Origin of the sequence: Antarctobacter sp. (assembly GCF_965277915.1) — a bacterium.
Classification (GTDB): Bacteria; Pseudomonadota; Alphaproteobacteria; order Rhodobacterales; family Rhodobacteraceae; genus Antarctobacter.
The window spans coordinates 3043622-3097353 of record NZ_OZ255849.1 but is presented as its reverse complement, the minus strand read 5'-3'; the positions used below and the strand labels follow the sequence as shown (position 1 = coordinate 3097353).

General features: G+C 65.2%; 61 protein-coding genes and 2 tRNA genes (2 of these 63 running past the window's edge). 53 read left to right on the top strand and 10 right to left on the bottom strand.

From position 1 onward, the window contains the following. The 17 genes from murA to ACQY5B_RS15910 form a co-directional block, all read left to right on the top strand. Positions 1 to 779 carry the 3' portion of a UDP-N-acetylglucosamine 1-carboxyvinyltransferase gene (murA, locus tag ACQY5B_RS15990; RefSeq protein WP_305970906.1) on the top strand. 493 nt of this gene lie to the left of the window's left edge, so the window shows 779 of its 1272 coding nt (coding positions 494-1272); the start codon falls outside the window, past its left edge; the stop codon is at positions 777 to 779. Next, positions 776 to 1255: a DUF2948 family protein gene (locus ACQY5B_RS15985; protein ID WP_420324500.1), complete on the top strand. Its 480-nt coding sequence runs from the start codon at positions 776 to 778 to the stop codon at positions 1253 to 1255. The genes murA and ACQY5B_RS15985 overlap by 4 nt, the downstream gene beginning before the upstream one ends. 275 nt (positions 1256 to 1530) lie before the next feature. Beyond that, a complete protein-coding gene (gene hisD, locus ACQY5B_RS15980) occupies positions 1531 to 2832 on the top strand; it encodes a histidinol dehydrogenase (protein WP_420324501.1) in 1302 nt (433 codons plus the stop codon). 12 nt (positions 2833 to 2844) lie between these two features. Further along, entirely contained in the window at positions 2845 to 3198 is a 354-nt protein-coding gene (arsC, locus tag ACQY5B_RS15975; RefSeq protein WP_305970903.1) for an arsenate reductase (glutaredoxin), read from the top strand. Positions 3199 to 3294: 96 nt separating this feature from the next. Further along, positions 3295 to 3774: a UPF0262 family protein gene (locus ACQY5B_RS15970; protein ID WP_305970902.1), complete on the top strand. Its 480-nt coding sequence runs from the start codon at positions 3295 to 3297 to the stop codon at positions 3772 to 3774. Position 3775: 1 nt separating this feature from the next. Continuing rightward, on the top strand, positions 3776 to 4222 hold the full coding sequence (locus ACQY5B_RS15965; protein WP_305970901.1) for an arsenate-mycothiol transferase ArsC: 447 nt from the start codon (positions 3776 to 3778) through the stop codon (positions 4220 to 4222). 55 nt (positions 4223 to 4277) lie between these two features. Continuing rightward, on the top strand, positions 4278 to 4679 hold the full coding sequence (locus ACQY5B_RS15960; RefSeq protein WP_305970900.1) for a ketosteroid isomerase-related protein: 402 nt from the start codon (positions 4278 to 4280) through the stop codon (positions 4677 to 4679). Next, positions 4679 to 5260, top strand: a complete 582-nt coding sequence (locus ACQY5B_RS15955; protein ID WP_420328634.1) for a GNAT family N-acetyltransferase — start codon at positions 4679 to 4681, stop codon at positions 5258 to 5260. Before ACQY5B_RS15960 ends, ACQY5B_RS15955 begins: the two co-directional genes overlap by 1 nt. Positions 5261 to 5269: 9 nt before the next feature. Next, complete coding sequence (locus ACQY5B_RS15950; RefSeq protein ID WP_420324502.1) at positions 5270 to 6154, top strand: carbon-nitrogen hydrolase family protein; 885 nt, start codon at positions 5270 to 5272, stop codon at positions 6152 to 6154. Positions 6155 to 6236: 82 nt separating this feature from the next. Beyond that, on the top strand, positions 6237 to 6455 hold the full coding sequence (gene infA / locus ACQY5B_RS15945) for a translation initiation factor IF-1 (protein WP_023849011.1): 219 nt from the start codon (positions 6237 to 6239) through the stop codon (positions 6453 to 6455). Positions 6456 to 6643: 188 nt separating this feature from the next. Continuing rightward, the gene (locus ACQY5B_RS15940) at positions 6644 to 7234 is read left to right on the top strand and encodes a Maf family protein (RefSeq protein ID WP_420324503.1); all 591 of its coding nucleotides are present in this window, start codon (positions 6644 to 6646) and stop codon (positions 7232 to 7234) included. After that, a complete protein-coding gene (locus ACQY5B_RS15935; RefSeq protein ID WP_420324504.1) occupies positions 7231 to 8262 on the top strand; it encodes a ribonuclease E/G in 1032 nt (343 codons plus the stop codon). Before ACQY5B_RS15940 ends, ACQY5B_RS15935 begins: the two co-directional genes overlap by 4 nt. After that, positions 8259 to 8441, top strand: coding sequence for a DNA gyrase inhibitor YacG (locus ACQY5B_RS15930; protein ID WP_305970896.1), 183 nt, complete (start codon positions 8259 to 8261; stop codon positions 8439 to 8441). Before ACQY5B_RS15935 ends, ACQY5B_RS15930 begins: the two co-directional genes overlap by 4 nt. Beyond that, positions 8441 to 9685, top strand: a complete 1245-nt coding sequence (locus ACQY5B_RS15925; RefSeq protein WP_420324505.1) for an aminotransferase class V-fold PLP-dependent enzyme — start codon at positions 8441 to 8443, stop codon at positions 9683 to 9685. Before ACQY5B_RS15930 ends, ACQY5B_RS15925 begins: the two co-directional genes overlap by 1 nt. Positions 9686 to 9837: 152 nt before the next feature. Beyond that, positions 9838 to 10581, top strand: a complete 744-nt coding sequence (locus tag ACQY5B_RS15920) for a 5-oxoprolinase subunit B family protein (protein WP_420324506.1) — start codon at positions 9838 to 9840, stop codon at positions 10579 to 10581. Then, the gene (locus ACQY5B_RS15915) at positions 10578 to 11579 is read left to right on the top strand and encodes a 5-oxoprolinase subunit C family protein (protein WP_420324507.1); all 1002 of its coding nucleotides are present in this window, start codon (positions 10578 to 10580) and stop codon (positions 11577 to 11579) included. The genes ACQY5B_RS15920 and ACQY5B_RS15915 overlap by 4 nt, the downstream gene beginning before the upstream one ends. Next, positions 11576 to 12352 carry a LamB/YcsF family protein gene (locus ACQY5B_RS15910; protein ID WP_420324508.1) on the top strand — a complete coding sequence of 259 codons (777 nt, stop codon included), beginning with the start codon at positions 11576 to 11578 and terminating at the stop codon, positions 12350 to 12352. Before ACQY5B_RS15915 ends, ACQY5B_RS15910 begins: the two co-directional genes overlap by 4 nt. A gap of 15 nt (positions 12353 to 12367) precedes the next feature. On the opposite strand, the gene ACQY5B_RS15905 is transcribed toward ACQY5B_RS15910, so the two are convergent. Further along, positions 12368 to 13405, bottom strand: a complete 1038-nt coding sequence (locus ACQY5B_RS15905; RefSeq protein WP_420324509.1) for a zinc ABC transporter substrate-binding protein — start codon at positions 13403 to 13405, stop codon at positions 12368 to 12370. Between the two features lie 95 nt (positions 13406 to 13500). Here ACQY5B_RS15905 and ACQY5B_RS15900 point away from each other — a divergent pair, with 95 nt between their 5' ends. The 4 genes from ACQY5B_RS15900 (at position 13501) to ACQY5B_RS15885 (ending at position 17001) form a co-directional block, all read left to right on the top strand. Beyond that, the gene (locus tag ACQY5B_RS15900) at positions 13501 to 13980 is read left to right on the top strand and encodes a Fur family transcriptional regulator (RefSeq protein WP_420324510.1); all 480 of its coding nucleotides are present in this window, start codon (positions 13501 to 13503) and stop codon (positions 13978 to 13980) included. Further along, positions 13977 to 14720 (top strand): metal ABC transporter ATP-binding protein, encoded by a 744-nt coding sequence (locus ACQY5B_RS15895; protein WP_420324511.1) that lies wholly within the window; start codon positions 13977 to 13979, stop codon positions 14718 to 14720. The genes ACQY5B_RS15900 and ACQY5B_RS15895 overlap by 4 nt, the downstream gene beginning before the upstream one ends. Further along, positions 14710 to 15510 carry a metal ABC transporter permease gene (locus tag ACQY5B_RS15890; RefSeq protein ID WP_420324512.1) on the top strand — a complete coding sequence of 267 codons (801 nt, stop codon included), beginning with the start codon at positions 14710 to 14712 and terminating at the stop codon, positions 15508 to 15510. Before ACQY5B_RS15895 ends, ACQY5B_RS15890 begins: the two co-directional genes overlap by 11 nt. Before the next feature lie 66 nt (positions 15511 to 15576). Continuing rightward, positions 15577 to 17001, top strand: a complete 1425-nt coding sequence (locus ACQY5B_RS15885) for a hypothetical protein (protein ID WP_420324513.1) — start codon at positions 15577 to 15579, stop codon at positions 16999 to 17001. 429 nt (positions 17002 to 17430) lie between these two features. Here the strand turns inward: ACQY5B_RS15885 and ACQY5B_RS15880 are convergent. Continuing rightward, a tRNA-Tyr gene (locus ACQY5B_RS15880) sits at positions 17431 to 17514 on the bottom strand. A gap of 132 nt (positions 17515 to 17646) precedes the next feature. Between ACQY5B_RS15880 and rlmB the strand changes: the two genes are divergently transcribed. From rlmB to ACQY5B_RS15845, 7 genes are all read left to right on the top strand, one after another. Continuing rightward, positions 17647 to 18423, top strand: a complete 777-nt coding sequence (rlmB, locus tag ACQY5B_RS15875; RefSeq protein ID WP_420328636.1) for a 23S rRNA (guanosine(2251)-2'-O)-methyltransferase RlmB — start codon at positions 17647 to 17649, stop codon at positions 18421 to 18423. Between the two features lie 9 nt (positions 18424 to 18432). Next, positions 18433 to 18765, top strand: coding sequence for a hypothetical protein (locus tag ACQY5B_RS15870; protein WP_420324514.1), 333 nt, complete (start codon positions 18433 to 18435; stop codon positions 18763 to 18765). 105 nt (positions 18766 to 18870) lie between these two features. Further along, positions 18871 to 19998: a 3,4-dihydroxy-2-butanone-4-phosphate synthase gene (ribB, locus tag ACQY5B_RS15865; RefSeq protein ID WP_305972596.1), complete on the top strand. Its 1128-nt coding sequence runs from the start codon at positions 18871 to 18873 to the stop codon at positions 19996 to 19998. Then, positions 19998 to 20549, top strand: coding sequence for a 6,7-dimethyl-8-ribityllumazine synthase (locus tag ACQY5B_RS15860; protein ID WP_420324515.1), 552 nt, complete (start codon positions 19998 to 20000; stop codon positions 20547 to 20549). The genes ribB and ACQY5B_RS15860 overlap by 1 nt, the downstream gene beginning before the upstream one ends. Beyond that, positions 20546 to 21019, top strand: coding sequence for a transcription antitermination factor NusB (gene nusB, locus ACQY5B_RS15855; RefSeq protein WP_305972594.1), 474 nt, complete (start codon positions 20546 to 20548; stop codon positions 21017 to 21019). Before ACQY5B_RS15860 ends, nusB begins: the two co-directional genes overlap by 4 nt. A 168-nt stretch (positions 21020 to 21187) precedes the next feature. Next, positions 21188 to 21538, top strand: coding sequence for a hypothetical protein (locus ACQY5B_RS15850; protein WP_420324516.1), 351 nt, complete (start codon positions 21188 to 21190; stop codon positions 21536 to 21538). A gap of 80 nt (positions 21539 to 21618) precedes the next feature. Next, positions 21619 to 21951 (top strand): hypothetical protein, encoded by a 333-nt coding sequence (locus ACQY5B_RS15845; protein ID WP_420324517.1) that lies wholly within the window; start codon positions 21619 to 21621, stop codon positions 21949 to 21951. A gap of 286 nt (positions 21952 to 22237) precedes the next feature. Here the strand turns inward: ACQY5B_RS15845 and ACQY5B_RS15840 are convergent, their stop codons facing one another. Both ACQY5B_RS15840 and ACQY5B_RS15835 read right to left on the bottom strand, forming a co-directional pair. Beyond that, positions 22238 to 22975: a COG3904 family protein gene (locus ACQY5B_RS15840; RefSeq protein ID WP_420324518.1), complete on the bottom strand. Its 738-nt coding sequence runs from the start codon at positions 22973 to 22975 to the stop codon at positions 22238 to 22240. Between the two features lie 25 nt (positions 22976 to 23000). Next, complete coding sequence (locus tag ACQY5B_RS15835; RefSeq protein ID WP_420324519.1) at positions 23001 to 24329, bottom strand: coiled-coil domain-containing protein; 1329 nt, start codon at positions 24327 to 24329, stop codon at positions 23001 to 23003. A gap of 115 nt (positions 24330 to 24444) precedes the next feature. Between ACQY5B_RS15835 and ACQY5B_RS15830 the strand changes: the two genes are divergently transcribed. Together ACQY5B_RS15830 and ACQY5B_RS15825 are read left to right on the top strand one after the other, a co-directional pair. Continuing rightward, complete coding sequence (locus ACQY5B_RS15830; protein WP_420324520.1) at positions 24445 to 24906, top strand: MmcB family DNA repair protein; 462 nt, start codon at positions 24445 to 24447, stop codon at positions 24904 to 24906. A 122-nt stretch (positions 24907 to 25028) separates the two neighbouring features. Then, positions 25029 to 25409 carry a VOC family protein gene (locus ACQY5B_RS15825; RefSeq protein ID WP_420324521.1) on the top strand — a complete coding sequence of 127 codons (381 nt, stop codon included), beginning with the start codon at positions 25029 to 25031 and terminating at the stop codon, positions 25407 to 25409. Here ACQY5B_RS15825 and ACQY5B_RS15820 read toward each other — a convergent pair. Next, positions 25406 to 25603 carry a DUF6324 family protein gene (locus ACQY5B_RS15820; protein WP_043138168.1) on the bottom strand — a complete coding sequence of 66 codons (198 nt, stop codon included), beginning with the start codon at positions 25601 to 25603 and terminating at the stop codon, positions 25406 to 25408. The two genes, ACQY5B_RS15825 and ACQY5B_RS15820, sit on opposite strands and share 4 nt — an antisense overlap. Positions 25604 to 25695: 92 nt before the next feature. Between ACQY5B_RS15820 and ACQY5B_RS15815 the strand changes: the two genes are divergently transcribed. After that, the gene (locus tag ACQY5B_RS15815; RefSeq protein ID WP_305970730.1) at positions 25696 to 26175 is read left to right on the top strand and encodes a GNAT family N-acetyltransferase; all 480 of its coding nucleotides are present in this window, start codon (positions 25696 to 25698) and stop codon (positions 26173 to 26175) included. A 1-nt stretch (position 26176) separates the two neighbouring features. On the opposite strand, the gene paaG is transcribed toward ACQY5B_RS15815, so the two are convergent. After that, positions 26177 to 26965, bottom strand: coding sequence for a 2-(1,2-epoxy-1,2-dihydrophenyl)acetyl-CoA isomerase PaaG (gene paaG, locus ACQY5B_RS15810; protein WP_420324522.1), 789 nt, complete (start codon positions 26963 to 26965; stop codon positions 26177 to 26179). Between the two features lie 53 nt (positions 26966 to 27018). Then, positions 27019 to 27510, bottom strand: coding sequence for a MarR family winged helix-turn-helix transcriptional regulator (locus ACQY5B_RS15805; protein ID WP_420324523.1), 492 nt, complete (start codon positions 27508 to 27510; stop codon positions 27019 to 27021). A 62-nt stretch (positions 27511 to 27572) separates the two neighbouring features. Between ACQY5B_RS15805 and ACQY5B_RS15800 the strand changes: the two genes are divergently transcribed. The 12 genes from ACQY5B_RS15800 to ACQY5B_RS15745 all read left to right on the top strand — a co-directional run bounded on the left by ACQY5B_RS15800 (position 27573) and on the right by ACQY5B_RS15745 (position 38926). Then, entirely contained in the window at positions 27573 to 28127 is a 555-nt protein-coding gene (locus ACQY5B_RS15800; RefSeq protein WP_420324524.1) for a MarR family winged helix-turn-helix transcriptional regulator, read from the top strand. Positions 28128 to 28353: 226 nt separating this feature from the next. Next, positions 28354 to 29883, top strand: coding sequence for a benzoate-CoA ligase family protein (locus ACQY5B_RS15795; RefSeq protein WP_420324525.1), 1530 nt, complete (start codon positions 28354 to 28356; stop codon positions 29881 to 29883). Continuing rightward, positions 29880 to 30698 carry an alpha/beta fold hydrolase gene (locus tag ACQY5B_RS15790; RefSeq protein ID WP_420324526.1) on the top strand — a complete coding sequence of 273 codons (819 nt, stop codon included), beginning with the start codon at positions 29880 to 29882 and terminating at the stop codon, positions 30696 to 30698. Before ACQY5B_RS15795 ends, ACQY5B_RS15790 begins: the two co-directional genes overlap by 4 nt. Before the next feature lie 2 nt (positions 30699 to 30700). Then, positions 30701 to 31135: a DUF309 domain-containing protein gene (locus ACQY5B_RS15785; protein WP_420324527.1), complete on the top strand. Its 435-nt coding sequence runs from the start codon at positions 30701 to 30703 to the stop codon at positions 31133 to 31135. A gap of 146 nt (positions 31136 to 31281) precedes the next feature. Beyond that, positions 31282 to 32940, top strand: coding sequence for a 2,3-epoxybenzoyl-CoA dihydrolase (gene boxC / locus ACQY5B_RS15780; protein WP_420324528.1), 1659 nt, complete (start codon positions 31282 to 31284; stop codon positions 32938 to 32940). A gap of 85 nt (positions 32941 to 33025) precedes the next feature. Then, positions 33026 to 34477, top strand: a complete 1452-nt coding sequence (gene boxB / locus ACQY5B_RS15775; protein WP_420324529.1) for a benzoyl-CoA 2,3-epoxidase subunit BoxB — start codon at positions 33026 to 33028, stop codon at positions 34475 to 34477. A 96-nt stretch (positions 34478 to 34573) separates the two neighbouring features. Next, positions 34574 to 34741: a hypothetical protein gene (locus ACQY5B_RS15770; protein ID WP_157903837.1), complete on the top strand. Its 168-nt coding sequence runs from the start codon at positions 34574 to 34576 to the stop codon at positions 34739 to 34741. Beyond that, on the top strand, positions 34738 to 35931 hold the full coding sequence (boxA, locus tag ACQY5B_RS15765; RefSeq protein WP_420324530.1) for a benzoyl-CoA 2,3-epoxidase subunit BoxA: 1194 nt from the start codon (positions 34738 to 34740) through the stop codon (positions 35929 to 35931). The genes ACQY5B_RS15770 and boxA overlap by 4 nt, the downstream gene beginning before the upstream one ends. Before the next feature lies 1 nt (position 35932). Continuing rightward, complete coding sequence (locus tag ACQY5B_RS15760; RefSeq protein ID WP_420324531.1) at positions 35933 to 36367, top strand: acyl-CoA thioesterase; 435 nt, start codon at positions 35933 to 35935, stop codon at positions 36365 to 36367. Positions 36368 to 36384: 17 nt separating this feature from the next. After that, positions 36385 to 37281, top strand: coding sequence for a helix-turn-helix transcriptional regulator (locus tag ACQY5B_RS15755; protein WP_420324532.1), 897 nt, complete (start codon positions 36385 to 36387; stop codon positions 37279 to 37281). A 255-nt stretch (positions 37282 to 37536) separates the two neighbouring features. Next, positions 37537 to 38736 carry a thiolase family protein gene (locus ACQY5B_RS15750; protein WP_420324533.1) on the top strand — a complete coding sequence of 400 codons (1200 nt, stop codon included), beginning with the start codon at positions 37537 to 37539 and terminating at the stop codon, positions 38734 to 38736. Between the two features lie 113 nt (positions 38737 to 38849). Beyond that, positions 38850 to 38926, top strand: a tRNA-His gene (locus ACQY5B_RS15745). Positions 38927 to 38994: 68 nt separating this feature from the next. Here the strand turns inward: ACQY5B_RS15745 and ACQY5B_RS15740 are convergent. Next, positions 38995 to 39768, bottom strand: a complete 774-nt coding sequence (locus ACQY5B_RS15740) for a DeoR/GlpR family DNA-binding transcription regulator (protein WP_305970717.1) — start codon at positions 39766 to 39768, stop codon at positions 38995 to 38997. A 246-nt stretch (positions 39769 to 40014) separates the two neighbouring features. Between ACQY5B_RS15740 and glpD the strand changes: the two genes are divergently transcribed. The 8 genes from glpD (at position 40015) to glpK (ending at position 49234) form a co-directional block, all read left to right on the top strand. Continuing rightward, positions 40015 to 41613 (top strand): glycerol-3-phosphate dehydrogenase, encoded by a 1599-nt coding sequence (glpD, locus tag ACQY5B_RS15735; RefSeq protein WP_420324534.1) that lies wholly within the window; start codon positions 40015 to 40017, stop codon positions 41611 to 41613. A gap of 13 nt (positions 41614 to 41626) precedes the next feature. Beyond that, positions 41627 to 42715 carry an ABC transporter ATP-binding protein gene (locus ACQY5B_RS15730; RefSeq protein ID WP_420324535.1) on the top strand — a complete coding sequence of 363 codons (1089 nt, stop codon included), beginning with the start codon at positions 41627 to 41629 and terminating at the stop codon, positions 42713 to 42715. An 11-nt stretch (positions 42716 to 42726) separates the two neighbouring features. Next, the gene (locus tag ACQY5B_RS15725; RefSeq protein ID WP_420324536.1) at positions 42727 to 43803 is read left to right on the top strand and encodes an ABC transporter ATP-binding protein; all 1077 of its coding nucleotides are present in this window, start codon (positions 42727 to 42729) and stop codon (positions 43801 to 43803) included. After that, positions 43803 to 44672 carry a carbohydrate ABC transporter permease gene (locus ACQY5B_RS15720; RefSeq protein ID WP_305970713.1) on the top strand — a complete coding sequence of 290 codons (870 nt, stop codon included), beginning with the start codon at positions 43803 to 43805 and terminating at the stop codon, positions 44670 to 44672. The genes ACQY5B_RS15725 and ACQY5B_RS15720 overlap by 1 nt, the downstream gene beginning before the upstream one ends. A gap of 3 nt (positions 44673 to 44675) precedes the next feature. After that, positions 44676 to 45527, top strand: a complete 852-nt coding sequence (locus tag ACQY5B_RS15715; RefSeq protein ID WP_305970712.1) for a carbohydrate ABC transporter permease — start codon at positions 44676 to 44678, stop codon at positions 45525 to 45527. A 22-nt stretch (positions 45528 to 45549) separates the two neighbouring features. Further along, entirely contained in the window at positions 45550 to 45822 is a 273-nt protein-coding gene (locus ACQY5B_RS15710) for a DUF2160 domain-containing protein (protein WP_305970711.1), read from the top strand. 88 nt (positions 45823 to 45910) lie between these two features. Then, positions 45911 to 47623, top strand: a complete 1713-nt coding sequence (locus tag ACQY5B_RS15705) for an ABC transporter substrate-binding protein (RefSeq protein WP_420324537.1) — start codon at positions 45911 to 45913, stop codon at positions 47621 to 47623. A gap of 108 nt (positions 47624 to 47731) precedes the next feature. Continuing rightward, positions 47732 to 49234: a glycerol kinase GlpK gene (gene glpK, locus ACQY5B_RS15700; RefSeq protein WP_420324538.1), complete on the top strand. Its 1503-nt coding sequence runs from the start codon at positions 47732 to 47734 to the stop codon at positions 49232 to 49234. A 57-nt stretch (positions 49235 to 49291) separates the two neighbouring features. On the opposite strand, the gene ACQY5B_RS15695 is transcribed toward glpK, so the two are convergent. Then, positions 49292 to 50476 (bottom strand): nuclear transport factor 2 family protein, encoded by a 1185-nt coding sequence (locus ACQY5B_RS15695; RefSeq protein WP_420324539.1) that lies wholly within the window; start codon positions 50474 to 50476, stop codon positions 49292 to 49294. 72 nt (positions 50477 to 50548) lie between these two features. Continuing rightward, complete coding sequence (locus ACQY5B_RS15690) at positions 50549 to 51625, bottom strand: ester cyclase (RefSeq protein ID WP_420324540.1); 1077 nt, start codon at positions 51623 to 51625, stop codon at positions 50549 to 50551. Positions 51626 to 51845: 220 nt separating this feature from the next. On the opposite strand from ACQY5B_RS15690, the gene ACQY5B_RS15685 reads away from it, so the two are divergent. Beyond that, a complete protein-coding gene (locus ACQY5B_RS15685) occupies positions 51846 to 53084 on the top strand; it encodes an ABC transporter substrate-binding protein (RefSeq protein WP_420324541.1) in 1239 nt (412 codons plus the stop codon). A 98-nt stretch (positions 53085 to 53182) separates the two neighbouring features. Continuing rightward, a protein-coding gene (locus ACQY5B_RS15680) for a carbohydrate ABC transporter permease (RefSeq protein ID WP_305970705.1) crosses the window boundary here: on the top strand, positions 53183 to 53732 show its 5' portion. The gene runs 479 nt beyond the window's last position; only the first 550 of its 1029 coding nucleotides appear in the window; the start codon lies at positions 53183 to 53185; its stop codon lies beyond the right edge, outside the window.

Genomic DNA, 53732 nt, shown 5'->3' with positions numbered 1-53732 from the left:
TCTCGGTCGGTGCGACGGAAAACGCCCTGATGGCGGCGACGCTGGCGAAGGGGACGACCGTTCTCAGGAATGCCGCGCGCGAGCCGGAAATCGTCGATCTGGCGCGGTGCCTGCGGGCGATGGGCGCGCAGATCGAAGGCGAGGGATCCCCCGAGATCACCATCCAGGGCGTCGACCGGCTGGGCGGGGCGACCCATGCTGTGGTGACCGACCGGATCGAACTGGGCACCTACATGCTGGCGCCGGCGATCTGCGGCGGTGAAGTGACCTGCCTCGGCGGCAAGATCGAATTGGTCGAAGCCTTCTGCGAAAAGCTCGACGCGGCGGGGATTTCGGTAGAGGAAACCGAGGCCGGCCTGAAGGTCGCGCGCCGCAATGCCCGCGTGTCGGCGGTGGACGTGACCACCGAGCCTTTCCCGGGTTTCCCGACCGACCTGCAGGCACAGATGATGGCGCTGCTGTGTACGGCCGAGGGCGTGTCGGTGCTGGAGGAGAAGATCTTCGAGAACCGGTTCATGCACGCGCCGGAGCTGATGCGCATGGGCGCGCAGATCGATGTGCATGGCGGCACGGCGACGGTGACCGGGGTCGAGCGGCTGCGCGGCGCCCCGGTGATGGCGACGGACCTGCGGGCCAGCGTTTCGCTGATCCTGGCCGGGCTGGCGGCCGAGGGCGAGACGATGGTCAACCGCGTCTACCACCTGGACCGAGGCTATGAGAACGTCGAGGACAAGTTGTCGGCGGTGGGCGCCCGGATCGAGAGGGTCGCCGAGGCATGACCGAGGACGCGCGTTTCGAAGACGGTGGCGAGCGGCCGCTGAACCTTGGCGCGCTGGATGCCGAGGACCTTGCGGTGATTTCTAGCCTGGTTCAGGATGCGGTTCTGCCGGTCACCGAGATCCGCTGGCAGGCCTCGAAGCGCAGGCTGGGCCTTCTGGTCAATCGTATCCGCTGGGAAGATGTGGAGGCGGCTCGCGCAAGGGGGCGGCCTGTCGAACGCGTGCAGGCGCTGCTGGTGATCGACAATGTGCTGGGCGTGGCGAGCCAGGGCGTGGACCGGTCGGACCGCGACATGATCCTGCAGCTTATGTCGGTGACATTCGAACCGGGTGAGGATGCGGATGGCTTTGTCGTTCTGACGCTGGCCGGGGACGGGGCCCTGCGGGCGAAGGTCGAGGCACTGGAAGTGGCGTTGCGGGACGTGACGCGGCCTTACCTGGCGCCTTCGGGGAAGCTGCCGGACCACGGAGTGTGAGCCTGTAGGTCCTGTCGTCGGGACGGGACTGTTTGCGGCTGCGCCGCAAAGACGCCCGCCCGCCGACCCTTTGGGACGGCGCCGCTTGGCGCCTATTCCGGTCCGAGACGCCCCCGAGAGCAGGCTGAGCGCCGGCCCGCTGAAGGCGGCAAACCTTCAAGGGAAGCGTGTGAAGTGCGACGGGGTGGCCCCCCAGCCAGGAGCGTGCGCCAGTCGCGGCGCTTGAGGCCGGCGGACGGGCGGGCTAAGAGGCGCTGGATGCAGCGGAGGTGCCCATGCCCGTCTTTCTCGATAGCCGCCAGGACGATTTCGAAACCGCCTTTCGGACCCTTCTGGGAGCCAAGCGCGAAGACAGCCCGGACGTGGAGTCGGTGGTGTCGGAGATCATCGCGGACGTGCGTGCGCGCGGCGACGCTGCGGTGCTGGAGCTGACCGCGAAATTCGACCGGCTGGAACTGGACGCGTCCCGGTTGCGGATTTCCGAGGCGGAGATCGAGGCGGAGTGCGCGCGCGTGCCTGATGCCGAACGTCATGCGCTGGAAACCGCGGCCGAGCGCATCCGCGCCTATCACGTCCGCCAGATGCCGCAGGATCAGAGCTGGACCGATCCCGAGGGTGCCACTCTGGGCTGGCGCTGGGGCGCGGTGTCGGCGGCGGGGCTTTATGTTCCGGGCGGCCTGGCGTCTTATCCTTCGTCGGTTCTGATGAACGCCATTCCCGCCAAGGTGGCGGGCGTCGAGCGGTTGGCGATCTGCGTGCCTACGCCGGACGGGGTCGTGAACCCGGCGGTCCTGCTGGCGGCGCGGATTGCCGGGGTGGACGAGATCTATCGCATAGGCGGGGCTCAGGCGATTGCCGCCTTGGCCTATGGCACCGAGAGCATCGCGCCAGTGGACAAGATCACCGGACCGGGCAATGCCTTTGTCGCCGCGGCCAAGCGCCGGGTCTTTGGCAAGGTCGGCATCGACATGATCGCCGGCCCCTCCGAGATCCTGGTCATCGCCGATGGTGACAATGACCCGGACTGGATCGCGCTGGACCTTATGAGCCAGGCGGAACACGATGAAAGCGCGCAGGCACTGCTGATCTGCACCGACGAGGCCTTTGGCCGCCGGGTAGCCGAGGCCGTCGAGGCGCGGTTGCAGACGCTGGAACGGCGAGAGATCGCGGGCGCCTCCTGGCGTGATTTCGGGGCGGTGATCACGGTGCCCGACCTGGACGAGGCGGCGGCGCTGTCGAATCGAATCGCGCCCGAGCACCTGGAGCTTTGCGTGGCGGACCCCGAGGCGTTGGCCGGGAAATGCCAGCACGCCGGGGCGATCTTCCTGGGCCAGTGGACGCCCGAGGCCATCGGCGACTATGTCGGCGGACCGAACCACGTCCTGCCCACGGCGCGTTCCGCGCGGTTTTCCTCGGGCCTTTCGGTGATGGATTTCCTCAAGCGGACGACCCTGGCGCGGATGACGCCGGACAGCCTGCGCGCCATCGGCCCGGCGGCCGAGGTGCTGGCGCGATCCGAAAGCCTGGAGGCGCACGGGTTGAGCGTGACCGCGCGGCTTGAAAAGCTCAATCGCTGAAGGGGGAAGGGCATGAGGGTCGTCATTTTTCATAACCCGAACTGTTCCAAGTCGCGTGCGGCGCTGGCGCTGATCCGGGAAGCGGGCCAAGAGCCCGTCGTGGTGCCCTACATGAAGACGGGCTGGACCGTGCCGCAGTTGCAGGCGCTGTTTGCCGTGGCGGGGCTGACGGCGCGGGAGGTGCTGCGCACGGCCCGCACTCAGGCGAAGGAGATGGGGCTGCTGGAGGATGGCGTTGACGAAATCGCGATCCTGGAGGCGATGGTGGCGCATCCCGAACTGGTCGAGCGGCCCATCGTCTGTTCGCCGAAAGGCGTGCGGCTATGCCGTCCGCCCGAATTGGTGGCGGAACTGCTGGACGGCTGAGGCGGGTCGGGTCCGAAGGCGGGATTTGACCCTTTGGTGCCATTGCCCCCGGGGACGGGCCGCGCTAAGCCAATGCGAGTTTTCAGGATGCTGCCCATGACCCGCATCGCGCATATCGAACTGGATGATGCCAACCTGCCTCCGCCGACGCCGGAGATCGAGCAGGAGCGGCGCGTGGCCATGTTCGACCTAATGGAAGAGAATTCCTTTGTCTTGCCCGCGCGCGAGGATCGCGCCGTGCCGCCCGGACCCTACAACGTGGGGCTGTCGATCAGGGACAAGCGGCTGGTCTTTGACGTTGGCACGGCAGATCATCAAAAGGCGGCAGAATTCCATCTTTCGCTGTCGCCCTTCCGGCAGGTGGTCAAGGACTACTTCCAGATCTGCAAGAGCTACTTCGACGCGGTGCGGACCCTGCCGCCCAGCCAGATCGAGACCATCGACATGGCGCGCCGTGGCATTCACAACGAGGGCGCGCGCATCCTGCAGGAGCGGCTGGAGGGCAAGGTGGAGGTCGACGACGCCACGGCGCGGCGGCTGTTCACCCTGGTCTGCGTCTTGCATTTCGGGGGCTGAGGTGCCGGAGTTGCCGCAGTCGATCCTCTTTGCCTGCGACCACAATGCCGTCCGGTCCCCGATGGCCGAGGGCATCATGAAGAAGCTGTACGGAACAGAAACCTACGTGCAGTCGGTCGGTGTCGTGAACGATCTCGAGATCGACGGTTTCGCGATCTCGGTCTGCAGCGAGATCGGGGTAGAGCTGGAACGGCACCGGTCGCGCAGTTTCGAGGAAATGGAACAGATGGGCGAGATGCTGTCGGGGTTCGACCTGATCGTCACATTGTCTCCGGCCTCGCAGCGGCGGGCGCTGGACCTGACGCGCTATTATCACCTGACGGTGGAATACTGGCCGATCATGGATCCGACCGGCATCGGCGAGACGCGAGAGCAGAAGCTGAACGCCTATCGCCAGACGCGGGACCAGCTGGTCAAGAGGCTGGGCGATCAATGGAGCGCGGAGTAAGCGGCTGCGCCGCTTTTTCGAGTATTTTCAGAGAGAAGAAACGGGGAGTTGCGCAATGGGAGAGGCGCGGGACGTGGTGGCGAAGTATTTCGCGGCCTTCAATGCGGGTGATACGGCGGGAATGCTGGAGTGCCTGTCGGATGATGTGGCGCATCACGTCAACGAGGGGCAGGTGCGGCGCGGCAAGGAACTGTTCGAGGCGTTTTGTGCCCACATGAGCCGCTGTTACCGCGAGAACCTGACCGACATGGTGATCTTCGAGAGCGAGGACGGCAGCCGGGCGGCGGCGGAATTCATCGTCAACGGCACCTACCTGCAAACCGACGAAGGCCTGCCGGAGGCGCGTGGGCAGAACTATCGCTTGCCGGCGGGGTCATTCTTTTCGCTGGACGGCGGCAGGATCAGCCGGGTCGTGACCTACTACAATCTCGCCGACTGGACCGCGCAGGTCTCGTGATGCGGGTCGAGGTGCTGACGGGCGCCGCGCTGGAGGCGGCGCTGGATGACGTGGCGCGGCTGCGGATCTCGGTTTTCCGCGCCTTTCCCTATCTTTACGACGGGGACTTCGAGTACGAACGCGGCTATCTGCAGACCTACCGCGACAGCGAAAACGCGGTGCTGGTGGGGGCCTTTGACGGCGACAGGCTTGTGGGGGCGTCCACGGGCACGCCGCTGGAGGACCACGCCGAGGATTTCGCCGGGGCCTTCGACGGCAAGGGATTTGACCTGTCCCAGGTCTTTTACTGTGCCGAGTCCGTGCTGTTGCCCGAGTACCGCGGGCACGGCATCGGGCATCGGTTCTTTGACCTGCGCGAATCTCATGCGCGGGCGCTGGGTCGGCGGTACTGCGTCTTTTGCGGGGTGGTGCGGCCAGAGGACCACCCGCTTCGGCCTGCCGACTACGCGCCGCTTGACCCGTTCTGGCGCAAGCGGGGGTACGAGCGGCTGGAGGGCGCGGTGGCGCGATTCCGCTGGAAGGACATCGACCATGACGCGGAGACGGAAAAGCCGCTCCAATTCTGGATGCGTGAATTGTGAGGCTTTGAGATGAAGGTTGCAGCGGCGGCGTACCCGGCGGAATTTCTTGACAGTTGGGAGACTTACGAGGCCAAGCTGACACGATGGGTGAGCGAGGCCGCCGGCGAGGGGGCCGACTTGCTGGTCTTTCCCGAATACGGCGCGATGGAATTGGCGACGCTGGCGGGGCGCGAAGTGGCGCTGGACCTCGAGGCCAGTTTGCACGCGGTCTCCGAGCGCGTTCCAGCGGCGGATGAGCTGCATGCGTCGCTGGCGCGGCGCTTCGGCGTGCACATCCTGGCCGCCTCGGCGCCTGTCTTCGACCCGGAGATCGGGCCGCGACCGGTGAACCGGGCGCGCTTCTTCGCCCCTTCCGGAGAGATGGGGGTGCAGGACAAGCAGATCATGACCCGGTTCGAGCGCGAGGACTGGAACGTCGTGGCGGGCGGACCGCTGCGGCTGTTCGACACGGCGCTGGGCAGGATCGGTATCCTGATCTGCTACGACAGCGAGTATCCGTTGCTGGGCCGGGCGCTGCGGGAGGCAGAGATCCTGCTGGTGCCTTCGGTGACCGAGGCCCTGTCGGGGAACAGCCGGGTGCGCATCGGCGCGATGGCCCGGGCGTTGGAGGCGCAATGCGTGGCGGTCATGTCCTCGGTCGTGGGCGAGGCCGACTGGAGCGAGTCGATCGACGTCAGCGTCGGGCGCGGCGCGGTCTTCGGCCCGCCGGACATCGGCTTTCCCGAGACCGGCATCCTGGCCGATGGCGTTCTGAACCAGCCCGGCTGGACCTATGCCGAGATCGACCCGGGCGCGGTGGCGCGCGTGCGGCGCGAGGGGGTGGTTCTGAACCGACAGCACTGGGACGATCAGGCGGGCCGGGACGGCGCACCGGAAGTCATTGCATTGCGCTGAGATGTGACTTGAATTCCCCGCGCTGCAGGCGCATATTATGGCGCGCCGCGCCGAGAGCGCGGTTTTCGATTCAGGAGAGAACATGGCCAAGGAAGATACGCTCGAATTTCCCGGTGTCGTGAAGGAACTCCTGCCGAACGCGACGTTCCGGGTCGAGCTTGACAACGGCCATGAGATCATCGCGCACACGGCAGGCAAGATGCGCAAGAACCGCATCCGTGTCCTCGCGGGCGACCGGGTACAGGTGGAAATGACCCCCTACGACCTGACCAAGGGTCGGATCAACTATCGCTTCAAGTAAGGCGCCGGACCGGCGTCGCGCCGCCCGTCCGGTTGCGGTGTGCGCGGGGTGATGCGGGGAACGCGCTTGCTTGCGCGTTGAAAGCGGCTTTCAGGCCGCTTTTTCGCGTGGCGGTGCCTGTCCCGCCCTTGCATCCGCACGGCGCCTCTGGTCAAGCCTGACATGTCCCCGTTGCAAGGAAGCCGTCCATGTCCCCAAAGCCCCGCCTGATCCTGGGCTCCGGCAGTCCCCGCCGGCGCGAGCTGCTGGCACAGCTTGGTGTCACGGCCGATGATATCCGTCCGCCGGACATTGACGAGGATCCGAGGAAGGGAGAGCAGCCGCGCCCCTATTGCGTGCGGCTGGCACGGGAAAAGGCCATGGCGATTCCCTCGGACCCGGACGAGATCGTTCTGTCGGCGGATACCACGGTGGCGATAGGCCGCCGCATCCTGGGCAAGCCCGCGGATGAAAAAGAGGCGGCCGCGTTCCTGACCATGCTGTCGGGGCGGCGTCACCGGGTCATCACCGCCGTCGCGGTCCGCCGGGGCGGAAAGGTCTGGGAGCGGGACGTGGTCACGCAGGTCAAGATGAAGATGCTGTCCAACGAAGAACTGAACGGCTACCTGAACAGCGGTGACTGGCGCGGCAAGGCTGGCGGCTATGGTATCCAGGGGCCGGCGGGGGCGCTGATCCCCTGGATCAGCGGGTCATTCACCGCCGTGGTGGGCCTGCCGCTGGCCGAGACGGCAAATCTGCTTCAAGCAGCGGGCTATCCGCTTTACAGGGATGCGTCATGAAGGGCAGCACAATCGTATTGGACCAGTGGAAGGGCCGCGAGGCGGCCGCATTGCTGGTGGACGGGCAGTTGGACGACCTGCTGATCGACGCGGATCTGCCGCGTCCCGGGTCGATCTATCGCGGCGTCGTCGAACGGCCGATGAAGGGGCAGGGCGGGCTATTCCTGCGCACGCCCGACGGCAATGCCTTTCTGCGGCAGGTCAAGGGGCTGAGCCCGGGCGACAGGCTGCTGGTGCAGGTGACCGGCTATGCCGAGCCGGGCAAGGCCATCCCGGTGACCAACCGCATCCTGTTCAAGTCGCGGTATGCCATCGTCACGCCGGGGGCGCCGGGGATCAATGTCTCGCGCCAGATCCGGGACGAGGATATCCGCGATGCGCTGATGGAAATTGCGCATGACGTGGTGGGGGAAAGTCCGCTGCCCGAGGGGGCTGGCGTGATCCTGCGGTCGTCGGCGCATCCGGACCTGGCAGACGAGGTCATGGACGATCTCCTGGCCATGTCTGAACTGGCCCGCGCGGTGATGGCGGACACGACCGGCGATGCGGAACTGCTGGTCGAGGGCGACGGGCCGCACGCGCTGGCCTGGCGCGAATGGGTCGGCCCGGCGGATCTGGACGATGCCGAGGGGGCTTTCGACCGGCACGAGCTGGGCGAGACCATCGAGATGCTGGGCAAGCCGCGGGTTGCACTGCCCTCCGGCGGCTCGATGCTGATCGAGCCGACCTCGGCGCTGGTGGCGGTGGACATCAACACCGGTGGCGACACCTCTCCGGCGGCGGGGCTGAAGGCGAATATCGCCGCCATGCGGGACCTGCCGCGCCAGTTGCGGCTGCGCGGGCTGGGGGGGCAGATCGTGGTCGACCCGGCGCCGATGGTGAAAAAGGACCGCCGCCAGGTCGAAAGCGTGCTGAAGGCGGCGCTGAAGGCCGAGACCACGGAAACCGTCGTGGCGGGCTGGACGACGCTGGGCCTGCTGGAACTGCAGCGCAAGCGCGACCGCGTGGCGTTGAGAGAGGTGATATGAGCTGTCCGATCTGTTCGAAGACAACTGACCCCGAGTACCGGCCCTTCTGCTCGAAACGTTGCGCGGACGTGGATCTGGCGAAATGGCTGGGTGGCGGATACGCGATCCCCTCGGAGGATCCCGAGGACATGGAAGAGGCGGCGCAGGCCGTGGAACAGGAAGAACGGAAACCGCACTGATGTTCGAAGATGCCTTGTTGAGCGAAATTCGCGGGCGCTTTGCCCATGTCGAGGACTGCCCCATTACCGGCAAGCGCGTGTTCTTCGAGAACGCGGGCGGGGCGCTGACCCTGAACACGGTGGTCGAGACTTCGACGCGGTTTGCCGCGATCCCTGACAACCAGGGCCGCGACAACCCGGCCTCCAAGGCGCTGGTCGAGGTGATCAACACGGCGCGGGCGGATGTGCGCGACTTCCTTGGCGCCGAAGGCGGTGCGGTGATCTTTGGCGAAAGCGGCACGGAACTGCTGTTCCGGCTGATCCGGGATGCCTGCCTTGGCGCGGGGCCGGGTGTGGCGCTGGGCTCGACCGTGGAGCACCCGGCCTCGCGCAGCGCGATGGCACGCTGGGCCGGGGTGGCTGGGCGGCGCCACGTTCTGATCCCGCATGACGATGCGACAGGGCGGGTGACGCCCGACGCCTACGCGGCGCATGTGACACCGGATACGGCGGTGGCCACGATCCTGCATACCTCGCCCGTGACGGGCATCGGAATGGATCTGCCGGGAATCGCCGATGCGATCCGCGCCGTGGCGCCCGAATGTTTCATCATCGTCGACGGCATCCAGCACGCCTGCCACGGCCATATCGACGTGGCGGGGGCGGGTGTCGACGGCTACGTGATCTCTCCGTACAAGGTCTTTTCGCGGCATGGCTACGGCGTGGCCTGGGCCTCGGACCGGCTGACGGCGCTGGCGCATGATGCGCTGATCGACGGGCCGGAGGGCAACTGGGAAATGGGCACGCGGGATACCGGCGCCTATGCCACCTTCTCGGACGTGGTGAGCTATTTCGACTGGCTGGGAGAGCAGGTATCCGGGGCGGAAACGCGGACCGGACGCTTGGCGGAGGCGCGGCGGGCGATCCACGCCCACGAGGCGGCGCTGTGTCAGGCGATGATCCACGGCACTGGCAACCTCGCCGGGCTGGCAGACCTGCCGGGGGTCGTCATCGTGGGTGGCACCGACAACCCGGGCCGCGAGGGGCTGGTGAGCTTCTGGGCCGAAGGGCGCCCTTCGGCCGAGATCGTCACGGTACTGAACGAGGCCGGCATCCGCACCCATACCCGCAAGGCGGATCACTATTCGGGCAACGTGCTGGGGCCCCTGGGCCAAGCAGATTGCATCCGGGTGTCGCTGGCACATTACAACTCGCTGGAAGAGGTGCGCGCTTTCCTGACCGCGATGCGGGGCATTCTCGGCTGAGGGTAAGCTGGTTGGCAGCTGCCTTCGGTTGTCTCGCCGGGCAATATTCTTCACGGAATAGACGCCAGGGGCGACGCGCCTTTGCGCAAAAGCGGGAAGCGGTGGACAAGGGGCGCGGCGCATGATGCTCTGTGCGCCAAGGAGCCTTGGACGTGACGACAGAGCCTTGCACTGACTTTCCCCGGATTGCGCCCATCGGGCTGGATGGCGTGATCGTGCAGTTCGGCCCGGCCCTGTCGGAACCGGCGAACAGGGCGGCGCTGGCCTTTCGGGCGGCGGTCGAGCGCGATCCGCCGGAAGGGGTCGAGGAAATTTCGACCTCGCTGGTTTCCACCTACCTGCGGTTCGATCCGCTTTTCCTGTCGCTGGAGCGCCTGGGTGCGGACCTTGAGGCGCGGCTGACGCAGGACGACTGGTACGCGGCGCCCTTGCCCGAGGGTCGGCGGCTGTTGCGCATTCCCACGATCTATGGCGGCGAATTCGGTCCGCAGCTGGATGAGGCGGCCGAGGCTGCGGGCATGAGCGCTGCGGCCGCGCAACGGGAGCTGTCGCAGGCACGGGTGCGGGTCAATGCCATCGGCTTTGCGCCCGGCCAGCCCTATCTGGGCACGCTGCCAGAGGCCTGGGACATCCCGCGCCAGTCCGGGCTGACGCCCAGGGTGCCCAAGGGGGCGCTGGTGGTGGCGATCCGGCAATTCGTGCTGTTTTCGGTCTCGGCGCCGACGGGATGGCGACAGGTGGGGCGCACGGCGGCGCCCTTGTTCCGGCCCGAGAGCCAGACGCCTTTCCTGTTGCGGCCCGGTGACGAGGTGGTCTTTGACGCGGTCCCGGCGGAGGCCTGGGACCGGCTCTCGGACGATCCGATGGGCGGTGTGACCGTGGAGCCGCTGGCATGAGCCTTCTGGAGATCCTGCAGGCCGGACCGGGCGTGACGGTTCAGGATGGCGGGCGGCCGGGCTACATGGCTCTGGGCCTGTCGCGGGGCGGGGCGGCGGACCGGCTGGCCTTGGCCGAGGGCGCGGCGCTCTTGCGCCAGCCGGTGCGCACGGCGCTGGAACTGGCGGGCTACGGTGGGCGCTTCCGCGCGGACGTGCCCTGCCGCGTCGCCCTGACCGGGGCGCCGATGCGCGCCACGCTTGACGGCGCGCCGCTGGCCTGGAACGCCAGCCACGCCTTGCCTGCCGGTGCGGTACTGGAGATCGGTGGCGCCTTGCACGGGGTCTACGGCTACCTGACGCTGGGCGGTGGCTTCGACCTGCCCGAGGAATTGGAGGCGCGGTCGGCGCATCTGAACGCCGGTTTGGGGCGGCTGCTGGAGGCGGGCGATCGCCTGCCGCTCGGGGGGGACACGGGGAACGAGGCCGGGCTGACACTGGACCCGGTGGACCGGTTCGGCGGAGGTGTCCTGCGGGTGCTGCCCTCGTTGCAGACGGGGATGTTTCCCGAGGACATGCGGGCGCGCTTTGTCGCAGAGCGCTTTGCGCGCGACAGCCGGGGCAACCGGATGGGCATTCGCCTGCTGCCCGAGGGCGAGGGCTATGGGCTGACCGAGGGCCAGAGCATCGTGTCAGAGGTCATCACGCCCGGTGACATCCAGATCCCCGGCGACGGCGCGCCCTATGTGCTGCTTTATGAATGCCAGACCACCGGGGGCTATCCGCGCATCGGCACGGTGATTCCGGCGGACCTGCCGCGCGTGGCACAGGCCGCGCCGGGCGCGGAGCTGCGGTTCCGGTTCGTGTCGCGCGACGAGGCGTTGGAGGCGGAGGGCGCGTTCCGACGCGGGTTGGAAAACATTGCCGTGCGCCCGCTGGTGCGCGATCCGGCGGATATGCCGGACCTGCTGTCGTATGAATTGATCGGCGGCGTGACCGCCGGGGAGGAGTTGTCATGACATCCGTGGATCTGAATGCCGATATGGGCGAAAGCTTTGGCCCATGGGTGATGGGGCAGGACGCCGCCCTGCTGGAAGTTGTCACCAGCGCCAATGTCGCCTGTGGCTTTCACGCCGGTGACTGGGACGTGATGGCCGAGACGATGACCACGGCCAAGGCGCGGGGCGTGGGTATTGGCGCGCATCCGGGCTTTGCCGATCTGCAGGGCTTTGGTCGGCGGCGGATGCACCTGCCCGAGCGGTCGCTGCGGCACATGGTGCAGTACCAGTTGGGGGCGGCGCTGGGCATGGCGCGGGCCTTGGGCGCCGAGGTGCGGCACCTGAAACTGCATGGTGCTCTGTCCAACATGACCTCCGAGGACGAGGGGCTGGCCGAAGCCTGTTACGGTGCCGCGCTGGAAGTGGCGCCGGAGATCATCGTCATGGTGCTGGCGGCGACGGCGCAGCAGCGGGTTGTGGAACGGCTGGGGTGCCTCTGGGCGGGCGAGATTTTCGCCGACCGGGCCTACAACGCGGATGCGACCCTGGTGGATCGCAGCCTCCCCGGCGCGGTGCTGCATGACCCCGAGGTGGCCGCGCCGCGAATCGTGAAGATGGTTCAGGCGGGGGCGATCCTGCCGGAGACAGGCGATCCGATCCCGGCAGGGATCGACACGATCTGCCTGCATGGGGACGGTGCGACGGCCCTGCCGATGGCACGCGCCGTGCGCGGCGCGCTGGAGGCGGCAGGGATCGAGGTCAAAGCCTTCGAGGGGCGTCGCGGGGCCCCATAAGGGCCCCGGCGCGGGTCAGTTGCCGGCGCAGTCGGCGATTCGCATCGCGGTTTCAAGGATCAGCGCAGGGTACAGCGCGGTGCCCTGCGGCAGATCCGTTCCCAGCGGGTCGAGCTGCACCGAGGGCAGGCCGCTGGCCTTGACCGCTTCCAGCAGGCGCGGGTCCGTGGAGGTTTCTGTCAGGATGCAGGCCGCACCCTGTTCGGCCAGCCCGTCGCGCAGCGCGGCGAGGCGGGCGGGGCCGGGCGTGTTCGCATCCGCGTCCGAGATGGCGCCGATGACGCTCAGATCGAAGAATTCCTCGTAGTACTGGTAGGCATCATGGGCGAGGGCGAGCGGGCGGTCCGCGACCGGATCCAGGACTGCGCGTGCCTGTTCAACGGCCTCTGCGATGGTCCGGGCGCCAGCCTCGGCGTTGGCAATGTAGATGGCGGCGTTCTCGGGATCTGCTTGTGACAGGGCCTCGGCGATCAGGGTCAGCCAGAGGGTCGCGTTTTCCGGAGAGAGCCAGACATGCGAGTCATGCGCGCCGTGACCGTCGTGGGCATGATGCGCTTCGGCGTGGTCGTCATGGTGGTCGTCGTCGTGGTCGTCATGGTGGTCATCATCGTGGTCGTCATGATCGTCGTGATCATCATGGCCGTGCGCATGTTCATCGTGTTCGTCGTGATGCTCATCATGCTCATCGTGTTCATGCGGAAACAGGCCGGTGTCACGGAAGGGCAAGAGATGCGTTCCGGGCGCTTCGCCAAGGGCCAGCGACAGGGCCGATCCGGCCAGCGCGTCGATCTGCTCTTGCAGTTGCGGCGTCAGGTCTGGCCCGACCCAGATCACCACATCCGCCTCGGACAGGGCGCGCCCCTGGCTGGGGCGCAGGGCCATATGGTGCGGCGAGGCACCGGGGGCCAGCAGCCGCTCTGGCGTGGCGAGATCGCCCAGGACCGTGGCGACCAGGCTTTCGACCGGGCCGATGTCGGTGACGACGCGGGGCACCTCTGCCGAGGCGATCTGGGGCAGGGTGAGGAAGGCGGACAGAACAAGGGGGCGGAGCATGGAACCTCGGATCGCATGTTATGATATAACGTTCGCGGGCTTGTACGGCAAAACGTTATACCATATCAACCCCAAACCCGAAGGAGAGTCGCGACATGGAAACCAAGGGGTTCGAACATCACGACCACCACCATTGCATTGCCACGTCGCTGCGCACGGTCGAAGAGGCCTGCAAGGCGCAGGGGCTGCAGTTCACGCCGGTGCGCCGTCGGGTGCTGGAGATCCTGCTAGACGAGCATCGGGCGATGGGTGCCTATGACGTGCTGGACGTGCTCCGCAAGGAAGGGCTGGGCTCGCAGCCGCCGGTGGCCTACCGGGCGCTGGATTTCCTTGTGGCCAACGGTTTCGCCCACCGGATCGAGCGGTTGAACGCCTTTGTCGCCTGCACGGCGCCGGGGGAACGGCACGCGCCCTGTTTCCTGATCTGCCGCGCCTGTTCGGCAGTGGCCGAAACCCCGGGACGGCGGGCCTCTGATGCGCTGCGGGCCGCCGCCGGGGAGCTGGGATTCAAGGTCGAACGCGTGGCGATCGAGGCAGAGGGCCTGTGTCCCGCCTGCGTGGAGGCTGGCGCGTGAGCGGATTGATCGAGGCGCGGGGCCTGACCCTGCGGCACGGCACGCGCGAGGTCCTGCGCGACGTGGATTTCTCGATCGCGCCAGCAGAGATCGTCACCGTGGTGGGGCCGAACGGTTCGGGCAAGTCGACGCTGCTGCGGGCGCTGATCGGTGCGCTGAAACCGTCGCGCGGGAAGGTGACGCGCCAGCCTGCGCTGCGATTGGGCTATGTGCCGCAAGGGCTGCGGCTGGACGGGTCGATGCCGATGACGGTGGCCCGGTTCCTGAACTTGCCGAAGAGGGTCAGCGCGGCGGACTGTTCCAAGGTGCTGGACGAGGCCGGGGCAGGCGACCTCGCAGACCGGCAGATGTCGGACCTGTCGGGGGGGCAGTTCCAGCGGGTCCTGCTGGCGCGGGCGCTGCTGAACGATCCGCAGATCCTGATCCTGGACGAGCCGACAACCGGACTGGACCAGCCGGGACAGGCCAGTTTCTATCGCCAGATCGAGGCGTTGCGCGACCGCATGGGCTGTGCCGTCCTGATGGTCAGCCATGAGTTGCACGTTGTCATGAGCGCGAGCGACCGGGTGATCTGCCTCAACGGTCATGTCTGCTGTGAAGGTCACCCCGAGGTCGTGGCCCAGGCCGAGGAATACCGCGCCCTGTTCGGAACCGGAACGCAGGGGGCGCTGGCGCTTTACCGGCACGAACACACGCACCGTCACGATCACGCGCCGGGAGCGACCTGCGATGCTGGATGATTTCCTTGTCCGTGCGGTGCTGGCGGCGGTGGGGGCGGCGCTGGCGGCGGCCCCGCTGGGGGTCTTCGTGGTTTGGCGGCGCATGGCCTATTTCGGCGACGCGACCTCGCACGCGGCGATCCTGGGCGTGGCGCTGGCGCTGGCGCTGTCGGTGCCTGTCTTCGCCGGGACGCTGGTGGTGGCGTTGTTGGTCGCCTTTGGCGTCGCGCGCCTGACCGGGCGCGGCTATGCCGCCGACATGGTCCTGGGCGTCGCCGCCCATGCGGCCCTGGCGACCGGGCTGGTGGCGTCCAGTCTCCTGTCAGGCCCGCGCCTGAACCTCGAGGCCTATCTGTTCGGAGATATCCTGGCGGTCAGCAAGATGGACCTGGCGGTGATCTGGGGCGGGGGCGCTGCGGTTGCGGCGTTGATCGGCTGGCGCTGGCAGGCCTTGCTGTTGTCCACCCTCTCGCCCGATCTGACGGCCGCCTCCGGTGTGAATCCGGAACGCGAACGCGTGACCCTGATGCTGGCGCTGGCTTTGGTCGTGGCGGTCGCGTTGAAGGTGGTTGGCGCGCTGCTGATTGCGGCCCTGCTGATCATTCCGGCGGCGGCGGCGCGTCCGCTGTCCCGCACGCCCGAAGGGATGCTGGCGGGAGCGGCCTCGGTGGGCGTGATCGCCGCGCTGGGCGGGCTCGGGGCTGCGTGGAGCTTTGACACGCCCGCGGGGCCAAGCATCGTCTGCGTCGCCGCCATCACCTTTGGCATAAGCGCCCTTGGCGGGCATCTGGTCGGCGGGCGCAATGGCTGATCCCGCGGCGGACCGGATTGCGGCTGTCCCCTTGTTGACGCAGCGGGTAGGACAGACCCGAGCGAAGTGACAACCGGGAGAGCGGCGATTTCTGCGCGGCGGACAGACAAGGTGGATGCGGCCACCGGCGTATTGCTGGTACTGGTCGCGATCGTGGTCACACTGGACGAATGGGACCTGCACGGCGCATTTGTCCTGATCCCTTTCCTGGTGACGGCGCTGGTGGCCCTGCTGGCAACCAGGGTTAGGCGGTCACGGCAGGCCTTTGTTTTTGCGGCCCTGGTGCTGACAGGCGTGGCGGTGGCGGTTCTGCCCGATTGGCAGACAACCGTGCTGCACGCCTTGGGCTCTGCCGGCTTCATTGCCGCCTTTTTCGCCGCGCTGACCACGCTGCGCAATGTGGCCGAAAGCTCTCCGTCCATCCGCGCCGCGGGGATGTTCCTGGCCGAGCAGCCGCCCGGGCGCCGCTATGCCGCGCTGACAGTGGGCAGCCACATGTTCGCCCTGTTGCTGAACTACGGGGCGATCTCGCTGCTGGGAAACCTGGCGACAACCAGCGCCGCGCAGGAGCCCAATGCCGAGATCCGGAGCCATCGCACGCGGCGTATGCTGCTGGCGATCCAGCGTGGTTTCATCTCGTCGCTGCCCTGGTCGCCGCTGGGGTTTTCCATGGCGATCACCAATGCATTGATTCCCGGCGCCCGCTGGGCGGCATCGGCGCCCGCCGGGTTCGTCAGCGCGGGGATCATCATCGTGGCAGGCTGGGCGCTGGACCGGATCTTCAAGCCGAAACTGTCGGTTCCGCCGCCGCCACGCGGGCCGGTCGAGGGCTCCTGGGCGCTGATGCGGCCGCTTTTGCTGCTTCTGGTCCTGCTGGGGGTGACGGTGTCCGTGCTGCACACCCAGACCGGTTTCCGGATCGTGGGGATCGTGATGCTGGTGGTGCCCGTCCTGTCGCTGGGCTGGGCGCTGGTCCAGCATCGGGGCGGCGCGCTGGACTACGGGATGCGTGACCGGTTGGTGCGCTACGTCACGCAGGAACTGCCCGGCACCCGGGGCGAGGTCACGCTGTTGATGATGGCGGGCTATATCGGGACCGTGGGTGGCCCACTGCTGGGCCCGGTGGTGGCCGGGGCGGGCATCGATCTGGCCGCGCTGCCGACCTGGGCGGTTCTGGTGCTGCTGGTCTGGCTGGTGCCATTCCTGGGCCAACTGGGCATGAATCCGATCCTTGCGGTGACGCTCTTTTCGTCGATCATCCCGGCACCCGAGGTGCTGGGGGTCAGTCCATCGGCCTTGGTGGCGGCCATCGCGGCAGGCTGGGCCATCAGCGGGATTTGCTCGCCTTTCACGGCGACCACCCTGTTGATCGGCTCCTTTGCCGGTGTCAGCGCCTTGCACGTCGGGGTCCGTTGGAACGGGGCCTTTGTCGTCATCGTCGGCGCGCTCTTGTCTGCCTGGGTGGTGATTTACGCCTTTGTCATCGGGTGAACTGCAGGCAAGACTGGGCCGTCGGATTGTCCTTTGCAGGGTGTTCGACCCGCATGGCATTGTTCGCGGAAAGGCCCGTTAACGTCTTGGCGCGTCTGCCGGTTTCCGCCCAGTGGTTTCGCGCGGCGGCTGCATAGGCAGATGCGCTGGACACCTGCGCCCCCTGTTTGGAGGGGGTCGGCGCCACTCAAGCAGCACATGCGTTCATTTGGGACCATCGCGAGCGTCGTATTGTTAAGTCGTGAAGCGCCAAACTGGTGTTGCACGTTCGCATGACCACGCTGACTGCCCGCGCATTGGCAGTGTCCCATAGACCGTTGCCATGCCGGATGAGGTCAAACGGTGGACGCGGCATTCGCGAAAGACCCGCCTCGATGGCCATCGTCTGTGCGGGTCACCATCAGCCAACACTCGAAATGTGAAGGAAGATGGTGGGCGACCTTGGAATCGAACCAAGCGTGCGTCTCCGCGAGGGAGTTACAGTCCCCTGCCACACCTTGCGGCCTGTCGCCCACCGAGCGCCGGTCGCTGCCGGCGTGGGGGGCTGATTACATCCGCCCAAAATCCCCGTCAACAGGAAATTCCCTTGGCAAAGGCCCTTCTTGGATGCAAAGCCTGTCACCTCAGGACATGGGGGCACAGGCGATGGCGAAGAAACCGAAATGGGTGATCGAGAAGGAGCAGGCGAAACGCGCTTCGGCGGCGGAAACCGTTTGGCTCTTCGGACTGCACGCGGTGCGTGATGCACTGGTGAACCCCCGCAGGGACAAGCTGCGGCTGATCCTGACGCCCAATGCCGCCGAAAAGTTGACCGATGCGGTGGACGCCGCTGGCATGACGCCCGAAATCCACGATCCGCGCAAGTTCGGCGCGCCGCTGGATCCCGGCTCCGTTCACCAGGGCGCGGCGCTTGAGGTCAAGCCGCTGGACTGGGGGCGGCTGGAAGACGTGGCGCTTTCGGGCGAGGGGGCCTTGCGGCTGGTTCTGCTGGACCGCGTGACCGACCCGCATAACGTCGGGGCGATTCTACGCTCGGCCGAGGTGTTCGGGGCGCAGGCGGTCATCGGCACCCGTCACCATGCGGCGCCGGAAACCGGGGCCCTGGCCAAGACCGCAAGCGGCGCGCTGGAACGCCAGCCCTACCTGCGCGAGCGCAACCTGGCGGACACCATCGTCGCCTTGCAGAAGATGGGATACCTGGTGCTGGGCCTGGATGGTGAAGCGGAACAGACCATCGAGGAAGCGTTGGAGGGCCGCCGGGATGTGCCTGTCGCGCTGGTGCTGGGGGCAGAGGGGCCGGGGCTGCGGCCCAAGACCAAGGAGACGGTCGACGCGCTGGTGCGGATCAACTTCGCGCGCGACTTCGGCTCTCTCAACGTGTCGAACGCGGCGGCGGTTGCGCTTTACGCGGCGCGTGCCTAACTGCGCTGGATGCCCACCACGAAGATCGCAACCTGTTGTTACTGCGGCACCCGCGCCGCGCTGCGCCTGGAAGGGGAGAAGCGGAACGAACTTGCCTGTTCCGGCTGCGGGGCGCCGCTCCACAACCTGAAATCGCTGCGCGTCGATGCCGTCGATCCCGAGGCGCATCGCCCTCCCCGCAAGGGCAAGCGCAAGCGCGCGCCCGAAGTCCATGCCGCGCGCCGGGAAACCTGGGAACCGCCCCTGAAGAAGACGAAGAAAAAGAAGAAAAAGCGACGCAAGAGCCCGGCCTACAAGCTGTTGAGCGAGGCCTTTGACCTGATCGAGGACATCTTCGACTAAGGGCGGCGTGGCGGGACCGTACGGAATGCCGGAGCGTGCCGCTTGCCTCTGGCATTTGACCCGTCTCTCAAGTATCCCGCCTGAGACTGGCAGGAGGGAGGCCCTATGCCCGATTTCGAGAATCCCGGACCGGTGGAACAGGACTGGTCAAACGCAATTTCCTCGATCGAGGAGATCATCGACGACGCCCGCAACGGGCGCATGTTCGTCCTGGTCGACCATGAAGACCGCGAGAACGAGGGGGACCTGGTGATTCCCGCGCAATGGGCAACGCCGGATGCGATCAACTTCATGGCGCTCTATGGCCGCGGGCTGATCTGCCTGTCCATGACCTCGGACCGGATCGAGGAACTGGGCCTGTCGCTGATGTCGACGAACAATTCGTCCCGGCACGAAACCGCGTTCACCACGTCGATCGAGGCGCGCGAAGGGGTCACGACGGGCATTTCCGCCGCCGACCGCGCGCGGACCATCGCCGTGGCGGTCGATGCCTCGAAAGGGGCGGCAGATATCGCCACGCCGGGCCATGTCTTTCCGCTGCGTGCCCGCAAGGGCGGGGTGCTGGTCCGGGCGGGTCACACCGAGGCGGCAGTCGACATCTCCCGGCTTGCCGGGCTGAACCCGGCGGGCGTGATCTGCGAGATCATGAACGAGGACGGCACGATGGCGCGCCTGCCCGAGCTGGTCGCCTTTGCGCAGCGCCACGGGTTGAAGATCGGCACCATCAGCGACCTGATTGCCTACCGCCGTCGCAATGACAACCTGGTCAAGGTCCGCACCGAGACGCCGATCACCTCCGAATTCGGCGGTGAATGGCTGATGCGGGTCTATACCGACGAAACCCACGGCGACGAGCATATCGTGCTGGTGAAGGGCGACATCTCGACCCCCGATCCGGTGCTGGTGCGGATGCATGCGATGGATCCGATGCTGGATGTGATCGGCACCGGGCCGAAGGGCCGGGCGCATGAGTTCCAGCACGCGATGGAGGAAGTCGCGCGCGAGGGACGTGGTGTTGTCGTCCTGCTTCGCGATACCTCGCAGCACCTGGACGTCAGCGACGAGGTCTCTCCCAAGACGCTGCGACAATACGGGCTGGGGGCGCAGATCCTGTCCTCGCTTGGCCTGTCCAAGTTGACGCTGCTGACCAATTCGCCGACCCCCAAGGTTGTCGGGCTAGAGGCTTACGGCCTTGAAATCACGGGCACTCGCAAGATTTCGGAGCTGGGTTGATGGCATCGAATGAAACCCATCACACGCTTGACCGGCCGACATTCGACAAGCCGGTCAAGGTGCTGATCGTCGTGGCGCCCTACTACAAGGACATCGCCGATCAACTGGTCGCCGGGGCCGAGGCCGAGATCGAGGCGGCGGGCGGCTGGCACGAGACCATCGAGGTGCCCGGCGCGCTGGAAGTGCCGACCGCCATCGGTATCGCCGGACGGCTGTCGAATTATGATGCCTATGTGGCGCTGGGCTGCGTGATCCGGGGGGAGACCACCCATTACGAGACCGTGTGCAATGACAGTTCCCGCGCGCTGACCCTGCTGGGCCTGCAGGGGCTGTGCATCGGCAATGGTATCCTGACGGTGGAAAACTACGAACAGGCCCGCGTGCGGGCCGAGGCCAAGGGCCAGAACAAGGGGGGCGGTGCGGCGGCTGCGGCCTTGCATCTCTTGGCGCTGGAACGTAAGTGGGGCGGCTCGCGCAAGGGGGTGGGATTCGCCCCCTTCGGCGAGGAAATCCAGATCGCAGGCACCAGCAAGGACCCCGACATCGCATGACCAAGCTTTCGGGCAACCAGAAACGCAAGATGCGCAGCGCCTCGCGGCTTTACGCGGTTCAGGCCCTGTTCCAGATGGAACAATCGGATGCCGGGGTGGACAAGGTGCGCCGCGAGTTTCTGGAATTCCGGTTCGGCGCGGAACAGATCGACGGCGAAGAGATGATCGACGGCGACATCGACTTCTTTGCCCGGCTGCTGGAACAGGCGGTCAACTGGCAGGTGAAGATCGACCAGATGACCGACCGGGCCCTGGTGGCGAAATGGCCGATTGCGCGGATCGACCCCACGTTGCGGGCGCTGTTCCGCGTGGCGGGGGCCGAGCTGCTGGAGTTCGACACGCCGCCGAAGGTGGCGATTGTCGAATACATGGACGTGGCGAGCGCCTTTTTTCCCGACGGCAAGGAAGCGCGTTTCGTGAACGCGGTGCTGGACCACATGGCCCGCGAGGCACGCCCCGAGGCGTTCTGAGACGGGCCTGCCGGGCGGCGGGGCCAGGGAAGACCCTTGTACGTTTTGTACGTTTCGTACGCGGAAATCGGCAAAACGTACAAGGAGGTCACGAAGGCTTAACCCTTGCAAGGTTGCCTTCTGCACCCCAAGTTGTATTCTGAACCCGGAATGCGATGGAGTTGCCCCATGCCCAAGCTCATCCGACTTTATATCCTGCAGGTCCTGGCCGGCTTTGGCCTGTCGGCCGTTTTTGTGGGCGCGCTCTTGTGGTTCAACGTGGCCAACCTCTGGCACCTGATTTCCGGCAGCGACATGGGGATCGTGGCGGTGCTGATGCTGTTCATGTTCAATGGCATCGTCTTTGCGGGCGTGCAGTTTGCCATCTCGATCATGCGCATGGCGCAGGAAGACGACACATCCGGCGGCAAGCGCCAGGACGCCCGCCCGCAGGAGCCGGCGCCTGTGCGGGTGGGGGCAGAGGCCCCGCAGAACCGGGCGCTGCAGGAGCGGACACTGGGCGGATTGCAGCGCCGCTGAGCTGCTGACCACTTATCGCACCCGGGGCTTGCCGGATGCGCCGCGCGCCATACCCTTTTCACACTGGAAAGGAGGCGCGCATGCCCCGGATCATCCGACTTTGCATCACGCAGTGCCTTGTCGGCGCGGGTTTGGCCACGGTGTTCGTGGCGGGCCTGTTGGCGCTGGACGTGGGCAACCTGTGGCACCTTGCAACCCATACCGGCATCGGCCCCTTTGCCGTGCTGCTGCTTTGGGTGCATTTCGCGGCGGTCTTTGCGGCGGCGCAATTCGCGATTTCGATCATGCGGCTGGGCGAGAGAAAGCCCCCTGCGTCATCGCCGCCCCGCGGGCCGCGGCGCCCGGTGCCCGTCGAGGTCACGAGCCAGCGGCCCGGGTTCGGGCGCAAGGCGTCTTCCGGACGCCCCGGCTGAGCCATACGGCTCAGCGGCCCGCCCTCCAGCCTGCTTGCCGGTTGGGTCATGATGGGGAAGCGGCGGGAACCACGCCAACCGTGTGGGTAACGCATTCCCGAGGACCTGTGTATACAGGTGGGCGCCAGGTAACGAGACCACGATCCCGCCAGAGCCAGCTCCCTCGGATTTGCTTAAGGCCACCGGAATGTACCCGTCTCACGAGAAGGGCAGAACCCGCCAAGCGCAGACCTAAGTTGCGCGGGGGGCCGAGACAAGGGCCTGCGAAGATTTTGTGTCACCCGCCTCAGGGCGTATCCGTGACAAGCGCGTAGCGTGCCAGTTCCTCTGGCAGGAGGATGTAGATTTCATCGGGCGGCGTGGCGAGCGCGTGGCGCATGACGCGGGTATCGACACCCATGTCGTCGAGATAGCCCATGACCTCGGCCTGGCCGCGCTGGATGTCCTCGACCGCGGTGAAGGCGGGCAGAAGAGTGTTTTCTCCGAAGTAGTGCTGGTGCACCCCGATGGAGGCGGAGGCGGCGGCGCTGCGGGTTTGGCCGCCGGCAAAGAGGTAGGGGCAGGCGGAATAGCAGAATTCCCCCGACAGAACCTGCGTGGCGATGCCCGAGGCGCGCAGGTGCCGCCCGAGATCGAGCGCGTCGCGCACCGAGCCGCCTTCGGATTGCAGCAGAAGGGTTTCGATCGGCGGGTCGGCGCGGTCGATCTGGGGGATCACGCGTTCCGCGTCACCCTCGGCGATGGCCCCTTCGAGCCGCCATGTCCCCTGGTCGAAGGTCAGGGTCAGCCGGTCGGGCAGTTCGCCCGGATCGCGTTCGGGGGCCACGGCGGGGCGGTCGCGGCCGGGGTCGAAGATCCTGCGCTGGTCGCCCGGGCGCACGGGGTCCGAGAGGCGGGGGGCATCGGGGCGGAAGCCGGGCAGTGAGATTGGCCCCTGGCGCATGTCGCCGAGGACCAAGAGGACGCCAATCCCCACCTGGAAGACGAGGACGGCCGACAGGGTGCGGGCGACGGAACGGTTCATGGCTGGTGTCCCTGCATGAGCTGTCTCACGCGGATTTACCCTTGAGCGGTGTGACGTCCTCGCCCTCGGGGCGCGGGGTGGCCGCGGCCTGGGTGGCCTGTGCGGGCGGAGCTGCCGGCGGCCCGGCGACGGCCTCGACCTCGCGCAGGGCGGTGACGGCGGCGCGCAGTTCGGCGAGGGTCAGCGTGTCCTCGACCCCGGCGCCCTCGCGGCCCTGGCGGATGGCGGCATGGGTGATGGCAAGGATGAAGACCAGCACCATCGGAAGCAAGTCGATGGCGATGGCCCCGGCCCAGGAGGGCACGAAGTTGCGCGCATACAGGATCACCGCGTCGGCGGCGGAGAGCGGCGTGTAGGTGACATCGGTCGGCGGTTGCAGCGACTGGACGTTCTGCGCCGCGCGTTCCAGCGTCGCCGCCCGCTGTGCCAGCACCTCGAGCACCGAGGTGATGGTGGCGGACTGGTCGGCGCGGCCCTGTGCCGTGCTGCCGTCGAGTTCCGGCAGCACCACCGAGGCGGCAAGATCCTGTGCCGCGCGTTCGACCAGCGGGGCAACCGACAGCTGGCGCAGCTGGGTGATGAGTCCCTGCAGGCGCACGGCGGCCTCGGAGAACTCGACGCTGCGGGCCTCGACGCTGCCGGGTTCGACGGTAAGGGCGCGCATCCGGCTGAGGATGGTGTTGCCCTCGGTAAAGGCGGTGTCGACCAGCGGGGTCTGTTCGGCGATCTGCGCCTCGAGCGCGGTGAGCTCGGCGGCTTTCTGGCGCAGGACCCGGAAGACGGCGCCGCGCCCGGCGAGCCCGGAGAGCGCGCCCTGTGCCTCGAGATCGGACAGGTCCTCGAAGGACTGGCGGACACGGGCGACGTCGCGTTCCAGCGCCTGGCCGGTCAACGCGATCTCATGCGCGCGTTCGAGCGCCGCCTGGTAATCCTGTACGGTTTCGGCAAGGTGCTGTTCGACGGCGGCCGAGCCGGCCAGGGCGGCGGCGTTCAGCCAGGAGGACATGGCGACGATGGCAAGGCTGCCCAGCCCCATGGCGGCCATCAGCCCGGTGCGCGCGCGGGTGGAGCGGACGGCAGGGAAGAGCCGCAGCATGTAGGACCAGAAGACGAAGATGCCCACGGAAACGGCTGTGGAATAGGCGATGGCGGCAAAGACCGACATGGCGCCGTTTTCATCCAGCAGGGAGGAGACGCCGAGATAGGTGTAGATCCCCGAGGCGACCGAGAGCACGCCAAGCGCCGTGCCCGAGAAGGTGTCGAGCCAGGTCAGGTGGCCCTCGAGTTCGCGTGCGGCGCGCACGCCGCGGGCTTCGGCGCGGGTCAGGCGGGTGTCGGTCTGGTCCTGGGACATGCGGGGCCTTGCGTCATCGCTGTGGTTTCGGGCGAGCCTAGATCATTCCCCGGCAGAGGGAAGGCGCCCGGGCGCTGGGGTTGCATTTGTTCACGAAATGTTCAATGATTTGGGCATGGACTTGCCTGTCACCTCCGACCTGATGCCCGGCCAGCTCTTGGCGCGGGGCGTGTGCCGCCACCTGGCGGGGCATGGCTTTGCCGTGATCGAGGAATTCGTGCCCGACCGGGGGCTGCGGGTGGACGTCATGGCGCTGGGCCCCAAGGGTGAGCTGTGGGTGGTCGAGTGCAAGTCGAGCCGCGCGGATTACATGAGCGACGGCAAGTGGCAGGGATATCTGGACTGGTGTGACCGCTATTTCTGGGCGGTGGACCAGGCGTTCCCGACCGACCTGCTGCCCGAGGGCACGGGACTGATCATCGCCGATGCCTACGATGCCGAGATCCTGCGCATGGGGCCCGAGGACAAGCTGGCGGCGGCCCGGCGCAACAAGCTGATCCGCAAGTTCGCGGTCCATGCGGCGCGTCGGCTGCACGGGTTGCGCGATCCCGGCGCGGGGCTGGAACACCTGGGCTGACGGGACCGGGGCTGAAGGGACCGGGGGCAATTTCGCGGGCGGGCCCGGACAGGGGTTGCCGGGCGGGACGGATCCGGCCCACGATGTCGGGAACGGTCCCTTGTCATCGGAAAGGAATTGCCATGGAACTTGGTGCGTTTTCGGTCAGTCTCTCGGTCCGTGACCTCGGCGCCTCAAAGACGTTCTACGAGGCGTTGGGGTTCCGACCGATCGGCGGCGTGGTCGACGAGGGATGGCTGGTCCTGCGCAACGGCGACAGCGTGATCGGCCTGTTCCAGGGCATGTTCGACGGCAACATGCTGACCTTCAACCCCGGCTGGCGGTCCGAGGATGAGGTTCTGTCGGACTTCACCGATATCCGAGAGATCCAGGCGCGCCTGCGTGCGCAGGGGATCGAGCCGGAAAAAGGCACGGACGACGAGGGGGCGGGACCGGCCTGCATGACGCTGGTCGACCCGGATGGAAACCGGATCTTTCTGGACCAGCATGTGCCGAAACCCTAGCGTTTCTTCGGTTTTGCCTTGCGCGCGGTGGCGGCGGCGGCGCGCAGTTCCTCGGCGATTTCCTCGGCCTCGACCGGGTCGAAGTCCATCGGGATCTCGATCCCGTCGGCGAGGATGAACAGCCGGACCATGCCGGCGTCGGTGGGGCCAATCTGGAGGTTGGCCTCGATGTCGCGTTCGTCGTTGATGCCCATCTGCCTCTGCCTTCTCTGAGACCCGCGAAAGATCGTCGTGACCTAGCGGCGAAAGGCTTGATTTGCAAGCGGTGCGGGGGTTTCTTCCCCGCATGACAATCGACCTGAAACACCTTGGCCCGGGTGACATCGACTGGCTTGTCGATCAGCACGCGCGGCTTTACGCCCGTGATGAGGGCTTTGACGAGAGCTTTGCGGTGCTCGTGCGGCAGATCCTCGAGGATTTCGCGCGCGATCATGACCCGGCCTGCGAAAGATCCTTTATCGCGTGGGACGGGGATCGGCGGCTGGGCAGTATCTTTTGCGTGCGCGAGGACGAGGTGACCGCCAAGCTGCGCCTTTTCCTGCTGGTGCCGGAGGCGCGGGGCAAGGGGCTGGGGCGGACCTTGCTGGAGGCCTGCATGGGGTTCGCGCGGGAAACGGGCTATCGCCGGATGGCGCTCTGGACGCATCAGAGCCACCGTGCGGCCTGCGCCTTGTACGAAAGATCAGGCTGGCGGCTGGTCCGCTCCGAGCCGAAGGTGAGTTTCGGCACGGAGGTCGTGGAACAGGGCTACGAGGTGGACCTGTGAGTCAGCGTTCGCCGGTGAATTTCGGCGCGCGCTTGTCAAGGAACGAGGCGACACCCTCGGCATAGTCGGGGTGTTCGCCGCAGGCCTTCATCAGCTCGGCCTCGAGATCCAGGTGCGCGTCCAGCGTGTTGGTCGTGGCGGCGGTGATCGCCTCCTTGGTACGGGCATAGCCAAAGGTTGGGCCCTCGGCGAACCGGGCCGCCAGCTTGCGCGCCTCGTCCATCAGGGCGTCGTCCGGCAGCGCCTTCCAGATCAGGCCCCAGTCCTCGGCCTTTTGCGCGGGCAGAGGTTCGGCGGTCAGGGCCAGGCCCATCGCGCGGGCGCGGCCGAGGAACTGCGTCAGGTGCCAGCTGCCGCCGGTGTCGGGGATCAGTCCGACCTTGGAGAAGGACTGGATGAACTTGGCGCTTTCGGCGGCCAGCACCATGTCGCAGGCCAGCGCGACCGAGGATCCGGCCCCGGCGGCCACCCCGTTGACGGCGCAGATCACCGGCATTTCCAGCGCGCGGATCTGGCGGACCAGCGGTGCCCAGTAGTTGCGGACGGTCTCGCCGAGGTCGGGTGGGCCGTCCATCTTGCGCGGGTCGCGGTCGCCCAGGTCCTGCCCGGCGCAAAAGCCGCGCCCCGCTCCGGTCAGCAGGACGGCGCGCTTGGCCTCGTCCGCCGCCCGGGTCAGGGCGGCGCGCAGGGCCAGGTGCATTTCTGGCGTGAAACTGTTCAGCCGCTCGGGCCGGTTCAGCGTGATTTCCAGCCAGCTGCCGTGATCGGCGACAAGAATGGTGTCCGACATGTTCCCCTCCTCAAGGCGATTGTCGCGGTGGATGGCACGGGCGCGCGGCGGGATCAATCTGTCCCGGTCTTGGTCGCGGGCTTCTCCGGCGGCATCCGCAGCGGCGCGCGGGTGCGATCGTTGCCCGCGATGGCGACCTTGGTGGCCAGGCGGATGAACTCGCGCTTTTCGTCCTCGTTTAGTCCCACCAGCAGGTTGCGCTGCATCTCTTCGACGATGGGGCGGATGTGGGCGATGCGCTCGGCGCCCTCGGGCGTCAGGGCCAGCACCTTGGCGCGGCGGTCCTTGGGATTGGTCCGGCGTTCGATCAATCCCTTGGCGCAGAGCCGTTCGATCACGCCGCCGATGGTGGCACGGTCATGGGCGATCATCCCGGCCAGGGTGGCCTGGTCGATACCGGGATGTTCCTGCAGCATGGCAAGGGCCGCGAACTGCGGCGAGGTGAGGTCGACACCCGCTTCGCGCATGCGTTCGGCAAAGATCGAGGCCGAGAGCTGTTGCAGCCGTCGGATCAGGTGGCCGGGCATTGTGTAAATGTCTTTCATCGGGCCATGATCGGACGGGCAAACGAAAGTGACAAGCACGCATATTGTCATGATACTGTCTTTTGTCCGGCGTTGCCGGGCAGGTCTGCCGCGATGCGCCCCGCCTGCTGTACGCGGTCTGGCGGGACGACAAGATGAAGAAAGGGTCGGGGATGGAACGACCGGATGCGGGTCTGAGGCAATTGACGGTCTATCGGCTGCGGCGTGCCACGGTGCAGATGCTGTCGACCATATCGCAGGAACTGGCGCCTTTCGGTTTGCGGCGGACCACCTTTTCGGCGCTGGCCGTGGTGGTGGACCGACCGGGGCTGCGACAGACGCAACTGGCCGATGCGCTGGCGATCGAACGTCCCAACCTCGTCAAGATCGTGGATGAACTGGAGGCGGCGGGTCTGATCCAGCGGTGCCAGGCCGAAGGGGACCGGCGCGCCTATGCGCTGCATCCGACAGAGGACGGCGAACTGCTGCATCGCCGCGCCTACGAGGCGGTTCAGGCGGCGGATCGACGGTTGATGCACGGGTTATCCCCGGCCGAGGTGCAGGCGCTGAACGCCGCGCTGCACCTGATCGAGGAGAATGCCGGGGGCCCGGTGGATGCGGAGCCCAAGGGCGACTGAGCCCGGTTTTCACGTTGCTTTCCGCATTATAATGCACATTTTTGGCATCTCCTCATACTTGTTGCATCAAATTGCATATCGCGCAAATAAGGTGTACGCTTATCAAAATGACGATTCCGCGCTGTCCGCAGGCTGGATCGTCGCGGCGCGTCATGGGTGCGGTTCGATCGGGGAGGATCGCTGCACCGGATAAGGGACGGGATGACCGGCAGGAGGAGGCCAAGTCATGAATGGAAACGCAGCGATATATTTCGTGGACCGCCACGTTGACGAGGGGCGCGCCGACAAGGTGGCCTTTCGCGAGGCGGACGGCCGCAAGCGCAGCCTGACCTACGGCGAGCTGGCCGAGCAGACGGGCCGCTTTGCCGGCGCGCTCTATCGCCACGGGGTGCGGCGAGAAGAGCGGATCGCGATGATCGTGCAGGACCAGGTCGAATTTCCGGTGATCTTCTGGGGGGCGCTCAAGGCGGGGGCGATCCCCGTGCCCCTCAACACGCTTCTGTCGGCCTCGGTCTACGAGTCGATCCTCAGCGACAGCCGGGCCTCGATCCTGGTGGTGTCGGAGAAGCTGTGGGAGACGGTCAAGCCGGCGATCGAGGACAACCGCTTTCTGCGGGCCGTCGTGGTGATCGGCGCGGCGCCGGAGGGCACCGAGAGCTACGAGGATTTCATTGCCGATGCGCCGGTCGAGGAACCGGTCGAGGCCTTTGACGACGAAATGGCCTTCTGGCTCTATTCCTCGGGATCGACGGGGCAGCCCAAAGGCGTGCGTCACGTCCATTCCAGCCTGAAGGCCACCGCCGATACCTTCGGCGCGCAGGTGCTTGGCATCCGCGAAGAGGACACCGTCTATTCCGTCGCCAAGATCTTTTTCGCCTACGGGCTGGGCAATGCCATGTCCTTTCCGATGGCGGTGGGCGCGACGACGGTGCTGCTGTCCGGACGGCCCACGCCCGAGGTGGTCTTTGCCATCCTGGAGGCCGAGCGGCCGACGCTGTTCTGCGGGGTGCCGACGCTGTATGCCGCGATGAACGCCGCGATGGACAAAATGGGTGTGCCGGCCCATGCCATGCGGCTGTGCACCTCTGCCGGCGAGGCGCTGCCCAGGGAGGTTGGCGAGCGTTGGTTCAAGATGACCGGGACGGAGATCGTCGATGGTGTCGGTTCGACCGAGATGCTGCACATCTTTCTCAGCAACCGGCCCGGAGAGATCGTCTATGGCACCTCCGGCACACCTGTGCCGGGGTACGAGGTGCGGCTGGTCGATGAACACGACGAGGATGTGTCCGAGGGCGAGGTGGGCGAACTGCTGGTGCGCGGGCCTTCGGCGGCGGACGGCTACTGGAACCGGCGGCACAAGTCGCGGTCGACCTTCGAGGGGCACTGGACCCGCACCGGGGACAAGTACGAATGCACCCCCGAAGGGCGCTACGTCTACTGCGGGCGGACGGACGACATGTTCAAGGTTTCCGGCATCTGGGTCAGCCCCTTCGAGGTCGAGCAGGCGCTGGTGGAACATCCCGCGGTGCTGGAGGCGGCGGTGGTCGCCTGTGCCGATGAAAAGGGGTTGGACAAGCCAAAGGCCTTTGTCGTGCTCAAGGAAGGGCAGGAGGCCGCTGCGGTCGACGGGCTCAAGGAGTTCGTGAAGGACAAGATCGGCATGTGGAAATACCCGCGCTGGATCGAGGTGGTCGAGGACCTGCCGAAAACCGCGACGGGGAAAATTCAACGATTCAAGCTGAGAGGGGCGGCATGACTGCTGAATGGACGGAAAGCGGCCGGTTGAGCGCCGGGGGCAAGGAACTGGAATACGGCTGTTACGGACCCGCGCCGGACAAGGCGCCGACGCTGGTGCTGCTGCACGAGGGGCTGGGCTGCACCGCCTTGTGGCGGGAGTTCCCCAAGGCGCTGGCCGAGGCGACGGGCTTTGGCGTCTTTGTCTTTTCGCGCGCGGGCTATGGCCAGTCGGACCCGGCGGACCTGCCGCGCCCGCTGGACTACATGACGCGCGAGGCGGTGGACGTGCTGCCCGAGGTGCTGGAGGCGATCGGCTTTCGGCGCGGGGTGCTGGTGGGACACAGCGACGGCGCGACCATCGCGGCGATTTACGCGGGCAGCGTGTCGGACCTGCGGGTGCGCGGGCTGGTGCTGATGGCGCCGCATTTCTTTACCGAGGAGATGGGGCTGGCCGAGATCGCCAAGGCGAAAGAGGCCTATGAGACGACCGACCTGCGCGAGAAGATGGCACGCTATCATCGGGACCCGGACAATACCTTCCGCGGCTGGAACGACAGCTGGCTGCACCCGGATTTCAAAGCCTGGAACGTGGGCGACGTGATCGACTATCTGCGGATCCCGGTGCTGGCGGTGCAGGGCAGGGAGGACCAGTACGGCACGCTGGCCCAGATCGACGAGGTCGAGAACCGCAGCTATGCGCCGGTGGACACGCTGATACTGGACGAATGCCGCCATGCGCCGCACCTGGACCAGCCGGAAAAGGTGGTTGCGGGCATTGCAGAGTTCTGCGCTCGGCTGGAGCGGATCGAAGCCGCAGAACCCGAGGTCGCGTGACCATGTCGGCCTGGCACAGGCCGACCCACGCCCATGTGCCGGGACAGAACGCCCGGCACCCGGAGGGCGCGTTCGATCACATCAGGGCCTCGGCCCGGCCGGGCATGACCCCGGCGGAGATGGCGGAAAGCGAGGCTTTCCGCCACGGTCTTTTTTACATCGACAGCGGCTTCTACTGGGAAGCGCATGAGGTGCTGGAGCCGATCTGGATGGCCTTGCCCGAAGGGCAGGACCGCCGTTTCCTTCAGGCGCTGATCCAGACTGCCAATGCCTTTCTGAAACAGGAGATGATGCGGCCGGGGGCGGCGCTGCGGCTGTGCGGGATCGCGCGAGAGCTGCTGCCCCCGTCGCGCGATGCGCAGGTCATGGGCATTGGCGCGGGTCGCGTCCACGCCATGCTCGATTCCCTGGAAGTGGAGTTGAGGTGTGCAAAATAATGCACAGCAATGGTCACCCTTGGCAGATATTTGTCAAAGTAACTGAGTTTGAACGATTTATTTTGTGCTCTATTGTGCATACATAAGTTTACTTACTTTTCGCTTTGATGTAAGTTGACTGCAGCTTCGCGACCAGGGAGGACCCGATGACCAAGATGATCGACTTTCAGACCGACCCGACAAAATACCGCCATTGGCGTGTCGAGTATGACGGCCCGGTGGCCACGCTCATCATGGATGTCGACGAGGACGCGGGGCTCTTCGAGGGGTACAAGCTGAAGCTCAATTCCTACGACCTGGGCGTGGACATCGAGCTGAACGATGTCGTGCAGCGGATGCGGTTCGAGCACCCCGAGGTCAAGACCGTGGTCATGAAGTCGGGCAAGCCGGGCGTGTTTTGCGCCGGTGCGAACATCCGGATGCTGGGCGGTGCGGCGCACAGCCACAAGGTGAACTTCTGCAAGTTCACCAACGAGACCCGCAACGGCTTCGAGGCCGCCGAAGAGGAGAGCGGCCAGAAATACATTGCCGCCGTCAAGGGCGCCTGCGCCGGGGGCGGGTATGAACTGGCGCTGGCCTGCAACCACATCATGCTGACCGATGACAGCACGTCCTCGGTGGGTCTGCCCGAGGTGCCGCTGCTGGCGGTTCTGCCGGGCACCGGGGGGCTGACCCGCGTCACCGACAAGCGCAAGGTCCGCCGCGATCTGGCCGATATCTTCTGCTCGATCGAGGAGGGGGTGAAGGGCAAGCGCGCCAAGGACTGGCGCCTGGTGGATGAGGTCATCCCGAACTCGAAATTCGACGATACGGTGATGGAGCGGGCGAAGGAATTCGCCGCGGCCTCGGACAAGGCGGACGTGGCGCAGGGCATCCAGTTGGGCCCGCTGGCGCGGACCATCACCGAAGACGCGGTGAGCTATTCGCTGGTCGAGGTCGAGATCGACCGCAAGGGGCGCAAGGCGACGATCACGCTGAAAGGCCCCGAAGAGGACGCGCCCGCCGACATGGAGGCCTTTGTCGCCCAGGGCGACCAGGCCTACATGCTGAGGCTCTGCCGAGAGCTTGAGGATGCGATCCTGCACCTGCGCCTGAACGAGATGGAAATCGGTCTGTGGGTGTTCCGCACCCAGGGCGACCCGGAGAAGCTGGCCGCGCATGAGGCGCTGCTGGCCGAAAATGCCGATCACTGGCTGTCCAACGAGGTGCGTCACTACTGGAAACGCACGCTCAAGCGGATCGATGTGACCTCGCGTTCGCTGGCGGCCTTCGTCGAGCATGGATCTTGCTACGTCGGCGTGCTGGCCGAGATCCTGTTCGCGGTGGACCGCAGCTACATGATGGAAGACGAGTTCGAGGGCGACAACCGCCACATGGCGACGATCACCCTGACCAAGGACAACTTTGGCCCCTATCCGATGGGCAACGGCCTGACCCGGCTGGAAACCCGTTTTCTTGGCGAGCCGGAGCATGTCGAGGAGCTGAAAGGCAAGATCGGCGAGGCGCTGGAGGCCGAGGAGGCCGATGAGCAGGGCCTTGTGACCATGATCCTGGATGACATCGACTGGGAAGACGAGGTGCGGATCTTCATGGAAGAGCGGGCCAGCTTCAGCCCCGATGCGATGACCGGGATGGAGGCGAACCTGCGCTTTGCCGGACCGGAGACGATGGAAACCCGGATCTTTGGCCGCCTGACCGCCTGGCAGAACTGGATCTTCAACCGCCCCAACGCGGTGGGGGCCGATGGCGCGTTGCAGCGTTATGGCACCGGCGTGCGCGGAGACTACAACATGGAGCGCGTCTGACGCGTTCGGCATGGCGGGGACCTCCCCGCCCTGCGGGCCCCGGCGAAGGCCGTTCCCGTGACACCACACCCAAAGGGAGAGAGAGATGCTCGATCTGATCAACGTGAGCTATGACACCCAGATCCCGAACAACGTGGGTCTGTCGTCCGACAAGAAAGTGTTGAAGGCGCTGTCGAAATGGCACCCCGGCTACCTGGACTGGTGGAACAAGCTGATCCCGCAGAACTTCCAGGAATCGATGGTCTACCTGCGCACCGCCGTCAGCGTCGATCCCAAGGGCTGGGCCAAGTTCGACTACGTCAAGATGCCGGAATATCGCTGGGGCGTGCTGTTGGCGCCGCAGGTCGAGGGCCGCACCATTCCCTGTGGCGAACATGCCGGCCAGCCGGCCTGGCAAGAGGTGCCGGGGGAATACCGCAACCTGATGAAGCGCCTGATCGTTATCCAGGGCGACACCGAGCCGGGTTCGGTCGAGCAGCAGCGCTTCCTGGGCCTGACCGCGCCGTCGCTGTACGACATGCGCAACCTGTTCCAGGTCAACGTCGAAGAGGGCCGCCACCTCTGGGCAATGGTCTACCTGCTGCAGAAATACTTCGGCAAGGATGGCCGCGAAGAGGCGGATGACCTGCTGATCCGCTCGTCGGGCAGCGAGGAAGCGCCGCGGATGCTGGGTGCCTTCAACGAGGAAACGCCGGACTGGCTGTCCTTCTTCATGTTCACCTATTTCACCGACCGTGACGGCAAGATGCAGCTGGAATCGCTGGCTCAGTCGGGGTTCGACCCGCTGTCGCGCACCTGCCGCTTCATGCTGACCGAGGAAGCGCACCACATGTTCGTGGGCGAGACCGGCGTCGGCCGCACCATCCAGGCCACCGTCGAGGCGATGAACAAGGCGGGCATCACCGATCCCTACGACGTGGGCAAGATCCGCGACCTGAACGTGATCGACCTGCCGACCATCCAGAAGAAGCTCAACCTGCACTACACGCTTTCGCTGGACCTCTTCGGGCAGGAAGTTTCGACCAACGCGGCCAATGCCTTCAACGCGGGCATCAAGGGCCGGTACATGGAGAACCGGATCGACGACGACCACATGCTCAAGAACGACACCTACAAGGTGCTCGACCTCGAGGATGGCAAGATCGTCGAAAAGGACGTGCCCGCGCTGACCGCGATCAACATGCGTCTGCGTGACGACTATATCCGCGACGCGGCGGGCGGCGTGAAACGCTGGAACAAGATCATCGAGAAGGCCGGGATCGAGTTCGAGCTGAAGCTGCCGCACCAGGCCTTCAACCGCAAGATCGGCATCTTCGCGGGCCACAACTTCGACCCGGACGGCAACCATGTTTCGGGCGAGGAATACGACAAGGGCCTCACCAAGTGGCTGCCGACCCATGCGGACGGGGATTACATCCAGTCGCTGATGAAGCCGGTCTACGAGCCGGGCAAATACGCCAGCTGGATCGCGCCGCCGAAGGTGGGCATCGACAACAAGCCGGGCGACTTCGAGTACGTCAAGCTGCACATGGCCTGATGCGGCGGGGGCGGGGAACCCTCCGTCCTTTCCGAACCAACGGGCGGCGCGGGGCAGGGCCCCGCGCCGGACCGACCAGCAGGAGGAGGAAACGCGATGATCACCAAACGTAACGTCGGCCATGCGCCGCGCGTGACCGAGGTCGCGAAGGAACTGGGCGAGATCGGCTGCTGCATCGGATGCGAGAATTGCCGCGGCTTGTGCCAGGCCGTGATCGAGGCCATAGCTGTCCCCGAGGCCGTTTTGCACCGGGGGACGCAATGAACAAGCCGTTGAAACAGCACCTGATCGACCCGGAAATCTGCATCCGCTGCTATACCTGCGAGATGACCTGCCCGGTGGGCGCGATCGAGCATGACGAGAACAACGTCGTCGTGAATCCGGACACCTGCGATTTCTGCATGGATTGCATCCCGGTCTGTCCGACCGGATCCATCGACGAATGGCGCGTGGTCGAGAAACCCTATTCGCTCGAAGAGCAATACGAGTGGATGGAACTGCCCGAACAGGGAGAGGTGTCCGTGGCCGAAAGCGCCGAGGATGGCACCGAAAGCGGTGAGGACCCGGTGGCGGCCCTGCTGGCAGAGGCGCACAAGGGCGCCGGCGGCAAGTCCAAGGCGCCGGCCAGCGCGGCCAAGCCGACGGTCAACCTCTACAACCTTGCCAGCCCGGTCGAGGCGGTGGTGCAGGGCAACTATCGCCTGACCGCCGAAGGCGCGGACACGGACGTCCGCCACATCATCCTGGATTTCCAGGGCAAGCCCTTTCCGGCTCTCGAAGGTCAGTCGCTGGGCATCATCGCGCCGGGAACCGATGCCGAGGGCAAGGCGCATCTGCCGCGGCTCTATTCCGTGTCTTCGCCCCGCGACGGCGAACGGGCGGGCTATCACAACGTCTCTCTGACGGTGAAGCGCGAGGAAAACGGCATCTGTTCGAATTACGTCTGTGACCTGAAAAAGGGTGACAAGGTGCAGGTAACAGGGCCATTCGGCGCGACCTTCCTGATGCCGAACGATCCCGATGCGCGGCTCTTGATGATCTGTACCGGCACCGGATCGGCGCCGATGCGGTCCTTCACGATGGCGCGTCAGCGCACCGTGGGCAAGAAATCCGGCGGGATGGTGATGTTCTTCGGCGCGCGGACGCCGGACTCGCTGCCCTATTTCGGACCGCTCAACAAGGTGCCCTCCAGCCTCTTGCAAAAGCACCTGGTGTTCAGTCGGATGCCCGGCCAGGACAAGGAATACGTCCAGGACCGGATGCGCGTCGAAGAGGACATCGTGGCGGACATGCTGCAGGATCCCAACACCCATATCTACATCTGCGGGCTGAAGGAGATGGAGGAGGGCGTTGAGCGGGCGTTCACCAATATCGCCGAAAGCATCGGCCAGCAGTGGCGCAACCTGCGGGATGTCCTTCGCGAAGAAGGCCGCTATCACGTCGAGACATACTGATATGGAAGACCGTCCCGACAATGCCCACCGGCATGTGATCCGCGTGACCTGGGGCGATTGCGACCCGGCAAGGATCGTCTACACGGCGCGCATCCCCTGGTTCGCGCTGGATGCCATCAACGGCTGGTGGGTCGAGAATCTGGGCGGCGATGGCTGGTTTCAGATGGAGATCGACCGTAACGTCGGCACGCCCTTTGTCCGGCTGGAAATGGATTTCCGCAGCCCGATCACGCCCCGGCATGAACTGGTCTGTCACGTCTGGCCGGTGCGGCTGGGCGAGACCTCGATCACTTTCCGGGTCGATGGCGAACAGGACGGCAAGCTGTGTTTCTCCTCGCGGACGGTCAGCGTCTTCATCGAGGCGGATGCCTTTGCCAAGCGCACGCCGCCCGAAGACATGCGCGCCGCGATCGAAGCGCGGCTGCCCGCGGCCTAGGCCGGGGCGCTTGAGCCATGACCGGAGCGGCGCGCGGGGCAGGCGAGGCGGATCCCACGGCGCTTTACCGGCTGGTCGGAGACCGCGTGCGGGCCGCCCGCAAGTCTTCGGGCCTGACGCGGCAGGACCTGGCAGAGCTGTCCGGTGTCTCGCCGCGCTACCTGGCCAAGCTGGAAGGTGGTGACGGCAATATCTCGATCGGCCTTCTGAAACGGGTGGCGCTTGTCCTTGGTCGTCCGATGGCAGAGCTTTTGGCCGAGGAGGATCCGCTGGCGCCGGACCTGGCACAGCTCTCAGAGCTTTACCGCAATGCCTGCGTGGCGACGCGGGCAAAGGCATTTCGGGTGCTGGATCCGGGCCGCCTGCGCGCGCAAAAGGCCGAGCGTATCTGTCTTGTCGGTCTGCGCGGGGCAGGCAAGTCTACCCTCGGTGCGCGCATCGGTGCCGACCTTGGCCTGCCCTTTGTCGAGATGAACGTCGAGATCGAGCGCAGCGCCGGAATGGCAGTGTCCGAGATCATCGCGTTGTACGGGCCGGAGGGCTATCGACAGATCGAGGCAGAGGCGCTGGACCGGCTCTTGTCGACGCAGAGCCGGATCGTCCTGGCCGCCAGTGGCGGCATCGTCGAAGAGCCGCAGACCTTCGAACGGATGCTGGAGGGCTTTCACACGGTCTGGATCAAGGCCGCGCCGGGGGATCACATGGATCGGGTCCGGGCGCAGGGGGATACGCGGCCAATGGCAGGGAACCCGCGCGCCATGTTGCAACTGCGCGAGATCCTGAAGGCGCGAGAGGTGAGCTATCGCAGGGCCGAACATCACCTCGACACCAGTGGCCGTTCAGTAGAGCAGTCCTTGCAGGACCTGCACGGGTTGATCGCGGCGCAGGGGCTGCTGGAAGGGCAGGGAGGCTAGGTTTTCGGCCCTTTGCGCGGGCCAGAGCCGGGTGTTGCGGCAGGTGTCTGGCGGCCAAACCAGGTTGATTGTATTTAGGGGTAAAATTTGCAAAGCATGCATATCAGGATGAGGTATAACAAATTCGGGAGGGGATGTCATGGCTACAACAGAGCTGAACTGGGCCATCCTGACGGCAGGGCAACTGTCTTTCCCGTTCCTTGTGGATTGGTGTGAGCACCGACCCTGATAATTCCATTCAACACGGAGGCGGCCATGCAGGCCTATATCCCTTACGGCGCTTACTGGAGCACACCCTTTGCCCGTTGGCAGGGAGAGTTCGCGGAGCTGCACGCGATGGAATTCGCGGCGCATGTGACACGCGAGGCCCTGGCGCAGCGTGACATTCCGGTCGAGACCTTCGATTTCGCGGCCTACGGTCTGACCGTGCCGCAATACCGCAGTTTCTACGGCCTGCCCTGGTTCACCGGCATGATCGGGGCGGACCGGCTTCCGGGGCCGACCGTCAACCAGGCCTGCGCGACGGGCGCGCGCCTGCTGGCCACGGTCGCTGGCGAATTTGCCATCGGGGCGGCCTCTGCCGCGCTGCTGGTGTCCGGCGACCGGACCTCGAACAGTCCACATGTCTACTATCCTGCGCCGGGGGCGCCCGGCGGGACGGGGCAGAGCGAGGACATCGTTCTGGAAAGTTTCAACAAGGATCCCTTTGCCCGCTGTGCGATGATCGACACGGCCGATAACGTGGCGCGCCGCGAGGGGATCGAGACCGCCGAACAGCATGAATTGACCTTGCATCGGCAGAGCCAGTACCAGGAGGCGCTGCAAGACGACCGGGCTTTTCAGAAACGCTATATGGCGGCAGAGTTCGCGGTGCCCGACCCGCGCTTTCGCAAGACGGTCGGGACGATCTCGGGCGATTGCGGCGTCTATCCGGCCTCGCCCGAGAAGATGGCAGGGCTACGGCCGGTGCGCGAAGGCGGCTCGGTCACCTTTGCCGCCCAGACCCATCCTGCGGATGGCAACGCCGGGCTGGTCATGGTGTCCGACCCGGCCCGGGCGCGGGACCTGGCCACGCGAGGGGATGCGCCGCTGGTCGAACTGGTGGCCGTGGCGCAGGCGCGCGAGGAAAAGGCCCATATGCCCGCGGCCCCCATCGGTGCGGCGCGCCGCGCGCTGGAACTGTCGGACCTGTCGATCGGTGACATTGACGTGGTCAAGTCGCACAACCCCTTTGCGGTCAACGACATCGCCTTTGCCCGGGCCTTTGGCATCGATTGGCGCGGCATGAACAACTTTGGCAGTTCGCTGATCTGGGGACATCCGCAGGGACCGACCGGCCTGCGCGCCATCATCGAGATGATCGAAGAGTTGGAAATGCGGGGCGGCGGTTATGGTCTTTTCCAAGGCTGCGCGGCGGGCGACTCCGCGATGGCGTTGATCCTGAAGGTGCAGTAAAATGAGCCTCCGGACAGCGCGAATTTCTGGGTCACAGAGGGCTTGCGCTGTTCGGAACGTGCTGCTAGGAAGCCGCACGGTTTCCGGCAGGGTCGCCCTGCAAGACCTGATGTGCCGCCTTAGCTCAGTAGGTTAGAGCGCTTGATTGTGGATCAAGAGGTCCCCCGTTCGAGCCGGGGAGGCGGTACCATCATCTCTCGGACAACATTGAACTTCTGCGGGTAACAGGATCGCTGCCAAGGCCGTGTTGCCAGTGCGTCAGCCCTTGTTTTGCTCCGTGGTCACGACCCGGGTGCCCCAGGACTGGCAGGCCGTGGCAAGGCCGGGGGGCAGAGGCGCGTCGGTAAAGAAGGCGTCGAGGTCGGCCAGCGAGGCGATGCGGGCAGGGGCGCTGCGCGAGAACTTGGTGTGGTCGGAGACCAGGAAGGTCTTGCGCGACTGCCGAAGAATCGCCTGGCTGACGCTGACCTCCTGGATGTCGAAATCGAGCAGGTCGCCATCGCGGTCCAGCGCCGAACAGCCGATCACGGCGAGATCGAATTTGAACTTGCGGATCGTCTCTGCCGCGAGATTGCCGATCAGGCCGCCGTCCGATCGGCGCAACTGGCCACCTGTCACGATGATCTCGCAGCCGGGATTGCCGGCGAGAATGTTGGCCACGTTCATGTTGTTCGTGACCACCATCAGGTTCTCGTGGTGTTTCAGCTCTTCGGCGACGGCTTCGGTCGAGGTGCCGATGTTCAGGAAGAGGGAGATGCCGTTGGGGATCTCGTCGGCGCAGGCCCGCGCGATGGCGCGCTTGGCCTCCTGGTTGAGCGACCGGCGTTCGCCGTATTCGATATTCGTCGTCCCCGAGGGCAGGACCGCGCCGCCGTGCACGCGCTCCAGCCGGCCGGCCTCTGCCAGGTCGGTCAGGTCGCGGCGGATGGTTTGCAGCGTCACACCGAAATGCGCGGCGAGCCCTTCAACCGTGACCTTGCCTTCGCGCCGCGCGATGTCGAGAATCTCTGGCTGCCGGAAGGATTGGGACACGTTCAGGGCTTTCGGGTCTGGGTGTTCATTGCGTGGTGCCCATCAGCCTTTCCCGAAACGCGCGAAATGGCAACCAATAGGATCGGAAAGCAGCGAATTTGGGTTCGTTTTCTGCAGAAGCGAAACGATTTGACGCTTCGAGAGCTGTGTGATTCGGGTAAAGCGAACGAAAACGAAAAATCTTTCATTGCTCCGCGCCATGTTTTTGGTCATAACTCTTGCAGAGACGCGCATGGGGGGATTCGCGTGGGGCGATCAGCAGACAAGACGGTTACTGACCTGTTCATCATCGGCGGCGGCATCAATGGATGTGGCATTGCGCGGGATGCGGCCGGGCGCGGATTGTCGGTCACCCTGGCGGAGATGAACGACCTTGCCTCGGCGACCTCATCGGCTTCGACCAAGCTGTTTCACGGCGGTTTGCGCTATCTTGAATACTTCGAATTCCGCCTCGTGCGTGAGGCGTTGATCGAGCGCGAGGTGTTGCTGCGGGCGATGCCGCACATCAGCTGGCCGATGCGTTTTGTGCTTCCATATCATAAGGATATGCGCTTCGATTCGGAGACGCCGACATCGAAACTTCTGGGTCTGTTCATGCCCTGGATGAAGGGGCGGCGCCCGGCCTGGCTGATCCGTCTGGGGCTGTTCCTGTACGACAACCTCGGCGGGCGCAAGATCCTGCCGGGGACCAGGACCGTGGATCTGGTCGGCGGGCCTGAGGGCGCGCCGCTGGAGGACAGGTTCGAGAAGGCCTACGAATACTCCGACTGCTGGATCGAGGATTCGCGCCTTGTGGTCCTGAACGCACGCGATGCAGAGGCGCGCGGCGCGCATGTCATGACCCGTACCAAGGTGCTCAGCGCGACCTGCGAAGATGGGCTTTGGCGCATCGAAACGCGCAATACCGAAAGCAACGCGACCCGCACGTTCTATGCGCGGATGCTGGTCAATGCCGGTGGGCCATGGGTGGGCGACATCATCCAGACCAAGGCGCGGCTGAACTCTCGCGAGGGGGTTCGCCTTGTCCGGGGCAGTCACATCGTCACCAAGAAACTGTATGACCACGACAAGTGCTATTTCTTCCAGGGCACCGACGGGCGGATCATCTTTGCCATTCCCTACGAGACGGATTTCACCCTGATCGGGACGACGGATGCCGAGCATGACGATCCGTCCGAGAAGCCGGAATGCACCCCGCAGGAACGCGACTACCTGCTGGATTTCGCCAATCGCTATTTCAAGCGCGACCTGGTGCCCGAGGACGTCGTCTGGACCTATTCCGGTGTCCGTCCGCTGTATGACGATGGCGCCAGCAGCGCGACAGCCGCCACGCGGGACTATACGCTGAAGGTCGATACCAGTGCCGGCGCGCCGATGCTGAACGTCTTTGGCGGCAAGATCACCACCTATCGCCGGCTTGCGGAAAGCGCGCTGGAAAAGATCGGCACGCAGCTTGAAGTCTCAAAGGGGACCTGGACCGCGGGCGTACCTTTGCCTGGCGGGGATTTCCCGGTGCCTGGTGTGGACGGCCTGATTTCCGATCTCAGGGCCACGTATCCTTTCCTGACCGAGTTCTGGGCCAGGCGGCTGGTACGGGCCTACGGAACCGAGGCCGTCAAGGTGCTGGGGGATGCGACAGCGGCCGCCGACCTTGGGCGCGATTTCGGCGCGACCCTGACCGAGGCCGAGATCACCTGGTTGATGACCCATGAATATGCGCGCACCGCCGAGGACGTGGTCTGGCGCAGGAACAAGCTGGGGCTTCGGCTGGACGCCGGTCAGATCGAGGCCCTGGATGCCTGGATGGCCCGCAATCGCCACAGCACGCCCGCAGCAGCGGAATGAGGAGGAGAACCCGATGACGCTGGAACTGAAAGGCGTGTCGAAGACCGTGGAGGGGCAGGTACATATCCACCCCACGGACCTGAAGCTTGAAAAGGGCACGATGAACGTGCTGCTTGGGCCGACCCTGTCGGGCAAGACATCGCTGATGCGCCTGATGGCGGGGCTGGACGTTCCGGCGACGGGGCAGGTGATCTGGAACGGCGAGGACGTGACCGGCCAGCGCGTGCAGGACCGCAAGGTGGCGATGGTCTACCAGCAGTTCATCAACTACCCGTCGATGAGCGTCTACGACAACATCGCCTCTCCGATGAAGCTGATGGGCGTCGACAGGACCGAGATCGACCGCCGCGTGCGCGAGACCGCCGACCTGATGAAGCTTACCCCGATGCTGGACCGCAAGCCGCTGGAGCTATCCGGCGGCCAGCAACAGCGCTGCGCGTTGGCGCGGGCACTGGTCAAGAACGCGGGGCTGGTATTGCTGGACGAGCCGCTGGCCAATCTGGATTACAAGCTGCGCGAGGAGTTGCGGGTCGAGATCCCCAAGATCTTCGAGGCCTCCGGCAGCATCTTTGTCTATGCCACGACCGAACCGGAAGAGGCGCTGTTGTTGGGCGGCAATGTCGCCACGCTGTGGGAAGGACGGATCACGCAGTTCGGCCCGACGCCATCGGTCTACCGCCAGCCCGTCGATGCCACCACGGCGCGGGTGTTCAGCGATCCGCCGATGAATTTCCTGCAGATTTCCAAGACCGGCGACCGGATCATGTTCGGCGACGGGCAGAAGGCACCCGCGACGGGCAAGATCGCCGAGCTGGCCGATGGCCGCTACACGGCCGGGTTCCGGCCCAACCACCTGGAAATCGGCAAGCACGCGGCGGACGCGATGGAGTTCAAGACGCGGCTCAGCGTGACCGAACTGACCGGCTCCGAGACCTTCGTGCATCTCGACCATCACGGCGAACGCTGGGTGGGACTGATCCATGGCGTCCACGACCTGACGCTGGGCGCAGAGCTCAGTGTCTGGCTGGACCCGCGCCATGTCTATGTATTCGGGCAGGACGGCCGGCTGGTCGCGCCCGCCGCCTACGCGCTCGCGGCCTGAGGGAGGGGACCATGGCCAAGATCACGCTCGACAATCTCGCGCATTCCTACCTGCCGAACCCGGCCGGCGAGGACGATTACGCGCTCAAGGAACTGAACCATGACTGGGAGGACGGGGCCGCCTATGCGCTGCTGGGGTCCTCCGGATGTGGGAAATCCACGCTGCTCAACATCATCTCGGGGTTGCTGCATCCCAGCCAGGGCCGCATCCTGTTCGACGGGCAGGACGTGACCCAGGCGCCGACGGCAGAACGCAATATTGCGCAGGTGTTCCAGTTCCCGGTCGTCTACGACACGATGACCGTGCACGACAACCTGGCCTTTCCGCTGCGCAACCGGGGCCGGGACGAGTCCTACGTGGCCGAGCGCGTGCAGGAAATCGCCCGTATGATCGGCATGGAGGACATGCTGCGGAAAAAGGCGCGCGGCCTGACGGCGGATGCCAAGCAGAAGATTTCGCTTGGCCGGGGCATGGTGCGCAAGGACGTGAACGCACTGCTGTTCGACGAGCCGCTGACCGTCATCGACCCGCATATGAAGTGGGAGTTGCGCACCCAGCTGAAAAAGCTGCACCACGATTTCGGTCATACGATGATCTACGTCACCCACGACCAGACCGAGGCGCTGACCTTCGCGGACAAGGTGGTGGTGATGTACGATGGCCGCGTCGTGCAGATCGGTACGCCCGAGGAGCTGTTCGAGCGGCCCGAGCATACCTTCGTGGGCTATTTCATCGGCTCGCCGGGCATGAACGTCATCCCGGCAAAGGTTGATGGCAACAAGGCCTATATCAACGGGTCCTTCGTGGAACTGGCGCAGGGGTACAAGCCGCTCGACGGCAAGGTCGAGATCGGCGTGCGGCCCGAATTCGCCCGCCTGAGCCAGTCCGAGGGCCTGCCCGTCAAGGTGCGCCGTGTCGAGGATGTCGGCCGGCACAAGATCATCCGGGCCGAGTTCTTCGGCAATGACATCAACATCATCGCGGGCGAGGACGATCACGTCAGCGCCGACATGAACCGCGTCACCTTCGATGCGGCTCACGTCAACGTCTACGCCGATGACTGGCGCGTGCAGGGGGAGGCCGCGTAATGGAAAAGACAGTCAACCAGAAGGCCTGGTTCCTTGTTCTGCCGGTTCTGCTGCTGGTGGCCTTTTCGGCGGTGATCCCGCTGATGACCGTGGTCAATTATTCCGTTCAGGACACTTTTGGGAACAACCAGTTCTTCTGGGCCGGTCTCGAATGGTTCGAAGAGATGCTGCGGTCGGAACGCATGTGGGACGCGTTGGGCCGCCAGCTGATGTTCTCGGGCATCATCCTGGCGATCGAGATCCCGCTGGGGATCTTCGTGGCGCTGAACATGCCCAAGGGCGGTTTCTGGGCCTCGCTCTGCCTGGTGCTGATGTCGCTGCCGCTGCTCATTCCGTGGAACGTGGTGGGGACCATCTGGCAGATCTTCGGCCGCGTGGACATTGGCCTGCTGGGCTACACGCTGGACGCCTTGGGCGTGAACTACAACTACACGCAGGACACGGTCGCCGCGTGGATCACCATCGTCGTGATGGATGTCTGGCACTGGACCTCGCTGGTGGCACTGCTGGCTTATGCCGGGCTGAAGTCGATCCCCGACGCCTACTACCAGGCGGCCAAGATCGACCAGGCGAGCCGCTGGAAGGTGTTCCGTTTCATCGAACTGCCCAAGATGATGGGCGTGCTGATGATCGCGATCCTGCTGCGCTTCATGGACAGCTTCATGATCTACACCGAGCCGTTCGTCGTCACCGGCGGTGGTCCGGGCAACGCGACGACGCTCTTGTCGATCGACCTGGTCAAGATGGCCCTTGGGCAGTTCGACCTTGGACCCGCCGCCGCCTTCTCGATCATGTATTTCCTCGTGATCCTTCTGATCAGCTGGGTATTCTACACCGTGATGACCAACCTCGATAAGCGGGAGGGCTGAGACATGGCCGACGCGACCGTCAACCAAAGCTCGTCCCGCAAGGCCGCGCTGCCCCGGATCAACAGCCGCGCCGTGGTGATGACGCTCTACCTGCTGTTCCTGCTGTTGCCGATCTACTGGCTCCTGAACATGAGCCTGAAGACCAACACCGAGATCCTGAACGAGTTCACGCTCTGGCCGCGCGACCTGACCTTTGCCAACTATGCCACGATCCTCACGGATCCGGCCTGGTACATGGGGTATGTCAACTCGCTGATCTACGTGGTGATGAACACGGTCATCAGCCTCGCGGTGGCGCTGCCGGCGGCCTATGCCTTTTCGCGCTATCACTTCATGGGTGACAAGCACCTGTTCTTCTGGCTGCTGACCAACCGGATGGCGCCGCCGGCGGTTTTCGCGCTGCCCTTCTTTCAGCTGTATTCCAGCGTCGGGCTGTTCGACACGCATATCGCCGTGGCGCTGGCGCACTGCCTGTTCAACGTGCCGCTGGCGGTCTGGATCCTCGAGGGTTTCATGCGCGGCGTGCCGAAAGAGATCGACGAGACCGCCTATATCGACGGCTACAGCTTTGGCACCTTCTTCGTGAAGATCTTTACCCCGCTGATTGCCAGCGGCATCGGGGTCGCGGCCTTCTTCTGCTTCATGTTCTCATGGGTGGAACTGCTGCTGAGCCGGACGCTGACCACGGTGGACGCGAAACCCATCGCCGCCATCATGACCCGCACGCAGGGCGCATCGGGCATCGACTGGGGCGTTCTGGCCGCCGCCGGTATCCTGACCATCGTGCCGGGGGCGCTCGTGATCTACTTTGTCCGCAACTACATCGCCAAGGGCTTTGCCCTGGGCCGCGTGTGACGCGGGAAAGGGAGGAAAAACAATGGACTGGATGGCATGGACCTGGCCGACCGCGATCTTCTTCATGGTCATCGCCACGCTGCTGATCACCTTCACGATCCTCGCGATCAAGTTCCCGGAAACGCCCCGCATGGGCATCCTGCGGATCGAGACGACGCGCGGTGATCGGCTGTTCATCACCCTTCTCGGCTCGGCCTTCATCAACCTGGCCTGGCTTGGACTGGTCGGCGCGAACCAACCTTACGCGCTGATTGTCTGCCTGATCTACGCCGCGGCGGTCTTCCGCTGGGTGTAGCGACGGGCGCGGGGCCGGGACCAGAGGAGACCCGGCCGCGATTTGCTTGTTCCTCAGTTAATGGTTCAAAATGGGAGGATACCAACAAATGAACCTCAACCTAAAGACAACCACGGCAGCGCTGCTGATCCTCGCGGGTCCGGCCTTTGCCGACATGGACGCCGCGCGCGCGTTCCTGGACAGCGAGATCGGCGATCTCTCTGCCCTGCCGCGCGACGCCCAGGAAGCGGAGATGCAATGGTTCATCGACGCCGCCGCACCCTTTGCCGGCATGGAGATCAAGGTCGTCTCCGAGACCATCACCACGCATGAATACGAAGCGCAGGTGCTGGCCCCGGCCTTTACCGCGATCACCGGCATCAAGGTCACCCATGACCTGATCGGCGAAGGCGACGTGGTCGAGAAACTGCAGACGCAGATGCAGTCGGGCCAGAACATCTACGACGGCTACATCAACGACTCGGACCTGATCGGCACCCACTGGCGCTATCAGCAGGTGCGCAACCTGACCGACTGGATGGCCGGCGAAGGCGCCGACGTGACCTCGCCGACGCTGGACCTCGATGATTTCATCGGCCTCAGCTTTACCACCGGGCCGGATGGCAAGGTCTACCAGTTGCCGACCCAGCAGTTCGCGAACCTCTACTGGTTCCGCTATGACTGGTTCAACGATCCCAAGAACCAGGAAGACTTCAAGGCGGCCTACGGCTACGACCTTGGCGTTCCCGTCAACTGGTCGGCCTACGAGGACATCGCCGAGTTCTTTACCGGTCGCGACCTGTCGCACATGGGTGTCGATGGCGAAGTCTTCGGCAACATGGATTACGGCAAGAAGGACCCGTCGCTTGGCTGGCGCTACACCGACGCGTGGATGTCGATGGCCGGCATGGGAGACGTGGGTGAGCCCAACGGCCTGCCGGTCGACGAATGGGGCATTCGCGTCAATGACCAGAGCCAGCCTGTCGGCTCCTGTGTCGCGCGCGGTGGCGCCACCAACGCGCCCGCGGCGGTCTATGCCGTGACCAAGGCGATCGAGTGGCTGGAGAAATACACGCCGCCCGCCGCCGCTGGTATGACCTTCTCCGAGGCCGGCCCGATCCCGGCGCAGGGCAACATCGCCCAGCAGATGTTCTGGTACACCGCCTTCACTGCCGACACGGTCAAGCCGGGTCTGCCGGTGATGAACGAGGACGGCACGCCCAAGTGGCGCATGGCTCCCTCGCCGCATGGCGTCTACTGGAAAGAAGGCCAGAAGGTCGGCTATCAGGACGCGGGTTCCTGGACGCTGATGAAGTCGACCCCGGTCGACCGTGCCAAGGCGGCCTGGCTCTATGCCCAGTTCGTCACCTCCAAGACCGTGGACGTGAAGAAAAGCCATGTCGGCCTGACCTTCATCCGCGAATCCACCGTGCAGCACGACAGCTTTACCGATCGTGCCGACAAGCTGGGCGGCCTGGTCGAGTTCTACCGCTCGCCCGCGCGTGTGGCATGGTCGCCGACCGGCACCAACGTGCCTGACTACCCCAAGCTGGCACAGCTGTGGTGGCAGAACATCGGTGACGCCATGTCCGGCGCCAAGACCCCGCAAGAGGCGCTGGACGCGCTCTGTGCGGACCAGGAACGCGTGATGGAACGCCTGGAACGTGCCGGCATCCAGGGCGACATCGGTCCCAAGCTGAACGACGAGCGCGACGCCGAATACTGGTTCGACCAGCCCGGCGCGCCCTATGCCAAGCTCGACGACGAAGACGAAGAGCCCAAGACCGTCAGCTACGATGAGCTGATCAAGTCCTGGCAATAAGCCTTCCTCCCCGGTCGGGGCCCTTCGGGGCCTCGACCACCTCCTGTTTTCCCCCCATACTCGGCGCTGCGACAGCGCAACCTGAAATCGCTTTGAGGAGAGGCGGTCATGACCCATATCCTGGCCATCGATCAGGGCACGACATCCACCCGCGCCATCGTCTTCGACCCTTCCATGTCCATTGTCGCCACGGCGCAGGAGGAATTCCCCCAGCACTACCCGGCCTCGGGCTGGGTGGAACATGAACCGGCGGATCTCTGGGCGACGACTGCCGCCACGTGCCGTGCCGCGATCGAAAAGGCGGGCGGGCCGGGGATCGCCGCCATCGGTATCACCAACCAGCGCGAAACCACGTTGGTCTGGGACCGCAAGACGGGCAAACCGATCCACAATGCGATTGTCTGGCAGGACCGGCGCACCGCCGACCTGTGCCGCAAGCTGAAGGATGAGGGGTTCGAAGACGCGGTGACAGACCGCACGGGCCTCTTGCTCGATCCCTATTTCAGCGGGACGAAACTGGCCTGGCTGCTGGACAACGTGGACGGCGCCCGCGCACGCGCCGAGGCCGGAGAGCTTGTCTTTGGCACGGTCGATACCTGGCTGGTCTGGAACCTGACCGGGGGCGCGGTGCATGTCACTGACGCCACGAATGCCGCGCGCACCATGCTTTATGACATCCGCAAGGGCGGCTGGTCACAAACGATCTGCGACCGGCTGAACATCCCCATGTCGATGCTGCCAGAGGTCCGCGACAGCGCCGCCGATTTCGGCCAAACCCGTCCGGACCTGTTCGGTGGCCCGATCCCCATCCTGGGGATTGCCGGGGATCAGCAGGCGGCCACCGTGGGGCAGGCCTGTTTTGCTCCGGGTATGCTGAAATCGACATATGGCACCGGCTGTTTTGCTCTGATCAATACCGGCGATACGCCGGTCCGGTCGCAAAACCGCCTTCTGACCACCATCGCCTATCAATTGGACGGCAAGCCGACCTACGCCCTCGAAGGCTCGATCTTCATTGCCGGTGCGGTGGTGCAGTGGCTGCGCGACGGCCTGAAGATCATCCGCGAGGCGAAGGAAACCCAGCCGTTGGCCGAAGGTGCCGATGACGCCCAGAACGTGGTTCTGGTGCCCGCCTTTACCGGGCTGGGCGCGCCCTACTGGAACGCCGAATGCCGCGGCGCGGTTTTTGGTCTGACCCGCAATTCAGGCCCGGCAGAACTGGCCCGTGCCGCGCTGGAAAGCGTCGGCTACCAGACCCGGGACCTGCTGGCCGCCATGCAGGCGGACATGGGCGGGGTCAGCGATGCGGTGCTGCGCGAGACGTCAGATGCAACCCTTCGGGTTGACGGCGGAATGAGCGCTTCGGATTTTGCGATGCAGTTCCTGTCGGACATCATCGGCGCGCGGGTCGACCGGCCCGAGGTGCTGGAAACGACCGCATTGGGCGCGGCCTGGCTGGCCGGTCAGCGTGCCGGGATCTACCCCGAGCAGGCTCAATTCGCAGCAGGCTGGGCTTTGGACAAAAGCTTTGCCCCGGCGATGGATGAGGCGATGCGCCAGGAAAAATACGCGGCTTGGCAGCGCGCGGTCGACGCGACGATGCGCTTTTGAGGCCGGCGAGAGCGGGGCTGTCCTATCAGCCCCGCTCGGTTCTTGAGCCAGGCGGGCTCAAGCCTCACCGTCGTCCAAGACAGCGCTGTCACGGTCGGCCATTTGGGCCAGCTTGATCTGCATCAGCACCGACATTTCATCGTAATTCGTCCATTCATCGACGATGCGGCCGTTCTTGATGTGGAAATGGCTCATGCCCATGATCTGCACCCGCTTGCCGGTGGGCGCGCCCAGCTCCTCCATCACGCCCCAGCCCTGATGGTGCCCCTCGATCAGCCAGCGCACGGCGACCTTGGTGCCGCCTTCCTCGCAGGGGACTGAACAAATGTGCTGCGGCATGTAAAAGCCGTCGGGCACAGTGGCATAGAGGCCGACCGTCTGGTGCGTGACCGCGCCGTGCCCGTAGAGTTCTTTCATCAGCGGGCCGTGGTACTGGACCGTGGGTGCGTAGACCTCGCGGATCTTGCCGAACATGCGCTTGTTGTGGATCTCGTGCAACCACTCCAGGACCTCGCGTTCGAGGTCCGTATTGGCGATCTCGGTATCCGGGGCGGTCTCGGGCGGGTACTGGCCGATCAGGCGGCGGTTTTCCCCCATGTCGACCGCCAGCAGGCCCTTTTCGAAATAGGGGCGGGCCAGGTTCTCGGCATAAGCCTGTGCGTCCAGCCCGATCTGTTTCACCTGCGCCATGCTGTCGACCACCAGCCATTCGCGGTAGATCATGTTCTCGTAGATCATGCAGTCGGCGATGGTGCGCGCGACAAAGGTCCGGCCCGTGGGCTTGCCATAGATGCCCGGCTGGGTGTGCCGCCCGGTGCCGGTGACGAGATGCGAAGTGTAGAAACCGTCGTCCTCGTTGCCGTTCCAGATCACCTGGGTGGCCATGCCGCGGCGTTCCGGCAGCATGAACATCCGCTTGATCGTGTCATGCACGACGTCCTCGCGGTTATAGATCGTGCCGGTGGCATGATAGACGACGCAGTTGTGCGTGTAGTGGGTATAGATCAGCCCCACATCGCGTTCGTCCCAGATGCGATGCGTGCAGCGGACGATGTAATCCACGATGTCGGTATAGATCGGATCGAACCCCCGCATCGGTTGCGCGCGGGCGCGGTCTTTGGGGACGAGATCGACAAAGTCACGCCGCTCGACCTGCAGCACGGAAGCCGGGGTGGTCTTTCCCGGAGGCGTGTCCTTGCCCCTGGGGGCCGTTTCGCTTGCTGGCTGGTCCTTCGTGGCCATGTCGTTGTCCTGACGTTGCGGTTTCACTTGCGCGGAATGAAGCATGCTATGCATACGATTGCAAGTATCGTATCACTCCAGCCCGGCGCCGCGACGGAAATGACTCTGCATGCGGTCGAGGACGTCCACGCCCATCTGCATCAGCAGGTCCGGGATATCGAGCGGCACCCAGTTTTCGCGAATCAGGCCCTGGTGGTGCAGGTAGAAATCCATCACCCGCATCATCACCGGGCGCCCCGTGGCCGCGAGACCCAGGAAATCCGGCCCGTCGTGCGTGGCAAAAACACTGGGCCAGCCGCCGGTGACCGAATAGGGGCCGTCACCCACGCGGATATAGTGGCCGCCCTTGTGCTGTGCCTTCAGCTCGGCGATTTCATCCCATTGTCCACCGCCCTTGCGCCCGGGAAATGCGCGGCGGAAAGGCAACTGGTGATAGTCCACAAATCCCTGAAGGCCGCGTGTCGTGCCGATGCCCGATGGCCCGTACCACATCATCCTGGGGTGCCAGTGGTCCTTTTGCGGCATGGTCATCAAACCCTCGCGGCCGCGCTTCTCGAAGTCGTCGTAGGCGGCCAAAGTGCTATGCATGGCAAGGGTTTGCGCGATGCTGGATGCGCCTTCGTCCGGGTCCTGCGGGGTGAAGATCAAGCCGTCGCCGGTGATCGGCCCGGGCCACATGCCTTCTGTTCCCAGGCTGGGGGGCAGCGGCCAGAAACCGGCCTGGCGGATCATGTCCAGAACGTCCCAAAGGCAATTTGTCTGGACGATCTTGCCGTCACGGATCTCGTGCACCTCGCCGTAGCGCAGGTAGACGGGGCGACCGGTCGCGGGAATGGTCAGCCAGTCTTGCCGGAAGGTGCCACAGTAGTGGCCCATCATGGCGACATAGGTGCGGCCCTCGTACTCTCCTCCCATGACGATCAGGTCGCGCCGTTCGAGATCGGGCAGGGCGGTCATCAGCGGCCGCCAGAGCGAATCGGTGAGGAAGTCCAGCCCGACTCCCTCGTTCATCGGATGGGCGGCGCGGACCTCGACCTCGGGGTGGTAGAGCGCCGCGAGCCGGGCGCCCATATCTGCCTGTCCACCTTCGCAAAGTGCTGACAGGTCCTTGTGCAGGCTGAGTTTCAACGCGGTGATGTCAGTGGTCATGCTGGTCTCCATTTGGGGGTATTCTGGCGTTTGCAGGAAAATATTGCAATCGTATTCATGCATTGCTACGGTAAAGAAGTTCCGGGCACGGGTCCGGGGCGACGGAAGGCAAATGACCATGACAAGCGCGCCACCCCGGACAGAAAAGAGGCCGGGGTAGAAATCGGGAGGCTGTCCGGGTGGCCGGAGGGCGTGCGCAGTTCCAACGGGAGAGATCGGAATGAAGTTCAATGTTAAGGCAACGGTCGCCGCGGGTGCGCTGATTGCATCGGCAGGCGGCGCCTGGGCCGACTGCGGCATCGAAAGCGGCTCGGTCCGCATTCTGTCGAACGACTTCGACGCGCTGCACGCGGTGGCCGACTGGGCCGCGAAATGCGCCAGCGACAAGGTCGAGGTGACCAAGAACCACACCGAGGAACACAAGAACATCCAGGTGCCCGCGCTGACGACCAACCCGGCCAGCTACACCGTCGCCGTTGTCGCCACCAACTCCATCGTGCCGCTGCTCAGCGACGGTCTGATCCGGCCCCTGGACGAATACGTCGAGAAATGGGGCGGCCAGCTGCAGGACAGCCAGAAGATCGTTGTCGACGGCAAGATCATGGCGATCGCCTTCATGGCGAATGCCCAGCACATGTTCTACCGCGAGGACCTGCTGAAAGAGCACGGCATTCCCGTGCCCACAAGCTATGACGAGATGTTTGCCGCCGCCGAAAAGCTGCGCGATGCAGGCGTGATGGAAACGCCGATTTCCTCCAACTACATGCCGGGCTGGAACATCGCGGCCGAGTTCGTGAACAACTACCTTGCCACCGGCAACGACTTCTTCGTGCCCGGTAGCGCCGAGCTGGCGATCGACAACGAGGACGGGCTGCTCGTTCTCAACAACATGAAGAAGATGCTGGACTACATGAGCCAGGACTGGGCCACCTTCGACAGCAACGCCCAGAAACCGATCTGGGAGGCAGGCGAGGCGGCCATTTCGATTTCCTGGGGGTCGCGCGCAGGCGCCTATATCGCCGACGACAACCCGGCACCGGAAATCGCAGCCAATACCGCTTTTGCCGCCGCGCCCACGATCGGCGAGTACGACATCCCCTCGGCGGCGCTCTGGTGGGACGGGTTCACCATTGCCAAGAACATCTCGGACGAGGATGCCGAGGCGTCGTTCCGCGCGATGATGAACGGCCTGTCGCAGGACATGCTGGCCGCCAACATGGATGCTGCGGTCTGGCTGATCGACGGCTATGAACCGACACCCGCGGCCAGTGGCGTGATCGCCGACCTGCAGGCCGGCGCGCGCCCCTATCCGATGCTGCCCTACATGGGCCTGCTGCACACCGCGCTTGGCGACAACCTGGCAGAGTTCCTGCAGGGCAAGGAAAGCGCTGAACAGGCACTGGCCGACGTGACCGCGGCCTATACCACCGCCGCCACCGAAGCCGGCTTCCTGAACTAGGGACGATCCGGCCGGGGTCGCCGCAGGGCGGCCCCGCTCACCCAAATCAGCGGAACGGATGACCTCGTGCCTCTGTCTGGCGCGACAAGGGGAAAGTCATGCCTCACAAGACGTTCATGGCCTTTATATGGCCGTCACTCCTGGCGATGGTGTTGTTCATCGCCTTGCCGATCCTGTCGGTGGGTTACCAGTCGCTTTTCATCGAGCATAAACAGATCCTGATCGAGTCCGAGACCTGCGGGCCGTTCGGCTGCAAGAACGAGGTCACCGTCGACGTCGAGGCGATGGCGGAACTGCGGGCCGAAAATCCGGCTGGACGGTTCAACGGGCTGGGGACCTACACCAACGCCAGTCATCTTGCCTTTGACGAGATCGGCGAGATCTTTGCCACCAGCGAGAATTTCGGCGAGATCCGCAACCGGATCATGAACCTGCCATTCTACAAGGCGCTGATCTTCACGCTGGCCTATACCTTTATCGTGACCCCGCTGGTGATCATCCTGGGGTTCATCATCGCGGTGGTGGTCAATTCCATTCCCAAGATGCTCAAGGGGCCGGTGATCTTCTTCTCGCTGCTGCCCATGCTGGTGACGCCGCTGGTGGGGTCGCTGGTGCTGTTCTGGATGATCGACAGCCGCGGGATCATCG

Bases quoted from the DNA above. Each gene is read 5' to 3' on its own strand.
- ACQY5B_RS15985 (WP_420324500.1), top strand. From the start codon at position 776: ATGACCGAGGACGCGCGTTTCGAAGACGGTGGCGAGCGGCCGCTGAAC.
- hisD (WP_420324501.1), top strand. From the start codon at position 1,531: ATGCCCGTCTTTCTCGATAGCCGCCAGGACGATTTCGAAACCGCCTTT.
- arsC (WP_305970903.1), top strand. From the start codon at position 2,845: ATGAGGGTCGTCATTTTTCATAACCCGAACTGTTCCAAGTCGCGTGCG.
- ACQY5B_RS15970 (WP_305970902.1), top strand. From the start codon at position 3,295: ATGACCCGCATCGCGCATATCGAACTGGATGATGCCAACCTGCCTCCG.
- ACQY5B_RS15960 (WP_305970900.1), top strand. From the start codon at position 4,278: ATGGGAGAGGCGCGGGACGTGGTGGCGAAGTATTTCGCGGCCTTCAAT.
- ACQY5B_RS15955 (WP_420328634.1), top strand. From the start codon at position 4,679: ATGCGGGTCGAGGTGCTGACGGGCGCCGCGCTGGAGGCGGCGCTGGAT.
- ACQY5B_RS15950 (WP_420324502.1), top strand. From the start codon at position 5,270: ATGAAGGTTGCAGCGGCGGCGTACCCGGCGGAATTTCTTGACAGTTGG.
- infA (WP_023849011.1), top strand. From the start codon at position 6,237: ATGGCCAAGGAAGATACGCTCGAATTTCCCGGTGTCGTGAAGGAACTC.
- ACQY5B_RS15940 (WP_420324503.1), top strand. From the start codon at position 6,644: ATGTCCCCAAAGCCCCGCCTGATCCTGGGCTCCGGCAGTCCCCGCCGG.
- ACQY5B_RS15935 (WP_420324504.1), top strand. From the start codon at position 7,231: ATGAAGGGCAGCACAATCGTATTGGACCAGTGGAAGGGCCGCGAGGCG.
- ACQY5B_RS15930 (WP_305970896.1), top strand. From the start codon at position 8,259: ATGAGCTGTCCGATCTGTTCGAAGACAACTGACCCCGAGTACCGGCCC.
- ACQY5B_RS15925 (WP_420324505.1), top strand. From the start codon at position 8,441: ATGTTCGAAGATGCCTTGTTGAGCGAAATTCGCGGGCGCTTTGCCCAT.
- ACQY5B_RS15915 (WP_420324507.1), top strand. From the start codon at position 10,578: ATGAGCCTTCTGGAGATCCTGCAGGCCGGACCGGGCGTGACGGTTCAG.
- ACQY5B_RS15910 (WP_420324508.1), top strand. From the start codon at position 11,576: ATGACATCCGTGGATCTGAATGCCGATATGGGCGAAAGCTTTGGCCCA.
- ACQY5B_RS15905 (WP_420324509.1), bottom strand. From the start codon at position 13,405: ATGCTCCGCCCCCTTGTTCTGTCCGCCTTCCTCACCCTGCCCCAGATC.
- ACQY5B_RS15900 (WP_420324510.1), top strand. From the start codon at position 13,501: ATGGAAACCAAGGGGTTCGAACATCACGACCACCACCATTGCATTGCC.
- ACQY5B_RS15890 (WP_420324512.1), top strand. From the start codon at position 14,710: ATGCTGGATGATTTCCTTGTCCGTGCGGTGCTGGCGGCGGTGGGGGCG.
- rlmB (WP_420328636.1), top strand. From the start codon at position 17,647: ATGGCGAAGAAACCGAAATGGGTGATCGAGAAGGAGCAGGCGAAACGC.
- ACQY5B_RS15870 (WP_420324514.1), top strand. From the start codon at position 18,433: ATGCCCACCACGAAGATCGCAACCTGTTGTTACTGCGGCACCCGCGCC.
- ribB (WP_305972596.1), top strand. From the start codon at position 18,871: ATGCCCGATTTCGAGAATCCCGGACCGGTGGAACAGGACTGGTCAAAC.
- ACQY5B_RS15860 (WP_420324515.1), top strand. From the start codon at position 19,998: ATGGCATCGAATGAAACCCATCACACGCTTGACCGGCCGACATTCGAC.
- nusB (WP_305972594.1), top strand. From the start codon at position 20,546: ATGACCAAGCTTTCGGGCAACCAGAAACGCAAGATGCGCAGCGCCTCG.
- ACQY5B_RS15850 (WP_420324516.1), top strand. From the start codon at position 21,188: ATGCCCAAGCTCATCCGACTTTATATCCTGCAGGTCCTGGCCGGCTTT.
- ACQY5B_RS15845 (WP_420324517.1), top strand. From the start codon at position 21,619: ATGCCCCGGATCATCCGACTTTGCATCACGCAGTGCCTTGTCGGCGCG.
- ACQY5B_RS15840 (WP_420324518.1), bottom strand. From the start codon at position 22,975: ATGAACCGTTCCGTCGCCCGCACCCTGTCGGCCGTCCTCGTCTTCCAG.
- ACQY5B_RS15835 (WP_420324519.1), bottom strand. From the start codon at position 24,329: ATGTCCCAGGACCAGACCGACACCCGCCTGACCCGCGCCGAAGCCCGC.
- ACQY5B_RS15830 (WP_420324520.1), top strand. From the start codon at position 24,445: ATGGACTTGCCTGTCACCTCCGACCTGATGCCCGGCCAGCTCTTGGCG.
- ACQY5B_RS15825 (WP_420324521.1), top strand. From the start codon at position 25,029: ATGGAACTTGGTGCGTTTTCGGTCAGTCTCTCGGTCCGTGACCTCGGC.
- ACQY5B_RS15820 (WP_043138168.1), bottom strand. From the start codon at position 25,603: ATGGGCATCAACGACGAACGCGACATCGAGGCCAACCTCCAGATTGGC.
- ACQY5B_RS15815 (WP_305970730.1), top strand. From the start codon at position 25,696: ATGACAATCGACCTGAAACACCTTGGCCCGGGTGACATCGACTGGCTT.
- paaG (WP_420324522.1), bottom strand. From the start codon at position 26,965: ATGTCGGACACCATTCTTGTCGCCGATCACGGCAGCTGGCTGGAAATC.
- ACQY5B_RS15805 (WP_420324523.1), bottom strand. From the start codon at position 27,510: ATGAAAGACATTTACACAATGCCCGGCCACCTGATCCGACGGCTGCAA.
- ACQY5B_RS15795 (WP_420324525.1), top strand. From the start codon at position 28,354: ATGAATGGAAACGCAGCGATATATTTCGTGGACCGCCACGTTGACGAG.
- ACQY5B_RS15790 (WP_420324526.1), top strand. From the start codon at position 29,880: ATGACTGCTGAATGGACGGAAAGCGGCCGGTTGAGCGCCGGGGGCAAG.
- ACQY5B_RS15785 (WP_420324527.1), top strand. From the start codon at position 30,701: ATGTCGGCCTGGCACAGGCCGACCCACGCCCATGTGCCGGGACAGAAC.
- boxC (WP_420324528.1), top strand. From the start codon at position 31,282: ATGACCAAGATGATCGACTTTCAGACCGACCCGACAAAATACCGCCAT.
- boxB (WP_420324529.1), top strand. From the start codon at position 33,026: ATGCTCGATCTGATCAACGTGAGCTATGACACCCAGATCCCGAACAAC.
- ACQY5B_RS15770 (WP_157903837.1), top strand. From the start codon at position 34,574: ATGATCACCAAACGTAACGTCGGCCATGCGCCGCGCGTGACCGAGGTC.
- boxA (WP_420324530.1), top strand. From the start codon at position 34,738: ATGAACAAGCCGTTGAAACAGCACCTGATCGACCCGGAAATCTGCATC.
- ACQY5B_RS15760 (WP_420324531.1), top strand. From the start codon at position 35,933: ATGGAAGACCGTCCCGACAATGCCCACCGGCATGTGATCCGCGTGACC.
- ACQY5B_RS15755 (WP_420324532.1), top strand. From the start codon at position 36,385: ATGACCGGAGCGGCGCGCGGGGCAGGCGAGGCGGATCCCACGGCGCTT.
- ACQY5B_RS15750 (WP_420324533.1), top strand. From the start codon at position 37,537: ATGCAGGCCTATATCCCTTACGGCGCTTACTGGAGCACACCCTTTGCC.
- ACQY5B_RS15730 (WP_420324535.1), top strand. From the start codon at position 41,627: ATGACGCTGGAACTGAAAGGCGTGTCGAAGACCGTGGAGGGGCAGGTA.
- ACQY5B_RS15725 (WP_420324536.1), top strand. From the start codon at position 42,727: ATGGCCAAGATCACGCTCGACAATCTCGCGCATTCCTACCTGCCGAAC.
- ACQY5B_RS15720 (WP_305970713.1), top strand. From the start codon at position 43,803: ATGGAAAAGACAGTCAACCAGAAGGCCTGGTTCCTTGTTCTGCCGGTT.
- ACQY5B_RS15715 (WP_305970712.1), top strand. From the start codon at position 44,676: ATGGCCGACGCGACCGTCAACCAAAGCTCGTCCCGCAAGGCCGCGCTG.
- ACQY5B_RS15710 (WP_305970711.1), top strand. From the start codon at position 45,550: ATGGACTGGATGGCATGGACCTGGCCGACCGCGATCTTCTTCATGGTC.
- ACQY5B_RS15705 (WP_420324537.1), top strand. From the start codon at position 45,911: ATGAACCTCAACCTAAAGACAACCACGGCAGCGCTGCTGATCCTCGCG.
- glpK (WP_420324538.1), top strand. From the start codon at position 47,732: ATGACCCATATCCTGGCCATCGATCAGGGCACGACATCCACCCGCGCC.
- ACQY5B_RS15695 (WP_420324539.1), bottom strand. From the start codon at position 50,476: ATGGCCACGAAGGACCAGCCAGCAAGCGAAACGGCCCCCAGGGGCAAG.
- ACQY5B_RS15690 (WP_420324540.1), bottom strand. From the start codon at position 51,625: ATGACCACTGACATCACCGCGTTGAAACTCAGCCTGCACAAGGACCTG.
- ACQY5B_RS15685 (WP_420324541.1), top strand. From the start codon at position 51,846: ATGAAGTTCAATGTTAAGGCAACGGTCGCCGCGGGTGCGCTGATTGCA.